Origin of the sequence: Nitratireductor mangrovi, assembly GCF_007922615.2 — a bacterium.
Taxonomy (GTDB): domain Bacteria; phylum Pseudomonadota; class Alphaproteobacteria; order Rhizobiales; family Rhizobiaceae; genus Mangrovimarina; species Mangrovimarina mangrovi.
This window is the reverse complement of the sequence record NZ_CP042301.2, coordinates 3,659,021-3,711,825: the sequence shown is the minus strand read 5'-3', so window position 1 is coordinate 3,711,825 and position 52,805 is coordinate 3,659,021. Positions and strand designations below refer to the sequence as shown.

The 52,805-nt window shown below is 65.8% G+C and carries 63 protein-coding genes and 1 pseudogene (2 of these 64 running past the window's edge); 34 read left to right on the top strand and 30 right to left on the bottom strand.

All coding sequences use genetic code 11. The features are described from left to right. A protein-coding gene (locus tag FQ775_RS18165; RefSeq protein ID WP_146300348.1) for an amino acid ABC transporter permease crosses the window boundary here: on the bottom strand, nt 1-717 show its 5' portion. The gene continues 96 nt to the left of window position 1, outside the view; the window shows 717 of its 813 coding nt (coding positions 1-717); the start codon lies at nt 715-717; its stop codon lies off the left edge, out of view. Between the two features lie 67 nt (nt 718-784). Beyond that, a complete protein-coding gene (locus FQ775_RS18160) occupies nt 785-1,582 on the bottom strand; it encodes a transporter substrate-binding domain-containing protein (protein WP_146300347.1) in 798 nt (265 codons plus the stop codon). Nucleotides 1,583-1,767: 185 nt separating this feature from the next. Between FQ775_RS18160 and FQ775_RS18155 the strand changes: the two genes are divergently transcribed. The 4 genes from FQ775_RS18155 (at nt 1,768) to FQ775_RS18140 (ending at nt 4,634) form a co-directional block, all read left to right on the top strand. Continuing rightward, nucleotides 1,768-2,463 carry a helix-turn-helix transcriptional regulator gene (locus FQ775_RS18155; protein ID WP_146300346.1) on the top strand — a complete coding sequence of 232 codons (696 nt, stop codon included), beginning with the start codon at nt 1,768-1,770 and terminating at the stop codon, nt 2,461-2,463. A 69-nt stretch (nt 2,464-2,532) separates the two neighbouring features. Then, nucleotides 2,533-3,003, top strand: a complete 471-nt coding sequence (locus FQ775_RS18150) for a YybH family protein (protein WP_146300345.1) — start codon at nt 2,533-2,535, stop codon at nt 3,001-3,003. Nucleotides 3,004-3,048: 45 nt separating this feature from the next. Further along, nucleotides 3,049-3,594 (top strand): NUDIX hydrolase, encoded by a 546-nt coding sequence (locus FQ775_RS18145; RefSeq protein ID WP_146300344.1) that lies wholly within the window; start codon nt 3,049-3,051, stop codon nt 3,592-3,594. Next, nucleotides 3,591-4,634, top strand: coding sequence for a DUF2332 domain-containing protein (locus FQ775_RS18140; protein ID WP_146300343.1), 1,044 nt, complete (start codon nt 3,591-3,593; stop codon nt 4,632-4,634). Before FQ775_RS18145 ends, FQ775_RS18140 begins: the two co-directional genes overlap by 4 nt. Nucleotides 4,635-4,645: 11 nt before the next feature. Here FQ775_RS18140 and FQ775_RS18135 read toward each other — a convergent pair whose 3' ends face one another. The 8 genes from FQ775_RS18135 to FQ775_RS18100 form a co-directional block, all read right to left on the bottom strand. After that, nucleotides 4,646-5,260, bottom strand: a complete 615-nt coding sequence (locus FQ775_RS18135; protein ID WP_146300342.1) for a pyridoxamine 5'-phosphate oxidase family protein — start codon at nt 5,258-5,260, stop codon at nt 4,646-4,648. Between the two features lie 173 nt (nt 5,261-5,433). Then, nucleotides 5,434-6,081, bottom strand: a complete 648-nt coding sequence (locus tag FQ775_RS18130; RefSeq protein ID WP_146300341.1) for a septation protein A — start codon at nt 6,079-6,081, stop codon at nt 5,434-5,436. Nucleotides 6,082-6,087: 6 nt separating this feature from the next. Then, on the bottom strand, nt 6,088-7,905 hold the full coding sequence (gene ftsY / locus FQ775_RS18125; RefSeq protein WP_146300340.1) for a signal recognition particle-docking protein FtsY: 1,818 nt from the start codon (nt 7,903-7,905) through the stop codon (nt 6,088-6,090). Nucleotides 7,906-7,916: 11 nt separating this feature from the next. Further along, nucleotides 7,917-9,197, bottom strand: coding sequence for a tRNA (N(6)-L-threonylcarbamoyladenosine(37)-C(2))-methylthiotransferase MtaB (mtaB, locus tag FQ775_RS18120; RefSeq protein ID WP_146300339.1), 1,281 nt, complete (start codon nt 9,195-9,197; stop codon nt 7,917-7,919). Further along, nucleotides 9,197-10,078, bottom strand: a complete 882-nt coding sequence (gene dapF / locus FQ775_RS18115) for a diaminopimelate epimerase (protein ID WP_146300338.1) — start codon at nt 10,076-10,078, stop codon at nt 9,197-9,199. The genes mtaB and dapF overlap by 1 nt, the downstream gene beginning before the upstream one ends. Before the next feature lie 88 nt (nt 10,079-10,166). Continuing rightward, nucleotides 10,167-10,328, bottom strand: coding sequence for a DUF1328 family protein (locus tag FQ775_RS18110; protein WP_146300337.1), 162 nt, complete (start codon nt 10,326-10,328; stop codon nt 10,167-10,169). Nucleotides 10,329-10,409: 81 nt separating this feature from the next. After that, nucleotides 10,410-10,982, bottom strand: coding sequence for a hypothetical protein (locus FQ775_RS18105; protein ID WP_146300336.1), 573 nt, complete (start codon nt 10,980-10,982; stop codon nt 10,410-10,412). 54 nt (nt 10,983-11,036) lie between these two features. Then, a complete protein-coding gene (locus FQ775_RS18100) occupies nt 11,037-12,134 on the bottom strand; it encodes an MBL fold metallo-hydrolase (protein ID WP_146300335.1) in 1,098 nt (365 codons plus the stop codon). 60 nt (nt 12,135-12,194) lie between these two features. Here FQ775_RS18100 and FQ775_RS18095 point away from each other — a divergent pair, with 60 nt between their 5' ends. The 18 genes from FQ775_RS18095 to lpdA all read left to right on the top strand — a co-directional run bounded on the left by FQ775_RS18095 (nt 12,195) and on the right by lpdA (nt 28,370). Beyond that, nucleotides 12,195-12,656, top strand: coding sequence for a VOC family protein (locus tag FQ775_RS18095; protein WP_246730167.1), 462 nt, complete (start codon nt 12,195-12,197; stop codon nt 12,654-12,656). 110 nt (nt 12,657-12,766) lie between these two features. Beyond that, a complete protein-coding gene (locus FQ775_RS18090; RefSeq protein WP_146300334.1) occupies nt 12,767-13,336 on the top strand; it encodes a protease inhibitor Inh/omp19 family protein in 570 nt (189 codons plus the stop codon). Nucleotides 13,337-13,376: 40 nt separating this feature from the next. After that, the gene (gene zapE, locus FQ775_RS18085) at nt 13,377-14,567 is read left to right on the top strand and encodes a cell division protein ZapE (protein WP_146300333.1); all 1,191 of its coding nucleotides are present in this window, start codon (nt 13,377-13,379) and stop codon (nt 14,565-14,567) included. A gap of 267 nt (nt 14,568-14,834) precedes the next feature. Further along, on the top strand, nt 14,835-15,800 hold the full coding sequence (mdh, locus tag FQ775_RS18080) for a malate dehydrogenase (protein WP_146300332.1): 966 nt from the start codon (nt 14,835-14,837) through the stop codon (nt 15,798-15,800). Nucleotides 15,801-15,816: 16 nt separating this feature from the next. Then, nucleotides 15,817-17,010, top strand: a complete 1,194-nt coding sequence (gene sucC / locus FQ775_RS18075; RefSeq protein ID WP_146300331.1) for an ADP-forming succinate--CoA ligase subunit beta — start codon at nt 15,817-15,819, stop codon at nt 17,008-17,010. Nucleotides 17,011-17,014: 4 nt separating this feature from the next. Continuing rightward, nucleotides 17,015-17,386: a cupin domain-containing protein gene (locus FQ775_RS18070; protein WP_146300330.1), complete on the top strand. Its 372-nt coding sequence runs from the start codon at nt 17,015-17,017 to the stop codon at nt 17,384-17,386. A gap of 13 nt (nt 17,387-17,399) precedes the next feature. Beyond that, nucleotides 17,400-18,011 (top strand): hypothetical protein, encoded by a 612-nt coding sequence (locus FQ775_RS18065; protein WP_146300329.1) that lies wholly within the window; start codon nt 17,400-17,402, stop codon nt 18,009-18,011. Nucleotides 18,012-18,132: 121 nt separating this feature from the next. Then, entirely contained in the window at nt 18,133-18,366 is a 234-nt protein-coding gene (locus FQ775_RS18060) for a DUF6364 family protein (RefSeq protein ID WP_146300328.1), read from the top strand. Then, nucleotides 18,356-18,775, top strand: a complete 420-nt coding sequence (locus FQ775_RS18055) for a PIN domain-containing protein (RefSeq protein WP_146300327.1) — start codon at nt 18,356-18,358, stop codon at nt 18,773-18,775. Before FQ775_RS18060 ends, FQ775_RS18055 begins: the two co-directional genes overlap by 11 nt. A 19-nt stretch (nt 18,776-18,794) precedes the next feature. Beyond that, nucleotides 18,795-19,700 carry a succinate--CoA ligase subunit alpha gene (gene sucD / locus FQ775_RS18050; RefSeq protein ID WP_146300326.1) on the top strand — a complete coding sequence of 302 codons (906 nt, stop codon included), beginning with the start codon at nt 18,795-18,797 and terminating at the stop codon, nt 19,698-19,700. Nucleotides 19,701-19,845: 145 nt separating this feature from the next. After that, on the top strand, nt 19,846-22,833 hold the full coding sequence (locus FQ775_RS18045; RefSeq protein ID WP_146300325.1) for a 2-oxoglutarate dehydrogenase E1 component: 2,988 nt from the start codon (nt 19,846-19,848) through the stop codon (nt 22,831-22,833). Between the two features lie 40 nt (nt 22,834-22,873). Continuing rightward, nucleotides 22,874-24,118, top strand: coding sequence for a 2-oxoglutarate dehydrogenase complex dihydrolipoyllysine-residue succinyltransferase (odhB, locus tag FQ775_RS18040; RefSeq protein WP_146300324.1), 1,245 nt, complete (start codon nt 22,874-22,876; stop codon nt 24,116-24,118). Nucleotides 24,119-24,137: 19 nt separating this feature from the next. Next, nucleotides 24,138-24,752 carry a LysE family translocator gene (locus FQ775_RS18035; protein WP_146300323.1) on the top strand — a complete coding sequence of 205 codons (615 nt, stop codon included), beginning with the start codon at nt 24,138-24,140 and terminating at the stop codon, nt 24,750-24,752. A 55-nt stretch (nt 24,753-24,807) separates the two neighbouring features. Further along, nucleotides 24,808-25,239: a VOC family protein gene (locus tag FQ775_RS18030; RefSeq protein WP_146300322.1), complete on the top strand. Its 432-nt coding sequence runs from the start codon at nt 24,808-24,810 to the stop codon at nt 25,237-25,239. Next, a complete protein-coding gene (locus FQ775_RS18025) occupies nt 25,236-25,754 on the top strand; it encodes a hypothetical protein (protein ID WP_146300321.1) in 519 nt (172 codons plus the stop codon). The genes FQ775_RS18030 and FQ775_RS18025 overlap by 4 nt, the downstream gene beginning before the upstream one ends. After that, nucleotides 25,751-26,506, top strand: a complete 756-nt coding sequence (locus FQ775_RS18020; protein ID WP_146300320.1) for an SDR family oxidoreductase — start codon at nt 25,751-25,753, stop codon at nt 26,504-26,506. The genes FQ775_RS18025 and FQ775_RS18020 overlap by 4 nt, the downstream gene beginning before the upstream one ends. Then, the gene (locus tag FQ775_RS18015) at nt 26,507-26,953 is read left to right on the top strand and encodes a PaaI family thioesterase (protein ID WP_146300319.1); all 447 of its coding nucleotides are present in this window, start codon (nt 26,507-26,509) and stop codon (nt 26,951-26,953) included. Between the two features lie 4 nt (nt 26,954-26,957). Then, a complete protein-coding gene (gene lpdA / locus FQ775_RS18010) occupies nt 26,958-28,370 on the top strand; it encodes a dihydrolipoyl dehydrogenase (protein WP_146300318.1) in 1,413 nt (470 codons plus the stop codon). Nucleotides 28,371-28,443: 73 nt separating this feature from the next. Here lpdA and FQ775_RS18005 read toward each other — a convergent pair whose 3' ends face one another. The 5 genes from FQ775_RS18005 to FQ775_RS17985 form a co-directional block, all read right to left on the bottom strand. Next, nucleotides 28,444-28,800 (bottom strand): hypothetical protein, encoded by a 357-nt coding sequence (locus FQ775_RS18005; RefSeq protein ID WP_146300317.1) that lies wholly within the window; start codon nt 28,798-28,800, stop codon nt 28,444-28,446. Nucleotides 28,801-28,961: 161 nt separating this feature from the next. After that, complete coding sequence (locus tag FQ775_RS18000; protein ID WP_146300316.1) at nt 28,962-29,174, bottom strand: hypothetical protein; 213 nt, start codon at nt 29,172-29,174, stop codon at nt 28,962-28,964. Nucleotides 29,175-29,250: 76 nt separating this feature from the next. After that, nucleotides 29,251-29,472 carry a hypothetical protein gene (locus FQ775_RS17995; protein ID WP_146300315.1) on the bottom strand — a complete coding sequence of 74 codons (222 nt, stop codon included), beginning with the start codon at nt 29,470-29,472 and terminating at the stop codon, nt 29,251-29,253. 73 nt (nt 29,473-29,545) lie between these two features. Then, the gene (locus FQ775_RS17990) at nt 29,546-30,616 is read right to left on the bottom strand and encodes a TraB/GumN family protein (protein ID WP_146300314.1); all 1,071 of its coding nucleotides are present in this window, start codon (nt 30,614-30,616) and stop codon (nt 29,546-29,548) included. Nucleotides 30,617-30,674: 58 nt separating this feature from the next. Then, nucleotides 30,675-31,610 (bottom strand): tyrosine recombinase XerC, encoded by a 936-nt coding sequence (locus FQ775_RS17985; RefSeq protein ID WP_167813042.1) that lies wholly within the window; start codon nt 31,608-31,610, stop codon nt 30,675-30,677. Nucleotides 31,611-31,740: 130 nt separating this feature from the next. Here FQ775_RS17985 and rimM point away from each other — a divergent pair, with 130 nt between their 5' ends. Continuing rightward, the gene (rimM, locus tag FQ775_RS17980; RefSeq protein WP_146298754.1) at nt 31,741-32,385 is read left to right on the top strand and encodes a ribosome maturation factor RimM; all 645 of its coding nucleotides are present in this window, start codon (nt 31,741-31,743) and stop codon (nt 32,383-32,385) included. Beyond that, nucleotides 32,382-33,083, top strand: coding sequence for a tRNA (guanosine(37)-N1)-methyltransferase TrmD (gene trmD / locus FQ775_RS17975; RefSeq protein WP_146298753.1), 702 nt, complete (start codon nt 32,382-32,384; stop codon nt 33,081-33,083). The genes rimM and trmD overlap by 4 nt, the downstream gene beginning before the upstream one ends. Here trmD and FQ775_RS17970 read toward each other — a convergent pair. Then, a complete protein-coding gene (locus FQ775_RS17970) occupies nt 33,065-33,814 on the bottom strand; it encodes a sulfite exporter TauE/SafE family protein (RefSeq protein WP_146298752.1) in 750 nt (249 codons plus the stop codon). The genes trmD and FQ775_RS17970 overlap by 19 nt on opposite strands. Before the next feature lie 321 nt (nt 33,815-34,135). On the opposite strand from FQ775_RS17970, the gene rplS reads away from it, so the two are divergent. Further along, on the top strand, nt 34,136-34,636 hold the full coding sequence (gene rplS, locus FQ775_RS17965; RefSeq protein WP_146298751.1) for a 50S ribosomal protein L19: 501 nt from the start codon (nt 34,136-34,138) through the stop codon (nt 34,634-34,636). Nucleotides 34,637-34,699: 63 nt separating this feature from the next. Here the strand turns inward: rplS and FQ775_RS17960 are convergent, their stop codons facing one another. The 6 genes from FQ775_RS17960 to ccmA all read right to left on the bottom strand — a co-directional run bounded on the left by FQ775_RS17960 (nt 34,700) and on the right by ccmA (nt 37,997). Continuing rightward, the gene (locus FQ775_RS17960) at nt 34,700-35,281 is read right to left on the bottom strand and encodes a DsbE family thiol:disulfide interchange protein (RefSeq protein ID WP_146298750.1); all 582 of its coding nucleotides are present in this window, start codon (nt 35,279-35,281) and stop codon (nt 34,700-34,702) included. Continuing rightward, nucleotides 35,278-35,448, bottom strand: a complete 171-nt coding sequence (gene ccmD / locus FQ775_RS17955) for a heme exporter protein CcmD (RefSeq protein WP_146298749.1) — start codon at nt 35,446-35,448, stop codon at nt 35,278-35,280. Before ccmD ends, FQ775_RS17960 begins: the two co-directional genes overlap by 4 nt. Continuing rightward, nucleotides 35,445-36,218 (bottom strand): heme ABC transporter permease, encoded by a 774-nt coding sequence (locus tag FQ775_RS17950; RefSeq protein ID WP_146298748.1) that lies wholly within the window; start codon nt 36,216-36,218, stop codon nt 35,445-35,447. The genes ccmD and FQ775_RS17950 overlap by 4 nt, the downstream gene beginning before the upstream one ends. A gap of 93 nt (nt 36,219-36,311) precedes the next feature. After that, complete coding sequence (locus FQ775_RS17945; protein WP_146298747.1) at nt 36,312-36,719, bottom strand: ACT domain-containing protein; 408 nt, start codon at nt 36,717-36,719, stop codon at nt 36,312-36,314. A 5-nt stretch (nt 36,720-36,724) separates the two neighbouring features. Next, nucleotides 36,725-37,390, bottom strand: coding sequence for a heme exporter protein CcmB (ccmB, locus tag FQ775_RS17940; protein ID WP_146298746.1), 666 nt, complete (start codon nt 37,388-37,390; stop codon nt 36,725-36,727). Between the two features lies 1 nt (nt 37,391). Further along, nucleotides 37,392-37,997 (bottom strand): heme ABC exporter ATP-binding protein CcmA, encoded by a 606-nt coding sequence (ccmA, locus tag FQ775_RS17935; RefSeq protein ID WP_146298745.1) that lies wholly within the window; start codon nt 37,995-37,997, stop codon nt 37,392-37,394. A 276-nt stretch (nt 37,998-38,273) separates the two neighbouring features. Here ccmA and acnA point away from each other — a divergent pair, with 276 nt between their 5' ends. Both acnA and FQ775_RS17925 read left to right on the top strand, forming a co-directional pair. After that, nucleotides 38,274-40,967 carry an aconitate hydratase AcnA gene (gene acnA / locus FQ775_RS17930; protein ID WP_146298744.1) on the top strand — a complete coding sequence of 898 codons (2,694 nt, stop codon included), beginning with the start codon at nt 38,274-38,276 and terminating at the stop codon, nt 40,965-40,967. A gap of 78 nt (nt 40,968-41,045) precedes the next feature. After that, complete coding sequence (locus FQ775_RS17925) at nt 41,046-41,396, top strand: VOC family protein (protein WP_146298743.1); 351 nt, start codon at nt 41,046-41,048, stop codon at nt 41,394-41,396. On the opposite strand, the gene FQ775_RS17920 is transcribed toward FQ775_RS17925, so the two are convergent. Beyond that, nucleotides 41,374-42,060 carry a ceramidase gene (locus tag FQ775_RS17920; RefSeq protein ID WP_146298742.1) on the bottom strand — a complete coding sequence of 229 codons (687 nt, stop codon included), beginning with the start codon at nt 42,058-42,060 and terminating at the stop codon, nt 41,374-41,376. The two genes, FQ775_RS17925 and FQ775_RS17920, sit on opposite strands and share 23 nt — an antisense overlap. 141 nt (nt 42,061-42,201) lie before the next feature. On the opposite strand from FQ775_RS17920, the gene FQ775_RS17915 reads away from it, so the two are divergent. Then, entirely contained in the window at nt 42,202-42,963 is a 762-nt protein-coding gene (locus FQ775_RS17915; protein WP_146298741.1) for a DUF1223 domain-containing protein, read from the top strand. A 381-nt stretch (nt 42,964-43,344) separates the two neighbouring features. After that, the gene (locus FQ775_RS17910; protein ID WP_146298740.1) at nt 43,345-43,731 is read left to right on the top strand and encodes a DUF2794 domain-containing protein; all 387 of its coding nucleotides are present in this window, start codon (nt 43,345-43,347) and stop codon (nt 43,729-43,731) included. A gap of 27 nt (nt 43,732-43,758) precedes the next feature. Here the strand turns inward: FQ775_RS17910 and FQ775_RS17905 are convergent, their stop codons facing one another. The 4 genes from FQ775_RS17905 to FQ775_RS17890 form a co-directional block, all read right to left on the bottom strand. Beyond that, a complete protein-coding gene (locus FQ775_RS17905) occupies nt 43,759-44,325 on the bottom strand; it encodes a GNAT family N-acetyltransferase (protein WP_146298739.1) in 567 nt (188 codons plus the stop codon). 105 nt (nt 44,326-44,430) lie between these two features. Next, on the bottom strand, nt 44,431-45,174 hold the full coding sequence (locus tag FQ775_RS17900) for a Bax inhibitor-1/YccA family protein (RefSeq protein WP_146298738.1): 744 nt from the start codon (nt 45,172-45,174) through the stop codon (nt 44,431-44,433). Between the two features lie 215 nt (nt 45,175-45,389). Beyond that, complete coding sequence (locus tag FQ775_RS17895; RefSeq protein WP_146298737.1) at nt 45,390-47,939, bottom strand: ABC transporter permease; 2,550 nt, start codon at nt 47,937-47,939, stop codon at nt 45,390-45,392. A 2-nt stretch (nt 47,940-47,941) separates the two neighbouring features. Next, nucleotides 47,942-48,640: an ABC transporter ATP-binding protein gene (locus FQ775_RS17890; RefSeq protein WP_146298736.1), complete on the bottom strand. Its 699-nt coding sequence runs from the start codon at nt 48,638-48,640 to the stop codon at nt 47,942-47,944. A gap of 88 nt (nt 48,641-48,728) precedes the next feature. Between FQ775_RS17890 and FQ775_RS17885 the strand changes: the two genes are divergently transcribed. Next, the gene (locus tag FQ775_RS17885) at nt 48,729-49,382 is read left to right on the top strand and encodes an arylesterase (RefSeq protein WP_146298735.1); all 654 of its coding nucleotides are present in this window, start codon (nt 48,729-48,731) and stop codon (nt 49,380-49,382) included. Nucleotides 49,383-49,470: 88 nt separating this feature from the next. Further along, entirely contained in the window at nt 49,471-50,067 is a 597-nt protein-coding gene (gene thpR / locus FQ775_RS17880) for an RNA 2',3'-cyclic phosphodiesterase (protein ID WP_146298734.1), read from the top strand. Here thpR and FQ775_RS17875 read toward each other — a convergent pair. Continuing rightward, the gene (locus tag FQ775_RS17875; protein ID WP_146298733.1) at nt 50,010-50,489 is read right to left on the bottom strand and encodes a low molecular weight protein-tyrosine-phosphatase; all 480 of its coding nucleotides are present in this window, start codon (nt 50,487-50,489) and stop codon (nt 50,010-50,012) included. The two genes, thpR and FQ775_RS17875, sit on opposite strands and share 58 nt — an antisense overlap. Nucleotides 50,490-50,537: 48 nt before the next feature. Between FQ775_RS17875 and FQ775_RS17870 the strand changes: the two are divergent. The 3 genes and pseudogenes from FQ775_RS17870 (at nt 50,538) to FQ775_RS17860 (ending at nt 52,026) form a co-directional block, all read left to right on the top strand. Further along, nucleotides 50,538-50,883, top strand: a pseudogene (locus tag FQ775_RS17870) (4a-hydroxytetrahydrobiopterin dehydratase). Between the two features lie 5 nt (nt 50,884-50,888). Further along, on the top strand, nt 50,889-51,269 hold the full coding sequence (locus FQ775_RS17865) for a YkvA family protein (protein WP_146298732.1): 381 nt from the start codon (nt 50,889-50,891) through the stop codon (nt 51,267-51,269). A 253-nt stretch (nt 51,270-51,522) separates the two neighbouring features. Next, nucleotides 51,523-52,026: an invasion associated locus B family protein gene (locus FQ775_RS17860; protein WP_146298731.1), complete on the top strand. Its 504-nt coding sequence runs from the start codon at nt 51,523-51,525 to the stop codon at nt 52,024-52,026. 37 nt (nt 52,027-52,063) lie between these two features. Here the strand turns inward: FQ775_RS17860 and FQ775_RS17855 are convergent, their stop codons facing one another. Together FQ775_RS17855 and FQ775_RS17850 are read right to left on the bottom strand one after the other, a co-directional pair. Then, nucleotides 52,064-52,675, bottom strand: coding sequence for a TetR/AcrR family transcriptional regulator (locus FQ775_RS17855; protein WP_167813040.1), 612 nt, complete (start codon nt 52,673-52,675; stop codon nt 52,064-52,066). Nucleotides 52,676-52,679: 4 nt separating this feature from the next. Beyond that, nucleotides 52,680-52,805: the 3' portion of a methyltransferase family protein gene (locus FQ775_RS17850; RefSeq protein WP_146298729.1), read on the bottom strand. 321 nt of this gene lie beyond the right edge of the window; 126 of the gene's 447 nt are visible here — the last part of the coding sequence; its start codon lies off the right edge, out of view; it ends in the stop codon at nt 52,680-52,682.

The window sequence follows — 52,805 nt, the reverse complement described above, 5'->3', positions numbered from 1 at the left end:
ATAGGTCTCGAAGAAGCGGAACGAGCCCGAGGCGTAGACCTTGCCCATCTGGGTGATGTCGGCGACGCCGAGCACGGAGACCAGCGAGGAGTCCTTGACCATGGCGACGAAGTCGTTGCCGAGCGGCGGCAGGATGATGCGGATCGCCTGCGGCAGCACGATCAGCCGGAAGCGCTGGAAACGCGACAGGCCGAGCGCCTGCGCCGCCTCGATCTGGCCGGGATCCACCGACTGGATGCCCGCCCGGAAGACCTCGGAAATGAAGGCGGAATAGCCGATGGTGAGCGCGATGACGGCGCGCCAGAGCAGCGAGACGTCGCGCACCAGCAATTCGCCGATCAGCCCCGCCTGCTGAAGCGGCTGGGCGAGAAAGTTCCACAGCGCGACGAAGGCGGGCACGCCGGCAAAGGCGATCCAGAACAGGAGCACCAGGATCGGCACGCCGCGGATGATCTCGACGTAGAAGCGGGCGATCTGCCGCAGCAGCAGCGAGTTCGACAGCGCCATCAGCGCCACGCCGAGCCCGATCAGCGAGGCGAGCGAGAAGCCGACGACGGTGACGAAGACCGTGATGGCGATGCCGCGCGAGACGGTGGCGAAGACCTGTGCGTAGAGATCGCTTGCGGCGATGAACACGGCGATCGCCACGGCCATCGCGACCGCGACGAGCAGCCACCAGGGAAACTCCCTGGTGGCGGAGGCAGGGGACGGATGCATCAGGAAGCGACGCTATCGAGCCAATGCCTGCGCGGGGTTCCACGCCGCACGCCGGCGCAGGCCGGGATCACTGGCCGAGCTTGTAGTCGAGGAACCACTTCTTGTTGAGCGCGTCGAGCGTGCCGTCTTCCTTCATCGCGGCGATGGCGGCGTTGATCGGCGCGACAAGGTCGGAACCCTTCGGGAAGATGAAGCCGAAATCCTCCGAGCCGAGCGGGCCGCCGATCACCTTGAGCTTGCCGCCCGAGGATTCGACGTAACCGTTGGCGGCAACGCCGTCGGTCAGGACAAGGTCGACGTCGCCGGCCAGCAACGCCTGCACCGTCGCGCCGAAGGTCTCGAAAAGCTTGATGCGCGGATTGGCCTCGTCGCCGTCGAGGATGTTGTAGACCGAGACGTAGAAGGGCGTGGTGCCCGGCTGGGCGGCGATCAGAAGGTTCTCCTCGGCCGCGAATTGCTTTTCGTCGGCAAACCGCTCCTCGTCGTCGCGCACCAGCATGCGCATTTCCGAATGCATGTAGGCGTCGGAGAAGTCGACCTTCTCCTTGCGGTCGTCGCGGATGGTGATGCCGGTCATGCCCATATCGTACTGGCCGTCTGATACCGACTGGATCATAGCATCCCAGCTCGTGTTCTGGATCTCGACCTTGAAATTGAGGCGCTTGGCCATGTCGGCGATGGCGTCATATTCCCAGCCGATCGCATCACCGGTCTTCGGATCGATGAACTGGAGCGGCGGATAGGCGTTCTCGGTCACCACGACCACGGTGCGGCCGCCGAGATCGGGCAGTGCCTGGGCATGGGCGGCGAGCGGAAGGAAAAGGGCGGCGCCAAGCGCGGCCAGCGACAACGGAAATCTCTTCATGTGAAGCTCCTGGGGGCAGCCTCCGGCTCTGGCGGCCGGACCGGGGCGGCAGTTTAACGCGCGGTCCATCACGCGCAAGGCGCTCGGCTGGCATCTGCTGCCGCGCCTGTCGCGCCGGGGGCTTGGCGGAGGCCGCCGTCATCGGCATGCTCGGCCGGGCAACGCGGGGGCAGGTGAGGAAGACGATGTCGCGGGCGGAACGTCTCCTGGAACTGATCGAGGTGCTGCGCCGGCATCGCCGGCCCGCCAGCGGCAGCACGCTTGCGCGCGAAACCGGGGTCAGCCTGCGCACGCTCTATCGCGACATCGCCTCGCTCAGGGCACAAGGCGCGCCGATCGAGGGCGAGCCGGGTCTCGGTTATGTGCTTCAGCCCGGCTTCATGCTGCCGCCGCTGATGCTGCGCGACGAGGAGATCGAGGCCCTGCTGCTCGGCTCGCAATGGGTCGCGGAGCGCGGCGACGAGCGGCTGGGAACGGCGGCACGCAACGCCATGGCGAAGGTGGCGAGCGTGCTGCCTGATGACCTCAGGAACCGCCTCGACACCTCGACCCTGATGATCGGGCCTGTCGACGCGGCGGAGACCGATACCGTCGACCTGGCGGTGATCAGGGAGGCGATCCGCAAGGAGCACAGGCTTGAGATCGTCTACCGCAAGGAAGGTGGCAAGGGGGAAACGCGGCGGACGATCTGGCCGTTTGCGCTGGGCTTCTTCGAAAGAGTGCGAGTGGTGGTGGCGTGGTGCGAACTGCGTCAGGCCATCCGGCACTTTCGCGGCGACCGGATCCTGGCGATGAGCCTGACCGGCGAGCGTTATCCGCGCCGCCGCCACGCGCTGATGCGTGAGTGGCAGCAGGCCGAGCAAGAAAAGCCGTTGCGCTGAAACGATGCTGCCACTTTCTGGCAGTTGCTGCTGCTACGCCGTCAGCGTTGCATCAGAAAGGAAACTCCCATGCCTGAACCCAGTCTTCTGCCAGCTCTTGCCGGGATGCTCACACTCGCAGTGCTGCCGGTCGCATCGCCTGCCCTGGCGGCCGGCGCCGAAACCGACGTCGTGAAGGTGATCGAAAGGATGACGTCGGCCTTTGCCGCCAAGGACGTCGACACGGTCCTTTCGACCTACGAGGCGAATGCCGTTGTGGTCGGCGAACCCGGCCAGCCCGCCTCCGGAACGCCGGCGCTCAGGGCGCTGTTCGAGAGCTTCATTGCCGTTGACCCGCATTTCACCTATCACGGCCATGAAGTGATCGAGGCAGGCGACATAGCTCTGCACCTGATGCCGTGGTCGATGACCGGAAAGGCCCCGGACGGAACGGTGATCGAAGACGGCGGACTTTCGGTGGCGGTCTTGCGCCGCCAGCCTGACGGCCGCTGGCTGATGGTGATCGATGATCCCTATGGCGATCACCTGATGAAGCGGTAGGCCTGCCGCTTCACCGCCCCGGCGAAAGCGGGTAGCCTGCCGGCCATGACCTATCCGCTTTCGCCCGTCTTTGCCCGCACCGTGCCCGACGGCGATACGCATGAACGCGCCGTATGCGAGAATTGCGGCTTCGTCGCCTACGAGAACCCCAAGATTGTGGTCGGCTCGGTGGTGCGCCACGACGGCAAGCTGCTTCTGTGCCGGCGCGCCATCGAGCCGCGCCGCGGCTACTGGACCGTGCCGGCCGGCTTTCTTGAGTTGCACGAGACCCCGGAGGACGGCGCGCGTCGCGAGGCGCTGGAGGAAGCCAACGCACGACTTGCCATCGAAAGCCTGCTTGCCGTCTATTCGGTGCCGCGACTGTCGCAGGTGCAGCTGATCTATCGCGCGGTGCTGCACGAGCCGGGCTTTTCGGCCGGCGAGGAAAGCCTTGAAGTCGGACTGTTCGGCTGGGACGACATTCCCTGGGACGATCTCGCCTTTCCGACGGTGCACTGGATGCTCGGCCATGAGCGACAGGTGCAGGAAGGATCGATTGCAGCGCCGTTTGCCAATCCTGAAGGCCGCAGCGCCGATCTGAGGCCGCGATGAGCGCGGCCGCAATCCGCGATCATTTCGAAAAGCAGGCGATCGCCTGCGACGATCTCGGTTCGCCCTTCACGGCCCGGCTGTGCCGGGCGCTGGCGTCGGTCCTCGACCGCTCGACGGTCACCGGCCTGCAGGTGCTCGAATGGGAAGGAAATCCGCGCGCCGACGCACTGGCGCTCAGGCTCTGCGGCGGCCTGCATGCGCTGGTACTGTCCGGCGAGGACGACGCCCTGGCCGCGCTTTTTCCGGCGGCAAAAGTGGCGCAGGCGACGTTCGAGACGGAACTGGCGGCAGCGATCCGGCGCAACGACGAGGCGCTGGTGCGAGCGCTCGACAATCCGCCGCAGACCAACGAGATCGCGCGGGCAGGCATGATCCTGCCCGGCTTCCTTGCGGCGGCACGCGCGCTGAAACGTCCGTTTTCGGGCGCCGAGATCGGGTCCAGCGCCGGGCTCAACCTGATCTTCGACCGTTTCCGCTACGATTACGGCGATGCCGGCTGGGGCAACGCCGCGTCACCGGTGCGGCTTTCGCCGGAGATGCGCGGCACGCCGCCGCCGCTCGATGGCGAATTGGCGATCGTCGCGCGCGCCGGTAGCGACATCCGCCCGGTCGACTTTCGCGATCCCGACCAGCGGCTGCGGTTACGCTCCTATCTGTGGGCGGACCAGCCTCACAGGCTGGAGCGTCTCGACGCCGCGATCGGTCTCGCCGAGGCTGAACCGTTCGTGGTCGAGCGCGCAGATGCGGCCGATTTCGTTCGCCGCCGGCTGGCTGGGCCGCGGGACGGGACGGCGCTGGTCTTCTTCCACACCATCATGTGGCAATATCTGCCGCGCGCGACCAAGGACGCGATCGTGGCGGTACTCGACGAGGCAGGGAAGGCGGCGACGCCCGACAGCCCGATCGCCCGGCTGCGCATGGAGCCACGCGACCCGAACGACCCTTTCGCCACGCTCAGCGTGACAACATGGCCGGGCGGCGAGACGACGAGGCTCGCCAAATGCGACTATCACGGCCGCTGGATCGAATGGACCGGCTGAGGCGAGTGGCCTCACCACATCGTCTTGCGATACGCTTCCTCGAGCCGCCGGTCGGCCTCGGCGGCCTGTTCGGCAAGGGCGAGTTGATCCTTCATGATCTCGCCCAGCGTCGGCATCGCTGCACGTGGCGGCCAGGCCTCCGGGTTCCACAGGGCCGAACGCAGGAACGCCTTGGCGCAATGCATGTAGCAGGCGTTGACCGTGACGATCATCACTGACGCCGGGCTCTTGCCGTCGACGGCGAGTTCCAGCCGCAGCGCCTCGTCGGCGGTGATGCGGGCAGTGCCGTTGACCCGCAAGGTCTCGTTCATGCCGGGGATGAGAAACAGCAGGCCGACGGCGGGATTGGCGATGACGTTTTCGAGCGTGTCGAGCCGGTTGTTGCCGGGCCGGTCGGGAATCGCGAGGGTGTTGTCGTCGAGCACGGCGACGAAGCCGGGCCTGTCGCCCTTGGGCGTGACGTCGCCATTGCCGTTGCCGTCGGACGAGCCGATGAGCACGAACGGACTTTTGGCGATGAAGTTGCGGCAATGAGGGTCGAGCGCCTTCAACTCCTTGCGCAGAGGAAGGTCGCCGGGCGCCTTGTAGTGCTGGCGCAGTTGCTCGCGGGTCTCGATGAATTGCATGGCGGCTCCCTCTAGTGGTTCATTTCCGACATTCGCATCCCGTTCGTATCGGCCGCGAGGGCAAATGTCGGAAACCGAAGAACCACTGGCAAGTTCAAGTTCCTAGTGGAATGAATCTGACATTCGATGTTGAGGCCGACAGCGAGCGGCTATCGAATGTCAGATTCATTCCACTAGCCTTTCTGCTCGTCGAGCGAATGACGCATGACCAGCGGCATCTGGCTGAAGGTGAAGATCAAGGTGATCGGCATGATGCCCCAGACCTTGAACGCCACCCAAGCGTCGGTGGAGAAGGAGCGCCAGACGATCTCGTTGACAAGAGCCAGGAAGAAGAAAAACAGGCCCCAGCGGAAGGTGAGCTTGCGCCAGCCCTCGGCGTCGAGCCGGAACGCCTGGTCGAAGACATAGCCGAGCAGCGAACGGCCGAAGATGAGCCCGCCAAGGAGCACGGTCCCGAACAGCGAATTGACGATGGTCGGCTTCATCTTGATGAAGGTCTCGTCCTGCAGCCACAAGGTCAGCGCGCCGAAGACGAAGACGATGACGCCGGAGACCAGCGGCATGATCGGCAGCGAGCGCACCATGATCCAGGAGATGCCGAGCGACAGCGCGGTGGCGATCATGAACATCCCGGTGGCGATGAAGATCGGTCCACCGAAGGCGGCAAGCGACGGAAAGGTCGCTGCCAGCCATTCGCCGCGCGCGTTGGCGAAAAAGAAGACGACCAGCGGCCCGAGCTCCAGCACCAGCTTCAGGAGCGGGTTCATCGCGTCACGTTTCGGGTCTGCGGGTTCGCGTTCGAAGAGGGGTTTGTCGGTCATTTTTCGCTATGCCACGCCGGCGATCGCCCTGGCGAACTCGCCGGCCGAAAAGGGTTCCAGATCGTCGACCTGTTCGCCGACGCCGATGAAATAGACCGGCAGCTTGTGCCTGGCCGCGATGCCGACAAGGATGCCGCCACGCGCCGTGCCGTCAAGCTTGGTCATCACCAGGCCGTTCACACCCGCGACATTGCGGAAGATCTCGACCTGGTTGAGTGCATTCTGGCCGGTGGTTGCGTCGACAGTTTGAAGGACCGTGTGCGGCGCCTCGGGATCGAGCTTGCCGAGCACGCGCACGATCTTTTCCAGTTCCGCCATCAGCTCGGCCTTGTTCTGCAGGCGGCCGGCGGTGTCGATGATCAGCACGTCCGATCCCGCCTCCTTCGCCTTTTCGAAGGCGTCGTAGGCGAGGCCGGCGGCGTCGGCACCGAGCTTTGAGGCGACCACCGGCGAGCCGGTACGCTCGCCCCAGATCTTGAGCTGCTCGATGGCGGCGGCGCGGAAGGTGTCGCCGGCCGCCAGCATGACGTCGAGACCGCCGCCGACGAGCTTGGCGGCGAGCTTGCCGATGGTGGTGGTCTTGCCTGTGCCGTTGACGCCGACGACCAGAATGACGTGCGGCTTGTGCGACAGGTCGAGCTCGAGCGGCAGCGCCACCGGCGCCAGCACCTTCTCGATCTCGCCGGCCATGACGGTCCGCACCTCGTCGTCGGAGACGTCGCGGCCGTAGCGACCGGAGGCCAGCGTGTCGGTGATGCGGATCGCGGTCTCCATGCCGAGATCGGCCTGGATCAGAACGTCCTCCAGATCCTGGAGCGCGTCCTCGTCGAGCTTGCGCCTGGTGAAGACGCCGGCGATGTTGCCGCCGAGTTCGCGCGAGGAACGCGACAGGCCGTCGCGCAGGCGCTGGAACCAGCTGCGCTTTGCTTCCGGTTCGGGCGCAGCGGGCGCTTGCTCGACACGCGCCTCGACGGTTTTCGACACCGTGACGCGGCCGGCGGGAGGCGAGGATCTTGGCGTCGGCGCGGTTGGCGGAGGCTCGACCGCCGGCGGCGGTTGAGGTGGGGTTTCCTTCGCCGGCTCGGCTGATATGTCGCCAATCTCCCGCGGCGGAGGAGCCGCCTTGTCGCTGGCATCGGCGGTTTCGGCAGCGGCGGGCTCGGCACCGACGGATTCTGCCGGCAGCGGTTGGGGCCCGGTTTCCTTTGGCTCCTTCTCAGGAGCAGGCTCGGCCGGCTTTTCGGCTTCCAGTTTTCTCGGTAGCGGCCGCGTTTTCGAACGTTCCTCTACAACCGGCTCGGCCGGAGTCTCGCCGACCTTCGCCGGAGGAGGAGCGGAGGGAGCCGGCTCCGGGGTTGGTTCGGCTTCCGGTGCGGCCGGCTCGGGCTTGAGCTTCGCGGCGGGTTGGCCCTCGCGCTCCTCGGTCGGCGTCTCGCCTGCCTCTTCCCGCGGTGGAGATGGGGACGCCTCCTCCACCGGTGGCTCACCCTTGAGAGATGGCGGGGTTTGCGGTGCATCAGGTTGCCTGGACGCCGGCTTAGCTGGAGCTTCGCCCGCGGTCTCCTTCGCCGCTTTCCCGGGAACGGGCTCCGCCGGCTTTTCGGCTTCCGGTTCCAGGAGGGGTAGCCAGGTCTTCGGGCGTTCCCCTTCACCTGGCTCGGAAGGACCCGGCTCCGGCTTTGCCTTTTCCGGCGCGGGCGGCGGCGGCGCGGTTTCAGTGGGCGCGGGGGCGGTCGCCGCCTCTGCTGCCTCGTCTTCGGCGGGAACCTCCTCGACCTGCTTCTTGCCGAAGGAGAAGATCTTCTTGATGAAACCGAATGCCATGCGTGCGTCCGTCAGGCCGCCTCGGCCAGCGCGACGGCGTTCAGCCGTTCGCCGTCATGGCCGGCAATGCGGGCGGCGACGATGTCGCCCGGTGCGCCGCGATCAATTGCGGTGACAGCAAAACCTTCCGTGCGGCCGAGACCTTCGCGTTCGACAAGAATTTTCTGGGCGCTGCCGACAACGCCGTCGAGATGGCGGCGATAGGCGATCTCTCCAACCTCGCGCAGGCGCGCGGCGCGCTCCTTGACCAGCCGGCGCGGCAGTTGCGGCATGCGGGCGGCCGGCGTGCCCTCGCGTGGCGAGAACGGGAAGACGTGGAGGTGGGTCAGCCCGCACTCATCGACGATTGCCAGCGAATTCTCGAACATCGCCTCGGTCTCGGTCGGGAAGCCGGCGATGATGTCGGCGCCGAAGACGGCGTCGGGACGCAGACGGCGAACGTCCTCGCAGAAGCGGATCGAATGGTCGCGCAGGTGGCGCCGCTTCATGCGCTTCAGGATCATGTCGTCGCCCGACTGCAGGGACAGGTGCAGATGCGGCATCAGGCGCGGCTCGTCGGCGAGCGCCGCCATCAGATCCTCGTCGGCCTCGATGGAATCGATCGATGACAGCCGCAGGCGCTGGAGCTCCGGCACCTGGCGCAGAATGGTGCGCACCAGGCGCCCGAGGCGCGGCGCGCCCGGCAGGTCGGTGCCATAGGAGGTGATGTCGACGCCGGTGATCACCACCTCGCGATAGCCGTTGCCGGCCAGTCGCTTGATCTGCTCGACGACGGCGCCCATCGGCACCGAGCGGGAATTGCCGCGGCCATAGGGGATGATGCAGAAGGTGCAGCGGTGGTCGCAGCCGTTCTGGACCTGCACGAAGGCGCGGGCGCGGCCCTCGATCGCATCGACCATATGGGGCGCGGTCTCCGTCACCGACATGATGTCGTTGACGCGGGTCTTTTCGGTGTCGTTGACGCCGAAATCGGGCAAGGCGCGGTAACTCTGGCTCTTCAGCTTCTCCTCATTGCCGAGCACGAGATCGACCTCGTCCATGGCGGCGAAGCTGCCGGGATGGGTCTGGGCGGCACAGCCGGTGACGATGATGCGCGCGGCCGGGTTCTCGCGGCGCGCCTTGCGGATCGCCTGGCGCGCCTGGCGCACCGCCTCGCCGGTGACGGCGCAGGTGTTGAAGACCACGGCACCGCCGTCGAGCTCGCCGAGGCCGGCGGCCTCGGATTCGCGGCGCATGATTTCCGACTCATAGGTGTTGAGCCGGCAGCCGAAGGTAACGATGTCGACAGCCATCAGACCGCGCCCTCGACTTCGCGTTCCCAGGCGCCGGTGGCGGGATCGAAGCGTCCCGAGAATTCCCATTCGGCGGGGCCGGTCATGATGACGTGGTCGTCATCGCGCCATTCAATGAGCAATGGTCCGCCCGGCACGGTGACGGTCACGCCGCGGCCGGTGCGGCGGGTGCGCGCCGCGCAGACGGCGGCAGCACAGGCGGCGGAACCGCAGGCGCGGGTGAGCCCGGCGCCGCGCTCCCAGGTGCGGATGGTTATGGCGTCGGGAGCGGTCACCCTGGCAATGGTGATGTTGGCCTTTTCGGGAAAGATCGGATGGTTTTCGAGCAGCGGCCCGAAACGCTCGAGATCGTGCGACCAAACGTCGTCGTCGACCCAGAACACGGCATGCGGGTTGCCCATCGAGACCACCGAAGGCGAATGCAGCACCGGGGCGTCGATCGGGCCGATCTGCAACTCGATCATGCGGGTGTCGCGAAATTCCTCGGCGAGCGGGATGTCCTGCCAGTCGAAGCGCGGCTTGCCCATGTCGACCGAGATCGAGCCGTCGGCATGTTCCTCGGCGTTGAGGATGCCGGCCACCGTCTCGAAGGTGAAGCGGGCTGTACCGGTCTCGGCGGCCAGCGCCTGCACGACGCAGCGCATGCCGTTGCCGCAGGCCTGGGCGGAGGAGCCGTCGGAATTCAGAATCTCGATGAAATTGGCCGTGCCGGGCGTCTTCGGATCATGGATCGCCATGATCTGGTCGAAACGCGTCGCCGGGTCCGCGGCCAGCGCGCGCGCGGCAGCTGGCGATACGCGCCCGGCGCGACCGCGCATGTCGGCAACGATGATCTCGTTGCCGAGCCCGTTCATCTTGGCAAAATGCGGCCGCTCTTCCATTGCCGGTCCAGGTGATCGATCCGGCCCCTATATGGCGGAAGCGAGCCCCGATTACCAGACGCTGGCGATGGCGGCCGCAGAGCGAGGATCAGGCGATCGCCACCAGGCCGAACAGCACCAGCAGGAACAGGATCAGCGCGACGGCAATCAGCAGCTTGGCGCCGGTCATGGCGGCACCGGCCAGCGAATTGAGGCCGAGAAGGCTCGCCACCGCAGCGACGACGAGCAGAATGAGTATCCATTTGATCATGAGCGCGCTCTCCGGATTGACCCTTTGCTGGGCGGACAATCAAAAGAACGCGTTTCGGCGCGTACCGTTCCCTCAGCAGGGTCAGCCGGCGATCTCGAACGGCACGTCGAACTCGGCGGTCTTGTCGGAGTGCCTGTCCTTCAAGAGGAACCGCCCGACATACTTGCCGGTCGGGGCGCCGCTGAGGTTCAGGTTCACGGTCAGATGAAACTCGCGATTGCGGTAGCGGACCGGCGTTTCGACCGAGACGAAGTTTTCGCGCTGCAGCACCTGTGTGCCGGCTTCATCCTCAATCGCCAGGTCGATGTCGAAAGCGATCTGGCCTGCCCCGAGCGAGTCCTTGCCGTAGGCAAAACCGATCGGCTCGACATAGATGACGATCGCCTCGCCCGGCCCGAAGGCCGGCTTGTCGCGCGGCGCGTAGATGCCATAGCCGGACACGCTCTCGACAAGCACCGCCCGTCGCACCGTCAGCGGCATGGTATCCCAGATTTTCGCGACCGCAGAATCGAGCGTCTCGATCGCCGCGATCGGCTGGCCGGCGGCGAACTGTTTCTCGGCCTCGGCCCCCTTGTCCGCTATCGATCCGGCAGCGGCCGCGCCTGAAATTCCACCGGCGACCATCAAAGCCATCACCCCCCGCAACATACGCATCCTTCGCCTCTCCCGTGTCGCCCCGGTACTATCCTAGCGCAAGGAAGGGCGATGTCACGCCTCGGATGTTTGCGGCACGTCCCAGACCTCGCCCGGCAGCAACGGCCGGAAGCGTTGCCGCGGCATGCCGGCGGTGTCGAGCGCGGCGAACAGGCGGTCGCGCGGCTCCTCGATCGCCTCGTTGGTGAGATGGAAGGTGCCCCAGTGGCAGCCGGCGGCATGTTCGGCCCCAAGCAGTCGCATCGCCTCGACGGCTTCTTCCGGGTTCTGGTGCTGGGGCTCCATGAACCAGCGCGGCTCGTAGGCGCCGATCGGCAGGACGGCGAGGCGGAAGCGGCCGTGGCGCTCGGCCGCGGCGCGGAAATTGATGCCGCGATGGAAGCCGGTGTCCCCGGCGATGTAGACTTTGCCGGCCGGGCCGGACAGCACGAAGGCGGCCCAGAGCGCCATGCGGCGGTCGCCGGTGCCGCGCGCCGACCAGTGGTGCGCGGGCTCGATATGGACGTCGAGGCTTCCAGCCGCGTTGGAGAGCGTGACCCGGTCCCCCCAGTCGCCGGCGTGAATGCGCATGTCGGGCACCGCGTCGCGGATGATGGCATCATTGCCGAGCGGGGTGACCACCAGCGGATCGTGCTTTTCCTTCAGCCGCCGCAAGGTGCCGAGGTCGAGATGGTCGTAATGATTGTGAGACAGAAGCACGGCGTCGACCGGCGGAAGATCGTCGAAGTCGATGCCCGGCGGGTTCACGCGCTTCGGGCCGACCAGCGAAAAGGGTGAGGCGCGGAGCGACCAGACCGGATCGGTCAGGATCGACAGGCCGCCGGTCTGGATGAGCAGCGTCGCGTGGCCGACCATGGTGGCGCGCAGCCCCTGGCCGTCAACCGACGCCTCCGGCCGCGCGGGCGGATGCGGGCTTGGCCATTCGCCCGGCCACCTAGCGCGACCGCCGCCGAACTGCCAGCGCAGGAAATCGGCGAACTGGCGTGGCGGCACGCCATCGGGATTGAAGAAGACACGACCGTCGAAATGGTCGCTGGGCGGACCCTGGTAGTAGGGATTGTCGCCATTGCGGCTGACGGCATAGGCGGTTCCGCCGGCAAGCGAGGCCGCGCCACCCAAGCCAAGCCATTTCAGCAGCGCTCGACGTTTCATCGCTTTGGAGATAAGGGCTTTAACGGACCGATCAAGGATTTTTTCAACACGGGTGAAGCGATGAAAAAGCGGACGGGCGAGCCCTGGATGGCGGCCGACGAGTTCGGTCGTTCGCTGCCGCGCGGCGTCGGGCTGAACCTGCTGGTTCCGGAGATCGCCGAGACCGAAACCTTCCTGCGCGAGGTGCTCGGCGCCAACACGATCTACGCCGACGCCGATTTCGCCGCGATCGAGATCGCCGGCTCGGTGCTGATGCTGCATGCCGACCATTCCTACGCGGACCATGACATGGCAGGCGTCGTCGCCGGCGTGGAGGCGCGCGGGACCGGGGTCGAAATCCGCATCTACGGTCTCGATCCGGATCGGGTCGAGGCGCGTGCGGCGGCAGTGGGTCATTTCGTGCTCGCGGGCTCCGCCGACAAGCCACACGGCCTGCGCGAGTGCCATATCGTCGGACCCTCGGGCTATATCTTCGTGCCGAGCCGCGCTATACCGCGCCAAGATTCGCCGCGCGCAACCTAATTTTAACCATGCGATCGTGCAATTGACCCAAAGATCGCCATGATTTTCGCCATTCAAGGCATCGATGCGGGGCGTATTTTCCCTGCCGTGATGTCCCACGGAGGAAAAGGATGAAGATTTCGATTTCCGGCACGGTTGCCCTGACGCTTTGCGCCCTGGCGGTTGCCGGATGCCAGAGCTCCCGCTTCAGTTCGGTCGGCGGGCCCGCACCACTCAATCCGGCCCCCGCGGGCACCGTCGTGGCGAGCCAGCTGCCGCCGCCGTCGCCGACCGGACCGACCGACCCGTCGAGCTTCCCGCCGCCGCCCGGCGGCACCGTCACGCCGGAAGAGAGCGAAGACGTCGCCGCGCTCGATCCGAACACGCCCGTCGTCGAGACGGCCGTGCCGACCGGCGCAGCGGACCTCACGGTCGGCAGCGTGGCGGGGGTGTGGAGCGCCTCCGTTTCCGGCCAGAACTGCCGCATCGCCACGCCACAGACGAAGTTCGGCCAGGGCTTCCGCGCCGGCCCGTTGCGCTGCCCGGCGCCGCTCGATGGCGTGAAATCGTGGAATGTCGCCGGCAAGCAGCTGTCGCTCTACGACGAGAGCGGCAACGTGCTTGCCCGCCTCTATTCGTCGGGCGGCGAGCGCTTCGACGGCCAGATGTCGACCGGGCAGCCGATCTCGCTTTCGCGCTGAGGAGCCAGGACAAGCTGATCGCGCGAACCGAGGCCGGCCCATGTCCCTGCGCGACGGATTGCAGCCGTTTCCCTCGGTTCGCCAGGCCTATGAACGCCTGATCGAGCGCGGCGAGGTCACGCGCGACCTCGCCCAGGAAAAGATCGCCAAACGCCTCGACCGGCTGGTCGAGGAACTCGCCAACAAGCGGCTGGCCGCCAAGTCGAGCGCGCTCGGCTGGCTGTTCGCGCGCCGGCGCGAACCGAAGGCGCCCGTCAAAGGCCTCTACATCCACGGCGCCGTCGGCCGCGGCAAGACCATGCTGATGGATCTGTTCTTCGAACTGGTGCCGGTCAACCGCAAGCGCCGGGTGCATTTCAATGACTTCATGGCCGAGGTTCATGATCGCATTGGCCGGCATCGCACGGCGCTGAAGGCGGGCGAGGTCAAGGGCGACGACCCTATACCGCCGGTAGCGCGGGCGCTGGCCGGCGAGGCCTGGGTCTTGTGCTTCGACGAGTTCTCGGTCACCGATATTGCCGACGCCATGATACTGTCGCGGCTGTTTTCGGCCCTGTTCGAGGAGGGCGTGGTTCTGGTCGCCACGTCCAACGTCGCGCCGCAGAAGCTCTATCACAACGGCCTCAACCGACCGCTGTTCGAACCTTTCATCGCCATCCTGGCGCGCCACGCCGATGTGATGAGCCTTGACAGCGATACGGATTACCGGCTGGAAAAACTGAACCGGCTGCCGGTCTACCTGACGCCGCTGGACGAGGAGACCGGCGAGGCCTTCGAGGCGGCCTGGCGCGACTATGCCAACGGCGCGGCCGAGCAGGCCGAGGAGGTCGCGGTCAAGGGACGCTCGATCAAGGTGCCGCGCGCGACGCGCGACGCGGCGAGGTTCACCTTCGAGGAGTTGTGCGGGCGGCCCTTGGGTGCGCGCGACTATCTGGCGATCGCCGCGCGGTTCCAGACCCTGTTCGTGGAAAGCGTCCCGGTCTTCGACGACGCCATGCGCAACGAGGCCAAACGTTTCATCCTGCTCATCGACACGCTCTACGACAAACGCATGCGACTGATCGCCAGCGCCGCCGCGCAGCCGCAGGCCCTTTATCGCGGCCGCACCGGCACGACGGAATCGTTCGAGTTCGAACGCACGGCATCGCGGCTGATCGAGATGCAAAGCCGCGACTGGCCGGATGGCAAGGCGGAGGAGGCGGGTGTGCGAGAAGCGGGACACGACGCCTGAGCCGAGGGGTATTCTCGTACAGATGTCGGCGGGGAAGGCTGAACGTTGACGCTTTTTTCGGCAATGTTTTGACGTTTACGTAACTCCCGATATTTATAAACGATTGAATTCATTCATATCGAAAGAATCGGTTGAGTTTTTTTGCCGCCGAGTCTAAGGCCACGCGCGAATTTTGTCGCAACGAACGGCACCCGATTCAGGCCAACGTCTTTCAATCGCAAAACAGCTGGGCCATGGTAGCCCACAACGTCGCGGGGTATCTCACGAATGGCACGCAGCAAGATCGCGCTCATCGGCTCGGGAATGATCGGCGGCACGCTCGCCCACCTGATCGGGCTGAAGGAGCTGGGCGACGTCGTCCTTTTCGACATCGCCGAAGGCATCCCGCAGGGCAAGGGGCTCGACATCGCCCAGTCCTCGCCGGTCGAGGGCTTCGACGCCAACTTCGCCGGCACCAATGAATATGCCGCGATCAAGGACGCCGACGTGTGCATCGTGACCGCCGGCGTGCCGCGCAAGCCGGGCATGAGCCGCGACGACCTGCTCGGCATCAACCTGAAGGTGATGGAGCAGGTCGGCGCCGGCATCAAGAAGTACGCGCCCAAGGCCTTCGTCATCTGCATCACCAACCCTCTCGACGCCATGGTGTGGGCGCTGCAGAAGTTCTCGGGCCTGCCCAAGACGCATGTCGTCGGCATGGCCGGCGTGCTCGATTCCTCGCGCTTCCGCTATTTTCTGGCCGAGGAGTTCAAGGTTTCGGTCGAGGACGTGACCGCCTTCGTGCTCGGCGGCCATGGCGACACCATGGTGCCGCTGACCCGCTATTCGACAGTGGCAGGCATTCCGCTGCCCGACCTCGTCAAGATGGGCTGGACCTCGAAGGAGAAGCTCGACAAGATCGTGCAACGCACCCGCGACGGCGGTGCCGAGATCGTCGGGCTGCTGAAGTCCGGCTCGGCCTACTACGCGCCGGCCGCCTCGGCGGTGGCGATGGCGGAGAGCTATCTCAGGGACAAGAAGCGGGTGCTGCCCTGCGCGGCGCATCTTTCGGGCCAGTACGGGGTCAAGGACCTCTATGTCGGCGTGCCGACGGTGATCGGCGACGGCGGCGTGGAGCGCATCATCGAGATCAGCCTCAACAAGGCCGAGCAGAAGATGTTCGACAAGTCGGTGGCCGCCGTCACCGGGCTGTGCGAGGCCTGCATGAACATCGCCCCGAACCTGAAGAAGTAAGGGAAGCCAGTCTCTCATGAACATCCATGAATATCAGGCCAAGCAGGTCCTGAAGGGTTTTGGCGCACCGGTCGCGGCCGGCGTGGCGATCATGAAGGCCAACGAGGCGGAGAAGGCGGCGAAGTCGCTGCCCGGCCCGCTCTACGTGGTGAAGAGCCAGATCCATGCCGGCGGCCGCGGCAAGGGCCGCTTCAAGGAACTGGGCGCCGACGCCAAGGGCGGGGTCAGGCTGGCGAAGTCGGTCGACGACGTCGTCGCCAACGTCAAGGAGATGCTCGGCAACACGCTTGTCACCAAGCAGACCGGGCCGGACGGCAAGCAGGTCAACCGGCTCTATATCGAGGACGGCGCCGACATCGACCGCGAGCTTTACCTGTCGATCCTGGTCGACCGCACCGTCGGGCGGATCGCTTTCGTGGTCTCGACCGAAGGCGGCATGGACATCGAGGCGGTGGCCGAGGAGACGCCGGAAAAGATCGTGACCGTGGCGATCGATCCGGAAGCCGGTGTGACCGCGGCGGATGTCGCCAAGCTCAACGATGCGCTGAAGCTTTCCGGCGATGCCGCCAAGGACGGGGCCGGTCTCTTCCCGATCCTCTACAAGGCCTTCACCGAGAAGGACATGAGCCTGCTCGAGGTCAACCCGCTGATCGTGATGGAGAACGGCCGCCTGCGCGTGCTCGACGCCAAGGTGTCGTTCGACAACAACGCGCTCTTCCGCCACCCCGACATCATGGAGCTGCGCGACACGACCGAGGAGGACGAGAAGGAGATCGAGGCCTCCAAATACGACCTCGCCTACGTGGCGCTCGACGGCAATATCGGCTGCATGGTCAACGGCGCCGGGCTGGCGATGGCCACGATGGACATCATCAAGCTCTACGGCGCCGAGCCCGCCAACTTCCTCGACGTCGGCGGCGGCGCCTCGAAGGAGAAGGTGACGGCGGCGTTCAAGATCATCACCGCCGATCCGAACGTGAAGGGCATTCTGGTCAACATCTTCGGCGGCATCATGCGCTGCGACGTCATCGCCGAGGGCGTGGTCGCCGCGGTCAAGGAGGTCGGGCTGAAGGTGCCGCTGGTGGTGCGGCTCGAAGGCACCAATGTCGAACTCGGCAAGAAGATCATCAACGAGAGCGGCCTCAACGTGATCGCGGCCGACGACCTCGACGATGCGGCCAAGAAGATCGTGGCGGCGGTGAAGGACTAGCACGATGCCGCCCCGCAGGATCAGCCTCGTTGCGGAAGCCGACCGGCGCATCGGGAAGGTCTTCGATCCCCATATCGCGGGCGACGTCAACGATTCGCAGGTCAAGGTCGCCAAGTTCGGCGAGGTCTTCGACTGGCATGCGCACGAGGCGGAGGACGAGGGTTTCCTGGTCCTGCGAGGCAGGATCGCGATCGACTTTCGCGACGGCCCGGTGGAGCTCGACGAGGGCGATTTCATCGTCGTGCCGAGAGGCGTCGAGCACCGGCCGCGCTCACTGACGAACGAGCCGATCGTCCTGATGTTCGAACCGGCGACGACGCTCAACACCGGCAACGCGGCGAGTGACCTGACGGTCACGGCGCTGAAGCGGCTGTAGGGGCGGCGGGCCGGTGCCTTTGTTCGCCTTCATCCTGACCGCGACGGTCCTGACGGCCTCGCCTGCCGCCGGCGGCGACTGGTCGGCGACCTTCGTCGAGGCGTTCCGTGCCGCCTGCGTGCCGCAGCGGCTGAGCTACGAGGGCACGCTCGCGCAGGCCAGCGCCGAAGGCTGGAGCGAATTCGCGCCGGCCGACCATGCCGAGTTCGGCGCGGTGATGGCCAAGGCCGACGCCGCGCTCAAGGCCGAGGCGGCCGAGATGGAGATCGACTATCGCGGGGCGAGCTATGCGCGCGAGGTCGGCGGCCGCCCGCTCCACCTCTTCGTCAGCCTGGTGGAAACCGAATATCTGAACGCGGTCGGCTGCTACCTCTACGATTTCGAGGCCGGCGAGCCGGTGCGTGCGGCGGCTGTGAGCAATGTACTCGGCATCAAGCCGGCGCAGTCGCACAGCGACGATGCACTCGTCGCCACGGTCTGGGGCCCGCCGCCCTCGATGCCACGCACGCTCGACACGCATCTCATCTTCATTCCGGCCGGCAGCCCGCACGCCGAGACGACCAGCTTCGACGGCGTGGTGCTGAAATTCGAGACGTCGGTCCCCGGCAAGGAGGGGGAGCGATGACGCCTGCCATGATCACGACTGGAAACGAACTGTCATTCAGGCGAGGTCCGAAAGTTGCTGATCTTCTGTTTTTGCTCAGTCGCACAGTTACACATATACTGTGCGATGAAGGAGTGAAGCCATGACGAAGAACATCACATTGTCAGTCGATGAATCGGTGCTGCGGAAAGTCAAGGTTCTGGCGGCAGAGCGCCGCACGAGCGTGAATGCGCTTGTTCGGGATTACCTGTCTTCGCTTGTCGCGAAGGAGACGGCGGAGGACGAGGCGCGCGAGGCGCTGTTGAAGCTCATCCGCGAAACCGATGCCGATATGGGCCAGCAGAAATGGAACCGTGAGGCACTTTATGATCGCTGAGTGCTTCCTGGACACCAACGTCCTTGTTTATGCCGCGCTAGGCCGCTTCTCCGCCCCGGAGAAATATTCACGCGCGAAGCAGATCGTGGCCGACGAGGACTACTCCACCTCGGCGCAGGTACTGCAGGAGTTTTACGTCAACGCGATTCGCAAATCCGACAAGCCTCTGTCACCGGCCAAGGCGGCGGAGTGGATCGAGGCAGTGTGTCGCAAGCCGTGCCAGGAAATCGACAGTGCAGTCGTCATGCGTGGCATCGAGAACGCGTGGACCTACAACATCTCCTATCGGGACGGCGCCATCATTGCCGCCGCCGAACGGCTGGGCGTTTCCAGACTCTATTCCGAGGACCTGAATCACGGACAGGCCTATGGGTCCGTGCAGGTCATAAACCCGTTTCGCACTCAGTGAAGAAATCTCAGGAAGCCGCATGTCCATTCTCGTCAACAAAGACACCAAGGTCCTGGTCCAGGGACTGACCGGCAAGACCGGCACCTTCCATACCGAGCAGGCGCTTGCCTATCACGGCACCAGGATGGTCGGCGGCATCCACCCTAAGAAGGGCGGTGAGACCTGGGGCTCGGTGGAAAGCGGCGCGCAGCTGCCGATCTTCGCCACCGTCGCCGAGGGCAAGGAAAAGACCGGCGCCAACGCCTCGGTTGTCTACGTGCCGCCGGCAGGCGCGGCGGCCGCGATCATCGAGGCGATCGAGGCCGAGATCCCGCTGATCGTGTGCATCACCGAGGGCATTCCGGTGATGGACATGGTCAAGGTCAAGGCACGGCTCGACCGCTCGAATTCGCGGCTGCTCGGCCCGAACTGCCCGGGCGTGCTGACGCCGGAGGAATGCAAGATCGGCATCATGCCGGGCAACATCTTCAAGAAGGGTTCGGTCGGCGTCGTGTCGCGCTCGGGAACGCTGACCTACGAGGCGGTGTTCCAGACGACCAATGCCGGGCTCGGCCAGTCGACCGCGGTCGGTATCGGCGGCGACCCGGTGAAAGGCACAGAGTTCATCGACGTGCTGGAGATGTTCCTGGCCGACGACGCGACGGAATCGATCATCATGATCGGCGAGATCGGCGGCTCGGCCGAAGAGGACGCGGCGCAGTTCCTCAAGGACGAGGCCAGGAAGGGTCGCAAGAAGCCGATGGCCGGCTTCATCGCCGGACGCACGGCGCCGCCCGGACGCACCATGGGGCATGCCGGCGCGGTAATCTCCGGCGGCAAGGGCGGCGCGGAAGACAAGATCGCCGCCATGGAAGCGGCCGGCATCAAGGTGTCGCCGTCACCGGCCCGGCTCGGCACGACGCTGCTCGAAGCGATCAAAGGCTGAGCGCAGCAAATAGTGAGTAGCGAATAGCGAGCAGGGGAACCGCAAATGGCGATGTGAAGAAGCGAACCAGCAAAAGCCTTTTCACCATTCGCTATTCACTATTCGCCAAGAACAAGGAGACGGCGCGAGGGCGCCGGACAGGACCATGGCACGGCAGGATCAGGCCAACGATCAGTTCTCGATCACATCGTTCCTCTATGGCGGCAATGCCCACTATATCGAGGAGCTCTACGCCGCCTATCAGGACGATCCGGCGTCGGTCGACGAGGGCTGGCGCGACTTCTTCGGGCAGCTGAAGGACGACGCCGACGACGTGCGCAAGAATGCGCGCGGGGCGTCGTGGGAGCGCCCGAACTGGCCGGTCACCGCCAATGGCGAACTGGTCTCGGCGCTCGACGGCGACTGGGGCCAGGTCGAGACGCATCTGACCGGCAAGATCAAGGAAAAGGCCGCCAAGGGCGGCGTGGCGCTGAGCGACGAGGAAATCCTGCGCACCACGCGCAATTCGGTGCGCGCCATCATGATGATCCGCGCCTACCGCATGCGCGGCCATCTGCACGCCAATCTCGATCCGCTGGGGCTCGCCAATCCGCTCGAGGATTACAACGAGCTGTCGCCGGAGGCCTACGGCTTCACCGAGGCCGACTACGACAAGCCGATCTTCATCGACCATGTGCTCGGCCTTGAATTCGCGACCATCCGCGAGATGCTCGACATCCTGAAGCGCACCTATTGCTCGACGCTCGGCGTGGAGTTCATGCACATCTCCAATCCCGAAGAGAAGTCGTGGATCCAAGAGCGCATCGAGGGGCCGGACAAGGGCATCACGTTCACCAAGAACGGCAAGCTGGCGATCCTGCAGAAGCTGATCGAATCGGAAGGCTTCGAGCAATTCATCGACGTCAAATACAAGGGCACCAAGCGCTTCGGGCTCGACGGCGCCGAGGCGCTGATCCCGGCGCTGGAGCAGATCCTGAAGCGCGGCGGCGCGCTGGGCCTGAAGGAAGTGGTGCTCGGAATGGCGCATCGCGGCCGGCTCAACGTGCTTTCCCAGGTGATGGCGAAGCCGCATCGCGCCATCTTCCACGAGTTCAAGGGCGGTTCGTTCGCGCCGGACGACGTCGAGGGCTCGGGCGACGTCAAATACCATCTCGGCGCCTCGTCCGACCGCGAGTTCGACGGCAACACAGTGCATCTGTCGCTGACCGCCAACCCGTCGCATCTCGAGATCGTCAATCCCGTCGTGATGGGCAAGGCGCGCGCCAAGCAGGACCAGATCTTCGGGCGCAAGCGCGAGGAGATCGTGCCGCTCGACCAGCGCGTGAAGGTGATGCCGCTGCTCCTGCACGGCGATGCCGCCTTCGCTGGCCAGGGCGTGGTGGCCGAATGCCTCGGCCTGTCCGGCCTGCGCGGTCATCGCGTCGCCGGCACGCTGCATTTCATCATCAACAACCAGATCGGCTTCACCACCAATCCGCGCTTCTCGCGTTCATCGCCCTACCCGTCGGACGTCGCCAAGATGATCGAGGCGCCGATCTTCCACGTGAACGGCGACGACCCGGAAGCCGTCGTCTACGCGGCCAAGGTGGCGACCGAGTTCCGGATGAAGTTCCACAAGCCGGTGGTCATCGACATGTTCTGCTACCGGCGGTTCGGCCACAATGAAGGCGACGAGCCGGCCTTCACGCAGCCGATGATGTACAAGAAGATCCGCTCGCATCCGACGACGGTGCAGCTCTACGGCAAGAAGCTGATCGAGGAAGGACTGCTGACCGAAGGCGAGTTCGAGAAGATGAAGGCCGACTGGCGCGCCAATCTCGAAGCCGAGTTCGAGGCCGGCCAGGCCTACAAGCCCAACAAGGCGGACTGGCTCGACGGCGCCTGGTCGGGGCTCCGGACCGCCGACAATCAGGACGAGCAGCGCCGCGGCAAGACCGCCGTGCCGCTGAAGACGCTGAAGGAGATCGGCAAGAAGCTGACCGAGGTGCCCAAGGACTTCGAGGCGCACCGCACCATCAACCGTTTTCTCGAAAACCGCCGCAAGGCGATCGAGGGCGGCGAGGGCATCGACTGGGCGACGGCTGAATCGCTCGCCTTCGGCTCGATCCTGCTCGAAGGTACGCCGGTGAGGCTCTCCGGCCAGGATTCCGAACGCGGCACCTTCTCGCAGCGCCATACCGTGCTCTACGACCAGAAGGACGAGCACCGCTTCATTCCGCTCAACAATCTGGGACCGGCGCAGGCTCACTACGAGGTCATCAACTCGATGCTTTCCGAGGAGGCGGTGCTCGGCTTCGAGTATGGCTACTCGCTCGCCGACCCGCGCGCGCTGGTGCTGTGGGAGGCACAGTTCGGCGACTTCGCCAATGGCGCGCAGGTGGTGTTCGACCAGTTCATCTCGTCCGGCGAGCGGAAGTGGCTCAGAATGTCGGGGCTCGTCTGCCTGCTGCCGCATGGCTACGAGGGCCAGGGGCCGGAGCACTCCTCGGCGCGGCTGGAGCGCTTCCTGCAATTGTGCGCCGAAGACAACATGCAGGTCGCCAACGTCACCACGCCGGCGAACTATTTCCACATCCTGCGCCGGCAGCTGAAGCGCGACTTCCGCAAGCCGCTGATCCTGATGACGCCGAAATCGCTGCTCAGGCACAAGCGGGCCGTCTCGACCATGGCCGAGATGGCGGGCGAAAGCACCTTCCACCGGCTGTTGTGGGACGATGCCCAGCTTCTGGCCGACCAGCCGATCAAGCTGGTGAAGGACTCCAAGATCCGTCGCGTCGTGATGTGCTCGGGCAAGGTCTATTACGACCTCTACGAGGACCGCGAGAAGCGCGGCATCGACGATGTCTACCTGCTGCGTGTCGAGCAGCTTTACCCGTTCCCGGCCAAGGCGCTGATCAACGAATTGTCGCGCTTCCGCAATGCGGAGATGGTCTGGTGCCAGGAAGAACCCAAGAACATGGGTGCATGGTCCTTCATCGATCCCTATCTGGAATGGGTGCTCGCCCATATCGACGCCAAGCACCAGCGCGTCCGCTATACCGGCCGGCCGGCCGCCGCCTCGCCGGCGACGGGCCTGATGTCGAAACATCTCGCACAGCTGGAGGCGTTCCTCGAGGACGCACTCGGCGACTAGAAACCGCACCGACGATTTGTAGGCAACGGAAGCAAACATCATGGCAACCGAAATCCGCGTTCCCACCCTCGGCGAATCCGTCACCGAGGCCACGGTCGGCAAGTGGTTCAAGCAGCCGGGCGAGGCGGTCACCGCCGACGAGCCGGTGGTCGAGCTCGAAACCGACAAGGTGACGCTCGAAGTGCCGGCGCCGGCAGCGGGCACGCTGGCCGAGATCACCGTCAAGGAAGGCGACACCGTCGAGGTCGGCGCCCTGCTCGGCTCGATCGGCGAAGGCGAGGGCAAGGCCGCCGCGCCGAAGAAGGCCGAAGAGGAAAAGCCGGCCAAGGACGACAAGGCCGCGGGCAAGGAAGCCGCCGCCGAGCCGGCAAAGAAGGCCGAAAAGTCGACGTCGGACATGCCGGCCTCGCCGGCGGCCTCGAAGATGATGGCCGAGAAGGGGCTTTCGGAAGATCAGGTCGAAGGCAGCGGCAAGCGCGGGCAAATCCTCAAGGAGGACGTGATGACCGCGCTGACCAAGGGCGCAGCCTCACAGCCCGCCGAGGCGCCGAAGGTGGCGCGGGCGCCCTCCTCCGGCGACGATGCGGCGCGCGAGGAGCGGGTGAAGATGACGCGCCTGCGCCAGACGATCGCTCGTCGCCTCAAGGACGCGCAGAACACCGCCGCGATGCTGACGACCTTCAACGAGGTCGACATGAAGGCGGTGATGGAGCTGCGGTCGCGCTACAAGGACCTGTTCGAGAAGAAGCACGGCGTGAAGCTCGGCTTCATGGGCTTCTTCACCAAGGCGGTCTGCCACGCGCTCAAGGAGATCCCGGCGGTCAATGCCGAGATCGACGGCACCGACATCATCTACAAGAACTTCTGCCACATCGGCGTCGCCGTCGGTACCGACAAGGGCCTTGTCGTGCCGGTGGTGCGCGATGCCGACCAGATGGGGATCGCCGAGATCGAGAAGGAGATCGGCCGGCTGGGTGTGGCGGCGCGCGACGGCAAACTCGCCATGGCCGACATGCAGGGCGGCACCTTCACCATTTCCAATGGCGGCGTCTACGGTTCGCTGATGTCGACGCCGATCCTGAACGCGCCGCAGTCGGGCATTCTCGGCATGCACAAGATTCAGGAGCGGCCGATGGTGGTCGGCGGCGAGATCAAGGTGCGGCCGATGATGTATCTGGCGCTCAGCTACGATCACCGCATCGTCGACGGCAAGGAGGCGGTGACCTTCCTGGTTCGCGTCAAGGAGAGCCTGGAAGACCCGGAGCGGCTGGTGCTGGACCTCTGATCGTCCGGGAGGCGCTGTCATGAGCTGGGAATACCTGCTCACCTCGCTGGTCGTGATCCTGATCCCGGGCACCGGCGTCGTCTACACGGTGATGACCGGGCTATCGGCGGGACGGCGGGCAAGTGTTGCCGCCGCCTTCGGCTGCACGCTCGGCATCGTGCCGGCGATCCTCGCCTCGGTGCTTGGACTGGCGGCGATCCTGCACACCAGCGCGCTCCTGTTCCAGGCGCTCAAATATGCCGGCGCGGCCTACCTGCTCTACCTCGCCTGGAAGACGCTGAAGGACAGCGGTCCGATGCGCATGGACGCCGGGTTGCACGGACCGGCGCGGCTGGCGCCGACTATCAGGACCGGTTTCCTGATCAACATCCTCAATCCGAAACTCTCGGTGTTCTTCCTCGCCTTCCTGCCGCAATTCATCGATCCGGCCTCTTCGGCGGCCGTGGCCCAAATGCTGTGGCTGGGTGGCGTCTTCATGGCGATGACCTTCGCGGTTTTCATCGTCTACGGCGCGTTCGCCGCCTTTGTCGGCGAGCGGGTGCTGAAGAGCGAGACGGTATTGCGCTGGATGCGCCGCACGGTCGCGGCCGCGTTCGCCGGGTTCGGGCTGCGGCTGGCGCTGAGCGAACGCTGACCGGCAGGAACAGGAACCGGCCCCGGTTCAACGGGCCGGATCGGGGAAGCACGACATGGGATTCGAACCGGACATTCCGCCGATCCAGGTGCATCTGTGCGTCAAGGACGGCAAGCGGGCGATCGCCTTCTACGAAGAGGCGTTCGGTGCGGTCGAGACCTTCGAGCAACTGGCCGACGACGGCGAGCGCATCATGCACGCGAACCTTTCGATGTTCGGCTCCGAGGTGATGCTGCATGACGAGTTTCCGGAGTTCTCCTCCGATGTCATGAGCCCGCTTTCGCGCGGCGGTGCCTCGATGACGATCAACGTCAACCTGGCCCTGCCGGCCGAAGTCGACGGCGCGGTCGAGCGCGCCGTCAGCGCCGGGGCCGAGCCGGTCCTGCCGGTCGCCGACCAGTTCTGGGGCGCGCGCTACGGCAAGGTCCGCGACCCGTTCGGCCATGTCTGGGCCTTCAACGCGCCGCTCGGGAAGGATGGCCAATGAGGGTGTCCGGCGGCTTCCGAAACGCTGCGGCGTGCGTGGCGGCGGCCAAGCTTGCCCTTGCGGCGGCGCCGGCCGTAGCTGCCTGCCCGCAGGAACTTGCCGTCTATGCGGAAAGGGAGCGCTCGGCCTCGCTCGATTTCCGGCCCGCGCCGCCAACCGCCGCCATGCATTCGGTGGAGTTCAAAGTTGTGTTCGCCCAGAACGGCGTGATGCTCGACGGCCTGGTGCTTCAGTCGGAAGAAGGCGACCGGCCGGTCGGGCTGATCATGCACCAGTGCCCCGAGGGTGACGTCACCGGCGCCGAACTGGCCGCCTGTACTGTCTGGCAGGGCCCGGTCTATGCGATCGATGCCGAGGGCAAGGTCGGGCTGATGCCGAAACGCGGCGAGGCCGCGGCGCAGCAACTGCTCCTGCCCGATTTCGGCCCGGCGGTGCGCCATTCGACGGCCTATGGTCCTGACGGCGTCAGCATCGTGCCGTGGGACGTGTTCGAGATCAGCGGGTGCCAGGAATGAGCAAGGCAGGCCCCGTTGTCCTGGTGACCGGCGGTTCGCGCGGTATCGGCGCGGCCATCGCCGCAGCGGCGGCCAGACGCGGTTACCGTGTCGCGGTGAACTACGCCGCCAACGAGACGGCCGCGAAGGCCGTGGTCGACGCCATCGAGGCCGATGGCGGCGAGGCGATGGCTGTCGCTGGCGACGTTGCGCGCGAGGCCGACGTCGTGGCGATGTTTGCAGCCATCGACGAGCGCTTCGGCCGCCTCGACGCGCTGGTCAACAATGCCGGCGTGGTCGACAGAAAGGCGCGGCTCGACCAGATGAGCGCCGAACGGCTGGAGCGCATGATGGCCGTCAACGTCGTCGGCACCATGCTGTGTGCCCGCGAAGCGGTGCGGCGCATGTCGACGAAGCACGGCGGGAAGGGCGGCGCGATCGTCAATCTCGGCTCGGTCGCGGCAAGGCTTGGCAGCCCGGGCGAATATGTCGACTATGCCGCAGCCAAGGCGGCGGTCGAAACCTTCACGACGGGTCTCGCGCGCGAAGTCGCCGAGGAGGGCATTCGCGTCAACGCCGTCAGCCCCGGACTCGTCGCCACCGAGATCCACGCATCGGGCGGTCAGCCGGACCGTATCGAGCGGCTGCGCGGCATGATCCCGATGAAGCGGGAGGGACGACCGGAGGAGATTGCCAACGCCGTGCTCTGGCTATTGTCGGAGGAGGCGTCCTATACCACGGGCGCCATCCTGACCGTCAGCGGAGGACGCTAGATGAGCGGCGATCATCTCGACCTTCTGGCCAGCGCCGTGGCCGGGCTGCCTTTCGTGAAGAACCACGGCATCGAACTTGTCGAGGTCGCGAAAGGGCGTGCCGTTGCCCGTCTGCCCTTCAATGCCGCATTCGCCACGCCTCCTGATCTGTTTCCGGCAGCCATGGTCGGCATGCTTGGCGACATCGCGGCGATCACTGCCTGTTCCGCCGCCGTACCGCCGGGGGCGGCCTGCTCGACGCTGGACTTCACGGTGAAAATGACGGCGCCGGCGCGCGGCAGCCATCTGGAGGCCGAAGGGACCGCGCTGCAGGCGGGCGCCACCACCGCGGTCGGCAAGGCGGATATCTTCGCTGTTTCGCCGGCCGGCGAACGGACACATTGCGCCGTCGTCCTTGCCACCGGCAGGATGGTCGGCGCCAACACCAAGCCATCACCGAAAGGATGATCCCATGTCCAGTGCATATGACGTCGTCGTTATCGGAGGCGGACCGGGCGGCTATGTCTGCGCGATCAAGGCGGCCCAGCTCGGCCTGAAGGCCGCGGTGGTCGAGAAAAGGACCACCTATGGCGGCACCTGCGTCAATGTCGGCTGCATCCCGTCGAAAGCGCTGCTGCATGCCTCGGAAGCCTTCATGGAGGCCGGGCACAGTTTCGATGCGCTTGGCGTCGAGGTCGGCAAGCCCAAGCTCAACCTGAAGAAGATGATGGCGCACAAGACGCAGACGGTCGAGCAGAACACCAAGGGGCTCGATTTCCTGTTCAAGAAGAACAAGATCGATGGCCTGCGCGGCACCGGCCGCATCCTCGGCGAAGGCAAGATCGAGGTGACCGACGGCGACGGCAAGACGCAGGAGATCGAGGCGAAAAACATCGTGATCGCGACCGGCTCGGAAGTCGCGGGCATTCCCGGTGTCGAGCTCGAATTCGACGAGAAGGTGGTGGTGTCCTCGACCGGCGCGCTCGAACTGGCCAAGGTACCGGGCCACATGATCGTCGTCGGGGGCGGCGTCATCGGGCTCGAACTCGGCTCGGTCTGGGCGCGGCTTGGCGCCAAGGTGACGGTGGTCGAGTTCCTGGACTCCATCCTCGGCGGGATGGATGGCGAGGTTTCGAAGCAGTTCCAGCGCATGCTTGGCAAGCAGGGGCTGGACTTCAAGCTTGGGGCCAAGGTCACCGGCGTGGAAAAGTCGAAGAAGGGCGCCACGGTGACCTTCGAGCCGGTGAAGGGCGGCGACGCGGAAACGCTGGAGGCCGATGTCGTGCTGGTTGCGACCGGCCGCAAGCCGAACACGGAAGGCCTCGGCTGCGAAAAGGCCGGTGTCGTGCTCGACGAGCGCGGCCGGGTGCGCACGGACGGGCATTTCCTGACCTCGATCCCCGGCATCTATGCGATCGGCGACGTGACCGCCGGGCCGATGCTCGCCCACAAGGCCGAAGAGGAGGGCGTCGCGGTTGCCGAAATTATCGCCGGCCAGGCCGGCCACGTGAACTACGACGTCATCCCGAGCGTCGTCTACACAAGCCCCGAGGTGGCCTCGGTCGGCAAGACCGAGGAGGAACTGAAGAAGGCCGGCGTCGAATACAATGCCGGAAAGTTCCCGTTCTCGGCCAACGGGCGCGCGCGCGCCATGCTGCGCACCGACGGTTTCGTGAAGGTGCTGGCCGACAAGAAGACCGACCGCGTGCTGGGCGTGCATATCGTCGGCTTCGGGGCCGGCGAACTGATCCAGGAAGCGGCGGTGCTGATGGAATTCGGCGGTTCGTCGGAAGACCTCGCGCGCACCTGCCACGGGCATCCGACGATGTCGGAGGCGGTCAAGGAGGCTGCGCTCGCAACCTTCGCCAAGCCGATCCATATGTAGGATCGCGTCGACCGGCGCAAAAAAGGAGCCGACCTTTGCGGCCGGCTCCTTTTCTTCGATTGGCGCTCAGACGTTATTCCGCAGGCGCGGGTTCGGCCGGCTCCGCGGCGTTTTCCTTGATCGGCGGGATTTCCTGCTCGGCGCCTTCGGGCGCGGCGATGGAACTCGTCGCCGTATCGTCGGTCTGCTCGATCGCCGGCGCGCCGCCATCGGTCTCGGCCTGCTGGCGTTCGCCGCCGCCGACAAAACTGAAGGCAATCAGCACCAGAAGCACCAGGGCGACGGCCACGGTTGCAGCAGCCAGGCCGCGCGGGCTCGGGCTTATGTCGGTCCGCATGCGCGGGTCATAGGGCCGTGTCGGGTCGACGATATCGCGATCGATGCCGCCGGGGCCGAAACGGGGATCATGGTCGGGTCTTGGGGCGTTCATGACACACCTCCTTTGAGCGTTCGCCAAAAAGAACGCCCGAAGGCTGTCCGTGTTGCATCACAAACGGAGGCGCGTCGTTGCATCGGGTGATCGGCACGCAATAAGCGAGTAGAGTCCTGGCCCGACCAGACCGGATCAGGATGCTTCGCGAGAGCGGAAGATCAATCCTCGGCGGGTTCGACCATGACGTCCTCGGCGGGCTCGACGATCGTCGCGGTGTCGAGTGCCTTGTCGACAGTCGTCATCGGTGCCTTCTCGGCATCGATGCTGGCAACCGTCATGTGATCGGCCTCGGCGCTCTTGTGCATGGGGCAGGCATAAGCGCCGGCAACCGAAAGGGCCATTGCGGCAGTCGTGATGAGAGCGAGCTTCATCCGTAGCCTCCTGTCAGATAAGGACTCGCGGAGGCTAACAGCAGCCGGTGGGACTTCCAAATCACGCTTTGCGTGATCAGCCCGCGCCTTCCGTCGTGCCTTGCGCGGGCGGCATCGACGCATCGCGTTCGCCGACGAGATCCTCGGCGTTGAAGGCGAAAACGATCATGCCCGCGAGGACGATGACGGCGATAATTCCGTTGCGTATCGGGTGTCCGCCGGAACGCTGGACGACCTGATCCTTCGTGTTTTCCTTATGTGCAGGATCCCGATCGCCATTTTTCCCGGATGTACCCATGTGGCACCTCCTTCCTGGCTTAACCAAGGAAAACGCGGCAGAACGCGTTTGGTTCCCGTTTGTGTCGAGAAAGTCAGTCGACGCGCGAGACGCGGTAACCGCGCTCGCGTAGCAGTGCGACCAGCCCATCCTCGCCCGGCAAGTGCAGCGCTCCGACGGCGATAAAGGCGCGGCCGTCTGCCAGGTACGGGTCGGCATTGTCGGCCATCGTGCGATTGCGGGTGTTGATCATGGCCTCCTCGAAGGCCGCATAGCCGCTGCCGTCATCGTCCGGTGAAGGAAGCACGGTCTCGAAGAGCGGCCAGATCATGCCGGTTTCCTCGCGGTCGTAGAGAACGATCATGGTCTCGAACACATCGTCCATGCGCGGCCCGAGCGCCAGTGTTGCAACCAGACCCTTGACGTGGAAGTCCATCGGCAGCGACGCCATGGCATCGAGCTGGCCGACCAGCGTTTCCAGCCCGGCGAGCGTCTTGCCCTCCTTCTTGGCATCCTCGGCGAGGCGGATATCGAGGAACGGCTCGCCTGCCGCCTTGCGGGCCATTTCGCAGGCCGGCAGCGCGACCGCGGCTGCCAGCATCCACGGTTTCATCTTCTGGATGCTGGCCGGGGGGATGCCGCGGCGCTGCAGACCCTCGCGCACCACTGCTTCTTCTTCCGGCGACATCAGCGAGAAGATGGTGCTGTCGTCGGTGAACATCATCAGATCGGGGCGCTGCATCATGGCAGCCATCGCGGATGCCTGGTCGAGCACCTCCGTGGTCTCGATCACCACCGTCTCGGCATCGGCGAACGCCTTCTCGGCCGCCGGCGTCAGGTTGACCACTCGCGGGTCGGTGATGTGCATGGTGCCGAAAAGAAAGGAGGGCTCGCTGCCCTCCTTTGCGACCTTCCACAACAGACCCTGCCCGTTCGGCGTTCGCGCCGCCTCGGCGCGGATACGCTCCAGCGCGGCCGGATCGGTTTGCGCCAGTTCGTCGACGAGGCTCGTGCCCGTGCATTTGGCTTCGCCGGCGCCGGCGGCTCCAGCGGCAACAAGGGTGATGACGAGGAACGAGACCAGAAACAGGACATTGACCGCCGCAATGAGCTTAAGCGACAGGCCGGACGCCTTGTCGGCGGCTATGGCAAGTGAACGGTTCATGTCCGCAGACTAGCGCCAAAAAGCGGCGAAACCGTTAAGCCGACGCGGCAAATTCGCGTCAGGCGCGCGGGTGGGCGCTGGCGTAGACGTCGAGCAGGCGCTCGGTGTCGACGCCGGTATAGACCTGGGTGGTCGACAGGCTGGCATGGCCGAGCAGTTCCTGGATGGTACGCAGGTCGCCGCCCCGCCCCAGGAGGTGGGTGGCGAAGGAATGGCGCAAGGCATGCGGCGTGGCGTTGTCGGGCAGACCCAACGCCGAGCGCAGGCGGCGCATCTCGCGCTGCACGATGGCGGCGGCGAGCGGCCCGCCACGTGCACCGCGGAAGAGCGGCTTTTCGGTGTCGAGCACAAAAGGGCACAGGCGGCGATACTCTGCCACCGACTGCAGGGCGGCGGGGAGAACCGGCACCAGTCGTGTCTTGCCGCCCTTGCCGGTGATGCGCAGCACGCTCTCGCCGGCTCCGAGGTCGCCCCCCGTCAGCCCGAGCGCCTCGGAAATGCGCAACCCGCAGCCGTAGAGGAGGGTCAGCACGGCGGCATTGCGCGCCGCGATCCACGGTTCCTCAGCAAGCTGTTCGCCGGCGGAGACGACGCGTCGCGCCTCGCTCGCCTGCAAGGGCCGCGGCAAAGAGCGCGGCTGGCGCGGCGACCGCAGCGCGGCGGCACCCGCCGCGTTGGCGAGCCCGCGGCGTTCGAGATGGCGCAGCAGCGAGCGGATGCCGGCCAGTCCGCGACCGAGCGAGCGCGCGCCGACGCCGTCGCGCCGTCGCCAGGCGAGGAAGGCGCGCAGATCGGCCGGGCGCAACTCGCGAATGTCGGCGAGGCCGGGGGCGCCGCCGCAATGGCCGGTCAGGAAGCGCAGGAACTGCCGCGTGTCGCGCTCATAGGCCTCCAGGGTCAGCGCCGCCAGCCGGCGCTCGCCGGCAAGCGTCTTCAGCCATTCCTCACGCGCGGCGAGCAGGTCGGGGCGGGCGATGACGAGGAATTCGGACATTCGGGTGGTAAATCCGGGTTTCGATTGGCGGGGATTGTCGCGCCGCCGGGTTAGCGCCCGGTGAAGGTCAAGCGAATTGAACAAGCCGCCGGCAGCCGATAGGGAAGAAGCGCAGTTGCGGAACGATGCGATGGCGAAACCGAAAAATCCCGTACAGGTGGCCGTGATCGGCGCCGCGCAAGGCATCAAGGGCGGCGTACGGGTAAAGTCATTCACCGGTGACCCGATGGCGCTCGGCGATTACGGGCCGCTGTTCGACCGCGAGGGCCGGCGTTTCGACATCCTCGATTTGAGGCCGCACAACCAAATGGTTGTCGCGCGCTTCAAGGGCGTCGCGGACCGCAACGCCGCCGAGGCGCTCAACGGGACGGAGCTCTTCATCGAGCGTGAGCGGCTGCCGGAGGATCTGGAGGACGAGGAGTTCTACCACGCCGACCTGGTCGGTCTCGACGCCGTCGATCAGGCCGGCGCGACGGTCGGCACAGTCCGGGCAGTGCTGAATTATGGCGGCGGCGACATCCTCGATCTGGCGATGCCGGGCGGCGGCAACGCGCTTGTGCCGTTCACGCGGGCGGCAGTGCCTTCGGTCGACCTCGCCGGGCGGCGGCTGATGCTCGACCGGGTGGCGGCAGGCCTCGATGATGTCGACGATGGGGAGGTCGGGGAGGAAGGCGACAGCAGGGGCGGACGGAAAGGCCGGGGCCGTGAGCGGCGCGGCGGTTTCGATGCGTCGGATCGGCCGCGCGGGCCGAAATCGGCCGGAGGCAACCGGTGACGTTCCGCGCCAGCGTGCTGACGCTCTACCCGGAGATGTTTCCGGGCGCGCTCGGACTGTCTCTTGCCGGCAGGGCACTGGAGCGTGGCGACTGGTCGCTGGAAGCGGTGCAGATACGCGAGTTCGCCAGCGACCGCCATCGCACCGTCGACGATACGCCTGCCGGCGGCGGCGCCGGCATGGTGATGCGCGCCGACATTCTTGCCAAGGCGATCGACCATGTCTCGCCGCCGGGAGACCAGCGGCCGCGCCTGCTGATGAGCCCGCGCGGCAGGCCGCTGGCGCAGGAGCGCGTGCGCGAACTTGCCGCCGGTGCCGGCGCGCTGATCGTGTGCGGACGTTTCGAGGGCGTCGACCAGCGCGTCATCGAGGCGCGCGGGCTGGAGGAGGTTTCGATCGGCGACTACATCCTGTCGGGCGGCGAGCCGGCGGCCCTGGTGCTGCTCGACGCGGTGGTGCGGCTTTTGCCGGGTGTGATGGGCAACGAAGCCTCGGGCAGCGAGGAAAGCTTCGAGGGCGGGCTGCTGGAACATCCGCACTACACCCGTCCGCAAGAGTGGGAACGCCGCGCCATCCCCGAGGTGCTGGTCTCGGGCAACCATGGCAAGATCGCCGAGTGGCGGCGCGCAGAGGCGGAGAAGCTGACGCGCGAACGTCGGCCGGACCTGCTGGCCGCCACTCAACCTGTCAGAAAGTAGTATCCCGCGAGGAACAGGCCGACGGCGATGACGAAGGCGCGCACGCTCCACAGCGGCACGCGTCGCGCCGCCCAGACGCCGGCATAACCGCCGAGCGCCACGCCCGGCACCATGAAGGCGACCTCGAGCCAGGCGACGACGCCGCCGGATACGAAGACCACGATCGCCACGGTGGCGATGATGATCGACAGCATGTTCTTGAGCGCGTTGAGGCGGTGGTAGCCGCCGCTTTCGGTAAGGCCGAGCGTGGCCAGCATCATGATGCCCATGCCGGCGCCGAAAAAGCCGCCATAGATCGCGGTGACGAACTGGACCAGCCAGCCGGTCAGCGAGCCGACGCGGCCGCCGCCCCCGCGCGGTTGCGGCTTCAGCCACGGCCCGGCGGCGAAAAGCGCGGTGGCGGCAATCAGCAGCCAGGGCACCAGTGCGCGGAAGGAGGGATTGTCGAGCGACAGCAGGATCAGCGCCCCGGCCAGTCCGCCTGCGGCGGAGACGGCGCAGAAGGTCAGCGCGCCGCGCCACATGCGGACAATGTCGCTCCAATAGGCAAGCGTGGAGGTGACGTAACCCGGAAACTGGGCGATCGAGGATGTGGCGTTTGCCGAGATCGGCGGCACGCCGGCCAGCGTCAGGGCGCCGAAGGTCAGGAACGTGCCGCCACCGGCGACCGCATTGATGGCGCCCGACAGGAAGCCGGCGAGGAAGAGCAAGAGGGCGGAGATGGGGTCCAAGGCGGGGTCCGTCTCGAGCGGGCGGGAAGGAGAGTGCTCGGGCGGTGTTAGGCGGTTCGGCAGTGGCGCGCAAGGCGACTGGCTGGGGGCGCTGGTCGCAGAACGAGCCGGATGCGCAAAAATCGGCGGCCGACAGGTGACAAAGCCGGCCGAAGCGTGTAAGAGCCCGCCGACTGGAAGCACGGTCTTCCGGAACCGTCAACAAGAACGGTGAATCCGCCCTGCCTTGCGTCGCTGGCGCAACGGCATTGCCGCGAGGTTTCGAACCGAGGGCAACAGTCGGGCGCTCTGGCTGTCGAGAACAAAGAAAGGTTTGAGACGATGGACCTCATCCGTCAGCTCGAGGCCGAGCAGGCCGCGAAGATCGAAGAAAAGCGCAAGCTCCCCGAATTCGAACCCGGCGACACCGTGCGCGTTCAGGTGCGCGTCACCGAGGGCACCCGCACCCGCGTGCAGGCCTTCGAAGGCGTCTGCATCGCGCGCTCCGGCTCGGGCTTCCAGGAGAACTTCACCGTCCGCAAGATCTCCTATGGCGAAGGTGTGGAGCGTGTGTTCCCGGTCTTCTCGCCCATGATCGAGGGCGTCGAGATCGTGCGCCGCGGCAAGGTGCGCCGCGCCAAGCTCTATTATTTGCGTGACCGTCGCGGCAAGTCGGCCCGCATCACCGAGAACACCGGCGTGCGCGCGCGCAAGCTGAACGAGGCCGAGCGCCAGGCCGCGCAAGCCGAGAAGGCGCGGCTGGAAGCCGAGAAGGTTGCGGCAGCCGAAGCGCTGGCGGCCGAAAAGGCGGCAGCCGAAGCCGCGGAGAACAGCGGCGAATAGGCTGCTTGACTGTTACGTGCAAAAGGCGGCTTCGGCCGCCTTTTTTGTCGCCCGCGGAGAAGGCTATGGTGCCTTGAGAGCGTTCTCGATCGCCGGCAGCAACTGCCGCGCCACGCTTTGCGGCGTCAGCGGGCCGACATGCTTGAACAGGACCGTGCCGTCGCGGCCGACGAGGAAGGTCTCCGGTACGCCGTAGACGCCCCAGTTGATCGCCGTGCGGCCATTGTCGTCGGCGCCAATGGCCGAATAAGGGTTGCCGAGTTCGCCAAGGAAGCGGCGGGCGTTTTCGGGCGGGTCCTTGTAGTTCAGTCCGGTGATGCGGAAGCGGTCGTCGCCAGCAAGCTGCATCAGCAGCGGGTGTTCCTGCCGGCACGGCGCGCACCACGACGCCCAGACATTCACCACCGTGACATGGCCGGCGAAGTCCGAGCTGTCGAGGCCGGGCAGGCCAAGCCCCTCGACCGGCGGCAGGTCGGTCTCCGGCGCCGGCTGGCCGATCAGTGCGGAGGGGATGGTGGCGTTGTCGCGCCCCGACAGGAGCTGCAGCAGGAACACCGCCGCCAGCGCGAAAAACACCGCCAGCGGTATAAAGACCAGCCAGCGCCGCCTCGGATTGCCTTGCGCGGTCGCGGTCTCGCTGGTCATGCCTCCGCCTCGGTCGCCTTCTGCGAGCGGCGGCGAATGCCGCTGGCTTCCAGTTCGGCCAGTTCCGCCTTGCGGGCGCGCTGGTCGACCCACATCCAGACGACGAGGCCGCCGATCGCAAAAGCCGAGAGCCCGTAGGCGGCGGCAACGTAAAGCGCGTGGGTCATGGCGTCACGCCGCTCCCCCGTTCGGCGCGGCGGGCGCTGAGCCTGCGCATGGCGATCACCCTGCGGCGCCAGATCTCGGCCCGCATCGCCATCAGGTGCAGGGTGAAGAACAAAAGCGTGAAGCCGAGCGCCGAAATCATCAGCGGCCACAGCAGACTCGGATGGATGGTCGGCCCGTCGAGGCGGAAGACCGAGGCCGGCTGGTGCAGCGTGTTCCACCAGTCGACAGAGAACTTGATGATCGGGATGTTGATGACGCCGACCAGCGTCACGATCGCGGCGGCCCGCGCCGAGCGCGTCGGGTCGTCGAGCGCCCGGGTCAGCGCAATGAGGCCGAGATACATCAGGAAAAGCACGAAGACCGAGGTCAGCCGCGCGTCCCAGACCCACCAGGTGCCCCACATCGGCTTGCCCCAGATCGAGCCGGTCAGGAGCGCAAGGGCGGTGAAGACGGCGCCGATCGGCGCGGCCGCCTTGAGCGCGACATCGGCGAGCGGATGGCGCCAGACCAGCGTGCCGAGCGCGGAGACCGCCATCAGCGCGTAGCACATCATGGCGAGCCAGGCGAAAGGCACATGGATATACATGATGCGGACGGTGATGCCCTGCTGATAGTCCTCGGGCGCGGCAAACCCCATGGCGAGCCCGGTGGCGATCGACACTGCCGAAAGCCCGGCGAGCCAGGGGACCAGCCTGTCGGCCAGCGCCAAAAAGCGCGTCGGATTGGCCAGGTCGCTCCAGCGCGGGGAAGAAAGGGCGGTTTGGCTCATGCCTTCTCCTTAGCGCCAGTCCCGTTCCGCTGCAATTGACCGCGATCAAAGCCGCGTGACCGCGCGGTTGCGCCGCAGCGGCGGGGGACGACGTCATTTTGCGGCATTGCGGGCCATTTCCGTCAGAATTGCGACGGCATCCGCGGCCCGATCGGCGGGCACGAAGAGGTGGTCGTGAAAATAGGCTGACACCGGATTGACGCCGATGCCTGCCGCCGCCAGCCGCGGCAGGATGGCGGCAAGGAAACCGACCGCGGCCAGCGAGGAGTGGATGTCGAGCGTGATCATGCGGCAAGGGAAGGTTCCTTCGAGGCCCGCGGCTATTGCCGCCGCGTGCTCGACGATCAGCGTCGTGCCTTCGGCCTCGGCGCAACGCATCAGCGGCGTCAGCCCCGCCGGCTCAACCGTCCCGGGGGCGATGGTGACGAAGACATAGGTCTCAGGTTGCAGGCGCGGCGCCATCGCAGCCAGCAGGGTGTCGAGGTCGGTTTCGCCAGTCATCGCCGTCAGTCCGCCGCCCATCTGAGCGCGGCGGCGGCAGCAACCGGACCGAGCACGGCAAAAAACATGGTGAGCGCCAGCATGATCAGGAAGGGCGGCAGGAAAGGGTCCGGGTCGGTGACGGCGGCGTAGCTCGCCGAAACGCCGAAGATCAGCACCGGGATCGCCAGCGGCAGGACGAGGACCGAAACCAGCAGGCCGCCGCGCGGCAGGGCGACGGCGACGGCGGCGCCGGCGGCGCCGATGAAGGCGATCGCCGGGGTTCCGAACAGGAGCGTCAGCGTCGCGGCGCCGATCGCCGCCGGGCTCATGTTCATGAACAGACCAAGCAGGGGCGCGGCAACGACCAGCGGCAGGATGCTCGCCGTCCAGTGGGCGGCGCATTTGACGAAGACGGCAAGCGACAGCATGCGGCGATCGCGATTGAGGATCATCAGGTCGAGAGCGCCGTCGTCGCGGTCGGCCTGGAACAGACGGTCGAGGCCAAGCAGGCCGGCGAAAAGCGCGCCGATCCAGAGGATCGCCGGGCCGATACGGGCGAGGAGGTTCAGGTCCGGACCGACGCCGAAGGGAATGACGGCAATCACCGCAAGGAAGAACAGGATGCCGACCAGCGCTCCGCCGCCGGCGCGGATGCCGAGCCGCAGGTCGCGGAGATAGAGGGCTAGCATGTCATGCCTCGCCCATCCGCAACTCCTGCGTCTGCTCCAGCCCGAGCGGCAGGTGGGTGGCGGCGAGGATGATGCCGCCATCCTCGCAATGCGCGTCCATGAGATCGGCGAACTGTCGTTCCGAGGCGCGGTCGAGACCGGCGGTCGGCTCGTCGAGCAGCCAGACCGGGCGGTAGCTCACCAGCAGTCTGGCGATCGCAACGCGCCTTCGCTGGCCGGTCGAAAGATAGCCGAATGGCAGGTGGCCGATCGCGTCGAGGCCGACCATCTCCAGAGCCTCGGGCACAGTCAGGTGCGGGGCGCCGAGATAGTCGCGCCAGAAGCTCAGGTTCTCGGTGACGGTCAGCGCGGTCTTCATGCCGTTCTGGTGGCCGAGGTAATGGCAGGCGGAGGCGAGATCGGGCCATTCTTCCGACGTTGGCTCAAGCGCCACGCCGCCGCCGGCAACCGGCAGCAGGCCTGCCACGACGCGCAAAAGCGTGGACTTGCCGGCGCCGTTGGGGCCGGTCACGACAAGCGCGTCGCCCTCATCGAGCGAAAAGGAAATGCCGGAAAAGACGGTTTCGCCACCGCGCTCCCCGGCCAGATTGTCGGCGACGAGGCGCATCCGACTCCTGCCATTCATGTCGTCGCGAGACCGGATGTGCGGTGCGGCAAAATTCCCGGTCGCCAGACTGGAATCCTGTTTAGAAATTCTCTAAGACGACGGCAACCGTGCCAGCGGTCGGCACGGCAACCAATTTGCGCCGGACCGGCGCCCGCCGCCTTGAACGGACGGGACGCCCGGGAGCGGACAGCGGAAATGGCCGTACCCGCACCTCTGCGCAGCATGCCACAGGAGTCCGTTCCCGCTTTGGCTGAACAGACCAGGATGGGATCGCACGTGTCAAAATCACTCGACAGCTTCAATTGCCGCCGCACGCTCAAGGTGGGCGAGCAGGAGTACATCTATTTCAGCCTGACCGAGGCGGAAAAGAACGGCCTTGACGGCATCTCGCGGCTTCCGTTCTCGATGAAGGTGCTGCTCGAGAACCTTTTGCGCAACGAGGACGGCCGCTCCGTCACCAAGGCCGACATCGAGGCGATTGCCGCCTGGATCGACGACAAGGGCTCGGCCGGCTACGAGATCGCCTACCGCCCGGCGCGTGTCCTGATGCAGGACTTCACCGGCGTTCCGGCGGTGGTCGACCTTGCCGCCATGCGCGACGGTATCAAGGCGCTGGGTGGCGACCCGCAGAAGATCAACCCGCTGGTGCCTGTCGACCTCGTCATCGACCATTCGGTGATCGTCGACGAATTCGGCAATCCGAACGCCTTCGCGCGCAATGTCGAGCTCGAATATCAGCGCAACGGCGAGCGCTACAGGTTCCTGAAGTGGGGCCAGCAGGCGTTCAAGAATTTCCGCGTCGTGCCGCCCGGCACCGGCATCTGCCACCAGGTCAATCTCGAATATCTCGGCCAGACAGTGTGGACCAAGGACGAGAACGGCGAGACGGTCGCCTATCCCGACACCTGCGTCGGCACCGATTCGCACACCACCATGATCAACGGCCTCGGCGTGCTCGGCTGGGGCGTCGGCGGCATCGAGGCCGAGGCTGCCATGCTCGGGCAGCCGATCTCGATGCTGTTGCCGGAGGTGATCGGCTTCAAGCTGACCGGGAAGCTCAAGGAAGGCGTGACGGCGACCGACCTCGTGCTCACCGTTACCCAGATGCTGCGCAAGAAGGGCGTGGTCGGCAAGTTCGTCGAATTCTTCGGCGACGGGCTCGACGACCTGACCCTCGCCGACGCCGCCACCATCGGCAATATGAGCCCGGAATATGGCGCGACCTGCGGCTTCTTCCCGGTCGATTCCGAAACGCTGCGCTACCTCGACGTCTCGGGCCGCTCCAAGGACCGCGTGGCGCTTGTGGAAGCCTATTCCAAGGCGCAGGGCATGTTCCGCGAGACGGGGACCGAACATCCGGTCTTCACCGACACGCTGGAACTCGACCTCGGCGACGTCGTGCCGTCGATGGCCGGCCCGAAGCGCCCGGAAGGCCGCATCGCGCTCGACAAGATCGCGCCGGGCTTCGAGGAGGCCCTGGTCTCCGAGTACAAGAAGGACGCTTCGGCGAAGGACAAGCGCTGGGCGGTCGAGGGCGAGGATTACGATCTCGGCCATGGCGACGTCGCGATCGCGGCGATCACGTCGTGCACCAACACCTCCAACCCGTCGGTGCTGATCGGCGCCGGGCTGCTGGCGCGCAACGCCAACCGGCTCGGCCTCAAGCAGAAGCCCTGGGTCAAGACCTCGCTGGCCCCCGGCTCTCAGGTGGTGGCCGAATATCTGGACAAGTCGGGCCTGCAGAAGGAGCTCGACCAGATCGGATTCAACCTTGTCGGTTTCGGCTGCACCACTTGCATCGGCAATTCCGGGCCGCTCAACGCGCCGATCTCGAAAACGATCAACGACAAGGGCCTGATCGCGGCTGGCGTGCTTTCGGGCAACCGCAATTTCGAGGGCCGCATCTCGCCAGACGTGCAGGCGAACTACCTGGCTTCGCCGCCGCTCGTCGTCGCCTATGCATTGGCCGGTTCGGTCGCGATCGACCTGACCAGCGAGCCGATCGGCCAGGACAGGGACGGCAAGGACGTGTTCCTGAAGGACATCTGGCCCTCCAACCAGGAGATCCAGGACTTCATCCAGAAGCATGTCACGCGCGAGCTGTTCGAGACCAAATATGCCGACGTCTTCAAGGGCGACGACAATTGGCGCGCCGTCGAGGCGCCGGCCAGCGAGACCTATGCCTGGGACGACCATTCGACCTATGTGCAGAACCCGCCCTACTTCGCCGGCATGGCCAAGACGGCGGGCGACGTCAGCGACATCAAGGGCGCGCGGGTGCTCGGTCTGTTCGGCGACAAGATAACCACCGACCACATCTCGCCCGCCGGTTCGATCAAGGCGCAGTCGCCGGCCGGCAAGTACCTGATGGACAACGGCGTCGGCGTCACCGACTTCAACCAGTACGGCACGCGGCGCGGCAATCACGAAGTGATGATGCGCGGCACCTTTGCCAATATCCGCATCCGCAACTTCATGCTGGGCGAAAACGGACGCGAGGGCGGCTACACGATCCACTATCCGTCCAAGGAGGAGATGTCGATCTACGACGCGGCGATGCGCTACAGGGAAGAAGGCGTGCCGCTGGTGATCTTCGCCGGGGTCGAATACGGCAACGGTTCGTCGCGCGACTGGGCGGCGAAGGGCACGAACCTGCTCGGTGTGCGCGCGGTGATCGCCCAGTCGTTCGAGCGCATCCACCGTTCCAACCTGGTCGGCATGGGCGTCATCCCCTTCGTGCTGGAGGACGGCGTTTCCTGGGCCTCGCTCGGCCTGAAGGGCGACGAGAAGGTCAGCATCGAAGGGCTGGAAACGATCAAGCCGCGCCAGAAGCTGGTCGCCAAGGTGACCTTCGCTGACGGAAGCGAGAAGGATGTGCCGATCCTCTGCCGCATCGATACGCTCGACGAGCTCGACTACTTCAAGAATGGCGGCATCCTGCAATACGTGCTGCGCGACCTCGCGGCCTGACGGCAGCGAGGGTATCTTATCGACAGATACGGCCTTCCCGTCGCGGGGAGGCCGCTTTCGTTCCGGGAGCACTACGATATGAAGGTCAAGCGTATCGTCGCCAATGTCGCGACGCAGGAGATCAACGCCGCGAAGCGGTTCTACGGCGACGTTCTCGGCCTCGATGTGCTGATGGATCAGGGCTGGATCGCCACCTACGGCGCCGACGAGGCGGCGCGGGTGCAGATCAGCTTCATGACCGAGGGCGGTTCAGGCACGCCCGTGCCGGATCTGTCGATAGAGGTCGACGATGTCGACACGGCGCTGGATGCGATGCAGAGGGCCGGCTTCGAGGCCGAGTATGGTCCCGCCGACGAGCCCTGGGGTGTACGGCGCTTCTTCGTGCGCGATCCCTTCGGCAAGCTGGTCAATATTCTCCAGCACCTTTGACCGGGGGCGGCCGGCGGCCATGCCTGGCCGTCGCCGCTAGGAGCACGCCGAGCATCAGCCCGTTCAGCGTATGCCAGAGGAAATGCGTGCCGGTGGGGATGGCGGAGCAGACATCGCCATCGATGGTGCGGAAGGCCGCCGAGACGATGAAGATCGCGGCCGCGGCGAGATTGTACCAGCCGGCCGGGTGGCCGCGCACGACCAGCCAACTGCCGAAGAAGAACAGCGCCAGCCAGGCCGGCAGGTAGCCGATGGTGCCGTTGGTGGCGGCATCGAGCCAGGCCGGCAGCGACCAGGTGATCAGGCCGGCGGCCGCATAGAAGGCAATGAAGATCGCGATCGTGCGGCCCCAGCCCATGCCGAGGAAGCGGCGCAGGTTGAAGATCGTGTAGGCGAAGGTAAAGCCGGCGATCGGCAGGATGTCGGCCCAGATCGTCAGGCGGTTGGCGAAGGTGTGGAAAAGCCCGGAGCCGATGCCGATCGCCACCACCCACCATGCCAGCACCATGGCGAAGCCACCGGTGTCGTTCGAGCGCACCGCGCGTACGCCCCAGAGACCGGCGGCGACAAAGGCGAGATTGGTGAGCGCATTCAGCGGTTCGGACCAGAATTCCGGCCCGGTGCGCTCGCAGTAGATGTCGATGGCCTCGAGGAGTTGTGACATGTTCGTTCCGTGCGCTTGCGCCCACACCATGGGGCGGATGGTGTCACCGCAACGTGACTTCCTCTTGAACTTGCCATCTGCCTAGTCTGCAGGCAGTGGTATCCGGGCGTCGCGTGTCCGGACTGTGGATCGGAATCAAGAATGAAGCCTTATCATCTCCTGAAGCTGGCCGCTGCCGGCGCCATGCTGGCATGTGCGGCGGCGCTGGCGAATGCCGAAGAACGCTCCCGCCCGCTCGGCGTGGTCGAGCTGTTCACCAGCCAGGGGTGCAATTCCTGCCCGCGCGCCGATGCCTATTTCGGCGAACTCGCGCAATCGGGCGACGTCGTGGCGCTGGCCTATCACGTCGACTATTGGGACTATCTCGGCTGGCGCGACACGATGGGCAGCCCGGAAAACACGACGCGCCAGTATGAATATGCCCGCTCACTGGGGGAACGGGCGGTCTACACACCGCAGGCGATCGTCAATGGCCGCGTGCATATGAACGGCGCCAGCCGCGCGAAAGTCGGCTCGGCGCTGGACACGATGGCCAGGGAAGGCAAGGGCCTCATCGTCGACATCAAGCTCGAGGAAGGCGTCGACAGTGTCATCATCGAAGCAGGCAAGGCCCCGGACGGCTACGGCAAGGCGAACCTGGTGCTGGTCTATTTCGATCCGGTGACCCCTGTCGAGATCAAGCGCGGCGAGAATGCCGGCAAGACCATCACCTACTGGAACGCGGTTTCCGGGGTGCAGTCGGTGGGCATGTGGCACGGCAAGCCAATGCGGGTGGAGATCCCGGCCATGGAACTGAAGAAACGCGGCGCTGCCGGTTGCGCGGTGCTCCTGCAGGGGATCGGCAAGAACGGCAATCCCGGGCCGATCCTCGGTGCGGCGATCGTCGGCGCACCCGCAAGCTGAGCCGCAAACGTCAAGACATCTCGTTTTTCGGAAGAATTTTGCCGATGCTGGCCCCGAGGGGCCGGAGGTTGGTTCGGCCCAGCGAAGACACCGTGGGCGGGGGGCTTGGGGTTACAGCGTCAGCGCCAGACCGAACCGTCTCAGGCAACGATTGGATGTTCGCCGCGTATTGGGGCCGGAAGCGGGACAATTCGCGGCAGGAATGTGGCGACCAATCACCAATTCCGACAAGCTGTCCCTGTTCGTGACCTGACGTAACCTGGGATCCGGCATCTGCCGCGCAGATGGTGCCGACCGGCGACCGGCAGCCGCTGGGGGTTGCAATTCGATCGCGAAAGCGCGACCCTTTTCGTCGCCAAACTGTCATGAAAGGCTGCGCCCATGGTCGAACGCGCCGAAGGAGCGGAGGACACAGACGGCTCCGCGATGCTGATCCCGCTTCACGAGGCGAGGCGGGATCGACGAGAAGGCCCCGTCACTTTCGAGCGGCGTGAACTCGACCAGATTCTCAAGCTTTACGGGCGCATGGTCGCCGCCAATGAATGGCGCGACTACGCCATCGACCATCTCTCCGACCGGGCGGTGTTTTCGGTGTTCAGGCGCACCAGCGAGGTGCCGCTGTTCCAGATCGTCAAGAATCCGCGGCTGGCGCGCAAGCAGGGCGCCTATTCGGTCGTCGCCGCCACCGGTCTGATCATGAAGCGCGGCCACGAACTGGCTCGGGTGCTCAACGTCTTCGACAAGCGGCTGAAGCTGGTCGAGGCCTGAAGGCGGACCCGCGAGTCCGGCGATCGTTCAGATTCCCTCGCGAAAATTCCGTTCGGGCAGCGAGGCCGCGTCGGGCGGCGTCGCCGTACCGTCGTTCAGCATCAGTTGCATGAAGACGGTGTCGAGCCAGCGGCCGTGCTTGTAGCCCGAACCTTCGAGGCGTCCGGCATGGCGGAAGCCGAGCGCTGCGTGAAGCTGCACCGACGCCAGATTGCGGGCGCCATCGCCGATGACCGCCGTCATCTGGCGGAAGCCGAGCGCCGTCGCCTCATCAATCAACCTGGCGAGAAGCTTTTTTCCCAGTCCCCGCCCCTGGGCGACCGGCGCCAGATAGATCGAATCCTCGACGATGAAGCGGTAGGCGCGGCGCGGGCGGAACGGACCCGCATAGGCATAGCCGACGACGGCGTCATCCTCGGCGACGAAATAGGGATAGCCGCGCTCGGCCAGCGCATCGAAACGCGCGGCCATCTCGGCCTTCGACGGCGGCTCCAGCTCATAGCTCGCCGTGCCGTTGGCCACGGCGTCGGCGTAGATCGCGGTGATCGCCCCGATATCGGTTCGTTCGGCGGGCCTGATCGTCAGCGTGCTCATCGTGTATGCATTGGTTCGACCTGCCCGGATATCAAGCAGAGGCTCTGGCAAATGAAAAGGGCGGCCCGCAAGCCGCCCTTCGCATCTTGATTGTTTCAGCCGCACCTATTCGCGATTGCCCAGGAAATGGAGCAGGAACATGAACAGGTTGATGAAGTCGAGGTAGAGGCGCAGGGCGCCCATGATCGACTTGCGGCCGGCGACCGCTTCGTCATCGCCCTCGTAATACATCTCCTTGATCTGCTGCGTGTCGTAGGCGGTGAGGCCGGCGAAGATGAGCACGCCGATCACAGAGATCGCGAACTGCAGCGCGGTCGAACCAAGGAAGATGTTGACGATCATCGCGATGATCAGGCCGAACAGACCCATCACCAGGAACGAGCCCATCGCCGACAGGTCGCGCTTGGTCGTGTAACCGTAGAGCGACAGGCCGCCGAAGGCGGTCGCGGTGATGAAGAAGGTCCGCACGATCGAGGTGCCGGTGTAGACGAGGAAGATCGTCGACAGCGACATGCCGACGAGGCCGGCATAGACCCAGAAGGTTGTCTGCGCCGCCGGCACGCTCATGCGGTGGATCCTGAACGACAGGAAAAAGACCATCGCCAGCGGGGCGAGGATCACGACCCAGCGGAAGGCGCTGGCATAGATCAGCTGACCAAAGGCCGTCAGCTGGCCGTCGGACACGGCGAAATTGAAGGTACCCCAGGCGGCGAGCCCGGTTATTGCGAGGCCGAGCGCCATCAGGTTGTAAACCTTCAGCATATAGGCGCGCAGGCCTTCGTCTATAGCGGCGTCGGCGCGGGCGTCCGCGGTCGCGACACGCGCATTGTAGTTGCGAAGGTCAGCCATGGTTTCCTCTTAACTGCTCATGTCTCGTCGGGTGTCGGGCGCACGCCCAGGCGCCGCTGGCGAGACTCCAGCATGCCTGCGCAGAATATGATTACTCTTTGCGGCAAGGACAAGTCCGCTCTGCGGCCTAAAGGCCCGCAGATGCGGGTTTTTTGCAGCTTTCAGCCGGTCAGAACCGCGAAAGGTTCACCAATCGTTAGCGAACCGGCGGCCTCTCAGAGATTGCGCAGCACCGGGGCGGCCTTGTGCCCCAGCACGCGCCAGGTGCCGACCAGCCCGAATCCAATCGTCAGAACCAGAGCCAGAAGGATAGTGGTGACGGCGATCTCGGGCATGAAGGTGACCGGCAGCGCCATGATCTGCGCGACCACATACCAGGCCGCGACGGAGCCGGCCGCGAGCGCGAAAACCGCGGTTGCGAGACCGATCAGGCCGTATTCGAGCGAAAAGGCCGTCATCAGCGTGCCACGCGTGGCGCCGAGCGTCTTCAGCACCACGGCGTCGTGGATGCGGGCGCGATTGCCCGCCGCGAGGGCGCCGGAAAGGACGAGCACCGAGGCGATCAGTGCCACCGCGGCGGCGGCGCGGATGGCGGTCGCCAACTGCGCGACCAGGCGGTTGACGATCTCCAGCGCGTCCTTGACCCGGACGGTGGTGACGGCGGGAAAGGCGCGCGTGACGGCGTTGAGGATACGCGCCTCGTCGTCGGCCGTCGCGTCGGGCGCGGTCAGCGTCGCCAGCCAACTGTGCGGCGCGCCGGCGAAGGTGTTGGGCGAAAACACCATGACGAAGTTGATCGACAGCGATTCCCACTCGACGGCGCGGAAATTGGCGATGCGGGCGGTGATGTTGCGGCCGAGGACGTTGACGGTAATGGTGTCGCCGATGGCGAGGCCAAGTTCCCCGCCCTCCTCGGCCGCGAAGGACACCAGCGGTTCGCCGGCATAGTCCGCCGGCCACCACTCGCCCGCTGCCAGCGAGGCGTTTTCCGGCACGGTTTCGGAATAGGTAACCCCGCGATCGCCGCGCAGCACCCAGCGACCTTCTGGCGGCACCTCGACCTTCTGCACGTCGACGCCGTTCAGTTCCATGATGCGGCCCCGCAGCATCGGAACCTTCATCAGATTCCCGCCGCCGCTCTCCTTGCCGACCAGGTCGGCGAAGGCGTCGACCTCCGCGTTCTGGATATCGACGAAGAAGAAATTGGGCGCGCGTTCGGGCAGGTTGCCGGTGATCTGGTTGCGCAGATTGCCGTCGATCAGCGCAAGCGTGACGAGCAGGGTCAGGCCAAGCCCGAGCGCGAGCACGACAGATGGTGTCAGCGCACCGGGCCGGTGGATGTTGCCGACGGCGAGCCGCAGCGCTGTCGAACGCAGGCGCGGGCTGCGTCGCGCCAGCCACTGCACGAGATGACCGACAAGACGCAACACGATGAAGGAAGCGATGGTGGCGCCGACGAAGATCGTCGCGATCCTGCGATCGTCGGAAAACCAGATCGCCAGCAAGGCCAGCAGGCCGACGATCACCAGTGCCGCCGCCACATAGAGCGGCGCCGGCAGGCCACTCGATTCGAAACCGGCTTCGCGGAACAAGGCCGTTGCCGGCACCGCGCGCGCCCGTCCGAGCGGCAGCAGCGCGAAAGCGAGCGTGACCAGGAAGCCGAACAGGGCGGCGACAGCCAATGCGTCCCAGTAGATGGCCGCCTCGCTTGGAACCGGCAGCACGGAGGACAGCGCAGCACCGGCCAAGAATGGCATTGCCGCGGCAAGGACAAGGCCGACGGCGATGCCGATCATCGCGATCATCAGGATCTGAACGAGATAGAGCGCGAACACGAAGCCACCCGACGCGCCGAGGCTTTTCAGGCTGGCAATCACGCTGCGCTTGCCGTCGAGATAGGCGCGCACGGCGTTGGCGACGCCGACGCCGCCGACCACCAGCGCGGTCAGGCCGACCAGCGTCAAAAACTGCGAGAAGCGCTCGATGTTGGACGACAGCGCGGGCGCGGCGTTTGCGCGCGAGCGGATGCTCCAGCCGGCTTCGGGAAATTCCGCGCGCGCCCGCTCGGCGATGCGCGCGATATCGGCCTCGCTCGACCCCGCGGGCAGGCGCAGCTTGTAGGCAATCTCGACCAGGCTGCCGCGTTGCATGAGACCGGATGCCGCTATGCCGTCGAGCGATACCATCAGCCGTGGCGCGAAGCCGAAGCCGTCGGAGACGAGGTCCGGCTCGCTGTCGATCACCGCCCGCAACTCGAAGGTGGCGTTGCCAAGTTTCAGCCGGTCGCCGGTTTCGAGGCCGAGGCGGTCGAAAAGCAGCGGCGGCGCGGCGGCGCCGAAAACGCCATCGCTCTCGGCGAAAAGCGCGCCGTTGTCGAGCGGCGGTGTGGTTTCGAGAGCGCCAAACAGCGGATAACGGTCGCCGACCGCCTTGACCTCGACCAGGGTCTGGTCGGAACCGTCTGGCAGCCGCGCCATGGAACGCATGCCGGCGCTTTCGGCAACATCGCCGAAGCTCGCCATGAACGCGCGCTCTTCATCGCTTGCCTGCCGGTGGACCAGTTCGAAGCGGATGTCGCCGCCCAGGAGCACCTGGCCCTCGGAGGCGACCCCGGTGGTGATGGCGCGGGCGACGGAATTGACGCCGCCTATCGCCGCGACACCGAGCGCAATGCAGGCGAGGAAGATCAGGAAGCCGGAAAGGCCGCCGCGCATCTCGCGCAGCGAAAAATTGAAGGCCAGGCGGAAGGTTTGCGCGGCGTTCATCGTCAGGCGGAGACCGCCTGGGCGGCCGGCGCCGGCTCGATGCGGCCGGAGCGCATGGCGACCTGACGGGCGCAGCGTCCTGCGAGTGCAGGGTCGTGGGTGACCAGAAGCAGGGTCATGGCGCGCTCCTGGGCCTTGGCGAACAGCAGGTCCGCGATCTGGCGGCCGGTGGCCTGGTCGAGATTGCCGGTCGGCTCGTCGGCGATCAGGATCTTCGGTTCCGGCGCCAGGGCACGGGCAATCGCCACGCGCTGCTGTTCGCCGCCCGACAGTTCGCCCGGATAGTGGGTGACGCGGTCCTTGAGCCCGACCGCGGCGAGTTCGGCAGCGGCCACGCCGAACGGGTCGGCATGGCCTGCAAGCTCCAGCGGCACCGCAACGTTTTCGAGCGCCGTCATGTTGGGAATGAGATGGAAGGACTGGAAGACGATGCCGATGTTGCGGCCGCGGAAGGCGGCGATGTCGTCCTCGCTGCGGCCGTTCAATGCCTCGCCGGCGATGCGAACCGTGCCGGCGTCGACCGATTCGAGCCCGGCGATCACCATCAGCAAGGTCGACTTGCCGGACCCGGAGGGGCCGACGATGCCGGTCGCCTCGCCGGCGCTGATGTCGAGATCGATCCCTTTCAGGACATGGACGCGGGACGCGCCGTGACCGAGCGTCAGCGACACCTGCCTCAGTTCGATTACCGTTTTGGTCACTGCAAAACGTTCCTATATGGTGGCGACAAGGGGCTGAGCGTGCCGGCACGGCGGAACCGCCGCGTCCGGATCATATGGGTGTTGGTGCATGGGTTTCAAACAGACCGCTCCGGCTTTCGTCATCGGGCTGCTTGTCCTGGCCGCCTCGGCGGGTTTGTCGCGGGCCGGCACGGACATTGTCGGCTTTGGTGACAGCCTGATGGCGGGTTACCAGCTGGCGCCGGGCGAATCCTTCCCTGAACGGCTGGAGGTTGCGCTCAAGGCGAAAGGCTACGAGGTGACGGTCGTCAATGCCGGCGTTTCCGGAGACACCAGCAGCGGCGGACTGTCGCGGCTCGACTGGTCTGTCCCCGACGGCACCGATCTGGTCATCCTCGAACTCGGTGCGAACGACATGTTGCGTGGCCTTCCTCCGCAGGTCACGGAAAAGAACCTCGACGAGATGATCTCGCGGCTGAAGGAGCGCGGTATCGACGTCGTGCTCGCCGGGATGCTGGCGGCACCCAATCTGGGTGCCGACTACGCGGAAGCCTTTGATGGCATCTTCCCACGACTGGCGGAACGTCACGATCTGACCCTGATTCCGTTCTTCATGGAGGGGGTTGCCGCCGATCCGAAGCTTCTGCTTTCCGACGGAATGCATCCGACCGCGGAAGGAGTCGACCGCATGGTCGAAGAGGCGCTGCCCTATGTCGAGCGCGCGCTCGACGGCGTCGCGGGGGTTGGCGACGGCAGCGGCTGAGAAAAAGCCGGAACCTGAATGCTGCGGACTTGCCGCCGCGCCCAAACGATGATTCGCTGAACGTGAAGAGCGATTCGAGGAGGTAGCCATGCCGCGACTTTTCACCGCCCTCGAGATACCGCGCGATGCCGCACTCTCGCTCTCCCTGCTCCGCGGCGGCCTGCCCGGAGCGCGCTGGATCGATGTCGAGAACTACCACATCACCTTGCGCTTCATCGGCGATGTCGAGGGCCGCGTCGCCGACGACATCGCCAACGGACTCGACCGGGTGCGGCGCCCGGCCTTCCAGATACACCTCTCCGGGGTCGGCACCTTCGGCAGCAAGAAGCCACATGCCCTCTGGGCCGGGGTGGCGCCGTCCTCCGAACTTTTCGGTCTGCAGAGCGAGATCGATCGTATCTGCCTGCGCCACGGGGCGGCGGCCGACCCGCGCAAATTCACGCCGCACGTCACGCTGGCGCGGCTGCGCAACGCCGCATCGCATGAACTCGCCGCCTACCTGTCCGGACGCGGCAATTTCGCCACCGCACCGTTCAAGGTAGCCCGCTTCGTGCTGATGTCGTCACGCGAATCGGTGGGTGGCGGCCCCTATGTCGTGGAAGAGGCGTGGCCGCTGTCCGCAGCCGGTCATGCGTCGACGAGCCTGCCGGCCAGCGCTTCCGACGCGATGCGGATCATGCGGTAGACACGTTCGAAGCCGTCGGCGCCACCATAATAGGGGTCCGGGACGTCCATGCCCCGGCTCTCGGCAAACTCCGTTAACAGGGCGACGACCGCGGGCGAACCCTCCGGTGAACGCATTTGCAGGTCGCGAAGATTTGCGCGGTCCATGGCCAGGATCAGGTCGAAGCGGGCGAAGTCTGCCTCCGTGACCTGGCGTGCCCGCTGCCCGCTGATGTCTATGCCGTGCCGGGCGGCGACCTCGATCGAGCGCGGGTCGGGCGCCGATCCCTGGTGCCAGGCGTCGGTGCCGGCGGAGTCGATCGTGAAGTGGCTGGCGATGCCGCGCTTTTCGATCACGTTGCGAAAGACGCCCTCCGCGAGCGGCGAACGGCAGATGTTGCCGAGGCAGACAAAAAGGATGGCGATGCGGGGCTGCGTGTTCATGGCACCTGCGTTATCGTCGGGTGGGCGTCGATAGTACGGACAGATACCATGGCGAGAGAGAAACTGGGACAGGACGCGGTTGCCGAGGCGTTGAACGAAGTCGACGGCTGGATGATGGTCGACGGGCGCGAGGCGATCACCAAGACCTTCGTCTTCCGCAATTTCAGCGAGGCGTTTGCGTTCATGACGCGATCGGCGCTGGCAGCCGAAAAGCTCGACCACCACCCGGAGTGGTCGAACGTCTACAAGACGGTCGAGGGTGACCCTGTCGACCCACGACGCCGGCGGCTTGACCGAGCTTGATTTCAAGCTGGCGAAGAGAATGAACGGCTTCGCCGGGGGTAGGCGCGGCTTGCGGATGCGGCCGAACGTCCCCACATCGTTGTCATGGTGAGGACGATGGACCACGACCGGATATCCGAGGTGCTGGCGCCCGTCGACGAGGCGGAAAACCAGCGTCGCGACCGTCGCGTGCGCTCGAAATTCACCTCGACGCTGAAGCGCGCCGCGCGGCAAGTGCCGTTCATGGACGAACTCGTCGCGGCCTATTATTGCGCCCTGGACGAAAAGACACCGACGCGTGTTCGCGGCGTGCTGCTGGCGGCTTTGGCCTATTTCGTGCTGCCGCTCGATTCGATCCCGGATTTCCTGTTCGGTTTCGGCTTCACAGACGATGTCGCCGTGTTGAGTGCGGCGATCGCGGCCATCCGCAACCATATCACCCCGGCACATCGCGCTGCGGCGCAGGCGTTCTTGCGCGAGGACGCTGACAACGGCTAGCCGGCGAGGCAATCGGCCCGCGCGCCGAAACTGACAAACTCTCGCCGTTTTCCTGCGCTTTTTCCGATAAGTCGGCCGGTTCGGGCCATTCCGCCAGCGCGGAAGCGGGCCTTGGCCGCGACGAAATCGGGCACATCAATCCGGGGCGGATTCACCCTTTGGTAACTCCGATTAACTAAATTTAAGAGCATGCGGTCCGCAGAGGCCGCGTGAGCGATTCGTTGGATGAGCCACACAGGGAAATGGTAGCGACATGCGTGCACTGATCTCGTTCCTCGCAGGAGCGGCGGCCCTCTTGGCGGCAGGATCGGCCGGAGCACAAACGGCCACCAAAGTCGGCCAGCACAATGCCTGGGGGACCTATTCGTACCAATCCGGCAACGGCAAGGTCTGCTACGTGCTGTCGGTTCCGACAGAGAAGCAGCCGGCGTCGCTGGATCATGGCGACATCTTCTTTTTCGTCAGCCAGAAGCCGGGGCAGAACGTCGCCTACGAGCCGCAGTTCATCGCGGCCTACAATCTCAAGGAAGACTCCAAGGTGTCGGTGAAGGTCGGCGACCGTTCGTTCTCGCTGTTCACCAAGGGCAAGTCGGCCTGGCTGGAAAACGCCGCCGAGGAGCCTCAGCTGGTTGCGGCGATGAAGGCCGGTTCGGTGATGTCGGTCAACGCGATGTCGGGGCGCGGCAACGAGACCAGCTATTCGTTCTCCCTGAGAGGCATCACGGCGGCACTCAACTCGATCTCCGACTGCAAATAGGATTTCCGGCCGGCGCCGGCGCTTGATCGCGGACGGCTCAGTTCGGCGTCCTCCGCAGATGCGCCAGGCCGGCGAGGATCAGGCCGGCGGCTTCGGCCGCGCGCGCGGCGCTGTCGCTGTCATAGTGGCGCATGATCAGGCCCGGGTCGCGAAAACGCACCGTCATCGCTTCGACCAGAAGCGCGGCTTCGCCCGGGTCACGACCGCCAAGAAGGCCGACCTCGGCACAACGCTGCATGATTGCCTCCAGCTGTGCGTGCAGGCGGTTCAAATGCCGCTCGACGATCTTCATGTTGGCCATGCCCAGCTCGAGATAGGACCGGAACAGGACCGGGTCTTCGGCGTAGCGCGCGCGCTTGAGTTCGTACTGGCGCACGACGAAGCGGACCAGTTGCTCGGCAGGCGGCTGGTCCGAGGCGGCGATCGAGGCCAGTTCCTCCTCGATGGCCGCGAACCAGCGCTCGCCGACCGCTTCCAGCAGGGCCTGCTTGTTCCTGAAAAAGCGGTAGGCGTTCGATTGCGACATGCCGCATTCGGAAGCGATGTCCGAGACCGTCAGCCGCCGGGGGCCGTGGACCTTGATGTGGCGCTCGGTTGCTTCGAGCAACTGCTTGCGGACGGCAGTGGTGTCGGTCTTCGGTCGCGGCAAGAAATCATATCCATCTGCGGGTTCGGCGCCGATAGCGGAGGTACGCATCTCCGAAGGCCTCTTCCGCCGCCTTCTCCTCGAAGCGGATGTACCAGAGGTCGGCCACGAGCACGAACAGCACCATCAGCGC

What these genes read in the sequence shown, in the direction of transcription:
- FQ775_RS18160 (WP_146300347.1), bottom strand. Translation starts at nt 1,582, where the DNA reads ATGAAGAGATTTCCGTTGTCGCTGGCCGCGCTTGGCGCCGCCCTTTTC.
- FQ775_RS18155 (WP_146300346.1), top strand. Translation starts at nt 1,768, where the DNA reads ATGTCGCGGGCGGAACGTCTCCTGGAACTGATCGAGGTGCTGCGCCGG.
- FQ775_RS18150 (WP_146300345.1), top strand. Translation starts at nt 2,533, where the DNA reads ATGCCTGAACCCAGTCTTCTGCCAGCTCTTGCCGGGATGCTCACACTC.
- FQ775_RS18145 (WP_146300344.1), top strand. Translation starts at nt 3,049, where the DNA reads ATGACCTATCCGCTTTCGCCCGTCTTTGCCCGCACCGTGCCCGACGGC.
- FQ775_RS18140 (WP_146300343.1), top strand. Translation starts at nt 3,591, where the DNA reads ATGAGCGCGGCCGCAATCCGCGATCATTTCGAAAAGCAGGCGATCGCC.
- FQ775_RS18135 (WP_146300342.1), bottom strand. Translation starts at nt 5,260, where the DNA reads ATGCAATTCATCGAGACCCGCGAGCAACTGCGCCAGCACTACAAGGCG.
- FQ775_RS18130 (WP_146300341.1), bottom strand. Translation starts at nt 6,081, where the DNA reads ATGACCGACAAACCCCTCTTCGAACGCGAACCCGCAGACCCGAAACGT.
- ftsY (WP_146300340.1), bottom strand. Translation starts at nt 7,905, where the DNA reads ATGGCATTCGGTTTCATCAAGAAGATCTTCTCCTTCGGCAAGAAGCAG.
- mtaB (WP_146300339.1), bottom strand. Translation starts at nt 9,197, where the DNA reads ATGGCTGTCGACATCGTTACCTTCGGCTGCCGGCTCAACACCTATGAG.
- dapF (WP_146300338.1), bottom strand. Translation starts at nt 10,078, where the DNA reads ATGGAAGAGCGGCCGCATTTTGCCAAGATGAACGGGCTCGGCAACGAG.
- FQ775_RS18110 (WP_146300337.1), bottom strand. Translation starts at nt 10,328, where the DNA reads ATGATCAAATGGATACTCATTCTGCTCGTCGTCGCTGCGGTGGCGAGC.
- FQ775_RS18105 (WP_146300336.1), bottom strand. Translation starts at nt 10,982, where the DNA reads ATGCGTATGTTGCGGGGGGTGATGGCTTTGATGGTCGCCGGTGGAATT.
- FQ775_RS18100 (WP_146300335.1), bottom strand. Translation starts at nt 12,134, where the DNA reads ATGAAACGTCGAGCGCTGCTGAAATGGCTTGGCTTGGGTGGCGCGGCC.
- FQ775_RS18095 (WP_246730167.1), top strand. Translation starts at nt 12,195, where the DNA reads ATGAAAAAGCGGACGGGCGAGCCCTGGATGGCGGCCGACGAGTTCGGT.
- FQ775_RS18090 (WP_146300334.1), top strand. Translation starts at nt 12,767, where the DNA reads ATGAAGATTTCGATTTCCGGCACGGTTGCCCTGACGCTTTGCGCCCTG.
- zapE (WP_146300333.1), top strand. Translation starts at nt 13,377, where the DNA reads ATGTCCCTGCGCGACGGATTGCAGCCGTTTCCCTCGGTTCGCCAGGCC.
- mdh (WP_146300332.1), top strand. Translation starts at nt 14,835, where the DNA reads ATGGCACGCAGCAAGATCGCGCTCATCGGCTCGGGAATGATCGGCGGC.
- sucC (WP_146300331.1), top strand. Translation starts at nt 15,817, where the DNA reads ATGAACATCCATGAATATCAGGCCAAGCAGGTCCTGAAGGGTTTTGGC.
- FQ775_RS18070 (WP_146300330.1), top strand. Translation starts at nt 17,015, where the DNA reads ATGCCGCCCCGCAGGATCAGCCTCGTTGCGGAAGCCGACCGGCGCATC.
- FQ775_RS18060 (WP_146300328.1), top strand. Translation starts at nt 18,133, where the DNA reads ATGACGAAGAACATCACATTGTCAGTCGATGAATCGGTGCTGCGGAAA.
- FQ775_RS18055 (WP_146300327.1), top strand. Translation starts at nt 18,356, where the DNA reads ATGATCGCTGAGTGCTTCCTGGACACCAACGTCCTTGTTTATGCCGCG.
- sucD (WP_146300326.1), top strand. Translation starts at nt 18,795, where the DNA reads ATGTCCATTCTCGTCAACAAAGACACCAAGGTCCTGGTCCAGGGACTG.
- FQ775_RS18045 (WP_146300325.1), top strand. Translation starts at nt 19,846, where the DNA reads ATGGCACGGCAGGATCAGGCCAACGATCAGTTCTCGATCACATCGTTC.
- odhB (WP_146300324.1), top strand. Translation starts at nt 22,874, where the DNA reads ATGGCAACCGAAATCCGCGTTCCCACCCTCGGCGAATCCGTCACCGAG.
- FQ775_RS18035 (WP_146300323.1), top strand. Translation starts at nt 24,138, where the DNA reads ATGAGCTGGGAATACCTGCTCACCTCGCTGGTCGTGATCCTGATCCCG.
- FQ775_RS18030 (WP_146300322.1), top strand. Translation starts at nt 24,808, where the DNA reads ATGGGATTCGAACCGGACATTCCGCCGATCCAGGTGCATCTGTGCGTC.
- FQ775_RS18025 (WP_146300321.1), top strand. Translation starts at nt 25,236, where the DNA reads ATGAGGGTGTCCGGCGGCTTCCGAAACGCTGCGGCGTGCGTGGCGGCG.
- FQ775_RS18020 (WP_146300320.1), top strand. Translation starts at nt 25,751, where the DNA reads ATGAGCAAGGCAGGCCCCGTTGTCCTGGTGACCGGCGGTTCGCGCGGT.
- FQ775_RS18015 (WP_146300319.1), top strand. Translation starts at nt 26,507, where the DNA reads ATGAGCGGCGATCATCTCGACCTTCTGGCCAGCGCCGTGGCCGGGCTG.
- lpdA (WP_146300318.1), top strand. Translation starts at nt 26,958, where the DNA reads ATGTCCAGTGCATATGACGTCGTCGTTATCGGAGGCGGACCGGGCGGC.
- FQ775_RS18005 (WP_146300317.1), bottom strand. Translation starts at nt 28,800, where the DNA reads ATGAACGCCCCAAGACCCGACCATGATCCCCGTTTCGGCCCCGGCGGC.
- FQ775_RS18000 (WP_146300316.1), bottom strand. Translation starts at nt 29,174, where the DNA reads ATGAAGCTCGCTCTCATCACGACTGCCGCAATGGCCCTTTCGGTTGCC.
- FQ775_RS17995 (WP_146300315.1), bottom strand. Translation starts at nt 29,472, where the DNA reads ATGGGTACATCCGGGAAAAATGGCGATCGGGATCCTGCACATAAGGAA.
- FQ775_RS17990 (WP_146300314.1), bottom strand. Translation starts at nt 30,616, where the DNA reads ATGAACCGTTCACTTGCCATAGCCGCCGACAAGGCGTCCGGCCTGTCG.
- FQ775_RS17985 (WP_167813042.1), bottom strand. Translation starts at nt 31,610, where the DNA reads ATGTCCGAATTCCTCGTCATCGCCCGCCCCGACCTGCTCGCCGCGCGT.
- rimM (WP_146298754.1), top strand. Translation starts at nt 31,741, where the DNA reads ATGGCGAAACCGAAAAATCCCGTACAGGTGGCCGTGATCGGCGCCGCG.
- rplS (WP_146298751.1), top strand. Translation starts at nt 34,136, where the DNA reads ATGGACCTCATCCGTCAGCTCGAGGCCGAGCAGGCCGCGAAGATCGAA.
- FQ775_RS17960 (WP_146298750.1), bottom strand. Translation starts at nt 35,281, where the DNA reads ATGACCAGCGAGACCGCGACCGCGCAAGGCAATCCGAGGCGGCGCTGG.
- ccmD (WP_146298749.1), bottom strand. Translation starts at nt 35,448, where the DNA reads ATGACCCACGCGCTTTACGTTGCCGCCGCCTACGGGCTCTCGGCTTTT.
- FQ775_RS17950 (WP_146298748.1), bottom strand. Translation starts at nt 36,218, where the DNA reads ATGAGCCAAACCGCCCTTTCTTCCCCGCGCTGGAGCGACCTGGCCAAT.
- FQ775_RS17945 (WP_146298747.1), bottom strand. Translation starts at nt 36,719, where the DNA reads ATGACTGGCGAAACCGACCTCGACACCCTGCTGGCTGCGATGGCGCCG.
- ccmB (WP_146298746.1), bottom strand. Translation starts at nt 37,390, where the DNA reads ATGCTAGCCCTCTATCTCCGCGACCTGCGGCTCGGCATCCGCGCCGGC.
- ccmA (WP_146298745.1), bottom strand. Translation starts at nt 37,997, where the DNA reads ATGCGCCTCGTCGCCGACAATCTGGCCGGGGAGCGCGGTGGCGAAACC.
- FQ775_RS17925 (WP_146298743.1), top strand. Translation starts at nt 41,046, where the DNA reads ATGAAGGTCAAGCGTATCGTCGCCAATGTCGCGACGCAGGAGATCAAC.
- FQ775_RS17920 (WP_146298742.1), bottom strand. Translation starts at nt 42,060, where the DNA reads ATGTCACAACTCCTCGAGGCCATCGACATCTACTGCGAGCGCACCGGG.
- FQ775_RS17915 (WP_146298741.1), top strand. Translation starts at nt 42,202, where the DNA reads ATGAAGCCTTATCATCTCCTGAAGCTGGCCGCTGCCGGCGCCATGCTG.
- FQ775_RS17910 (WP_146298740.1), top strand. Translation starts at nt 43,345, where the DNA reads ATGGTCGAACGCGCCGAAGGAGCGGAGGACACAGACGGCTCCGCGATG.
- FQ775_RS17905 (WP_146298739.1), bottom strand. Translation starts at nt 44,325, where the DNA reads ATGAGCACGCTGACGATCAGGCCCGCCGAACGAACCGATATCGGGGCG.
- FQ775_RS17900 (WP_146298738.1), bottom strand. Translation starts at nt 45,174, where the DNA reads ATGGCTGACCTTCGCAACTACAATGCGCGTGTCGCGACCGCGGACGCC.
- FQ775_RS17895 (WP_146298737.1), bottom strand. Translation starts at nt 47,939, where the DNA reads ATGAACGCCGCGCAAACCTTCCGCCTGGCCTTCAATTTTTCGCTGCGC.
- FQ775_RS17885 (WP_146298735.1), top strand. Translation starts at nt 48,729, where the DNA reads ATGGGTTTCAAACAGACCGCTCCGGCTTTCGTCATCGGGCTGCTTGTC.
- thpR (WP_146298734.1), top strand. Translation starts at nt 49,471, where the DNA reads ATGCCGCGACTTTTCACCGCCCTCGAGATACCGCGCGATGCCGCACTC.
- FQ775_RS17875 (WP_146298733.1), bottom strand. Translation starts at nt 50,489, where the DNA reads ATGAACACGCAGCCCCGCATCGCCATCCTTTTTGTCTGCCTCGGCAAC.
- FQ775_RS17865 (WP_146298732.1), top strand. Translation starts at nt 50,889, where the DNA reads ATGGACCACGACCGGATATCCGAGGTGCTGGCGCCCGTCGACGAGGCG.
- FQ775_RS17860 (WP_146298731.1), top strand. Translation starts at nt 51,523, where the DNA reads ATGCGTGCACTGATCTCGTTCCTCGCAGGAGCGGCGGCCCTCTTGGCG.